This window comes from Streptomyces sp. HUAS TT7, assembly GCF_051550175.1.
GTDB lineage: Bacteria > Actinomycetota > Actinomycetes > Streptomycetales > Streptomycetaceae > Streptomyces.
In genome coordinates, this window is the sequence record NZ_CP196175.1 from 6,631,702 (window position 1) to 6,687,291 (window position 55,590).

Consider the following 55,590-nt stretch of genomic DNA (forward strand, 5'->3'; position numbering starts at 1 on the left):
GCGCCTATCCTGCCTCTTCCCCGCACTCCAGCGCGCAGGCGGTCGCGACCAGGCCGATGTGGCTGAAGGCCTGCGGGAAGTTGCCGAGCTGGCGCTGCCCCACCGGGTCGTACTCCTCGGCCAGCAGCCCCACGTCGTTGCGCAGGTCCAGGAGCCGCTCGAAGAGTTCCCGGGCCTCGTCCTCGCGGCCGGTCAGGCGCAGCGCGTCCGCCAGCCAGAACGAGCACACCAGGAAGGTGCCCTCGTCGCCGGGCAGGCCGTCCACGGTCGTGCCGTCCGTGCTGTAGCGGCGTACGAAGCCGTTCACGCCGAGTTCCTCGCGCACCGCGTCGACCGTGCCCACCACCCGCGGGTCGTCCGGCGGCAGGAAGCCGACCCGGGGGATGAGCAGCGTCGCCGCGTCCAGCTCCGTCGAGCCGTACGCCTGCGTGAAGGTGTTGCGGACCGGGTCGAAGCCCTTCTCGCACACCTCCTTGTGCACCTCGTCGCGCATCCTGCGCCAGCGCCCGGCGGCGCCGCGCAGCTTCGGTTCGGCCTCCAGGGTGCGCACCGCGCGGTCCGCGGCCACCCACGCCATGACCTTCGAGTGGACGAAGTGCCGGCGCGGCCCGCGCACCTCCCACAGCCCCTCGTCCGGCTCGCGCCACCGCTCCTCCAGGAAGCCGAGCAGGGCGAGCTGGATGTTCCAGGCGTGCGACTCGCTCTTGAGGCCCGCCTCGCGCGCCAGATACAGCGAGTCGACGACCTCGCCGTACACATCGAGCTGGAGCTGGTCGACGGCCGCGTTGCCGATCCGTACCGGCGTGGACCCCAAGTGCCCCTTGAGCCAAGGGAGTTCGGTCTCGGGGAGCCTGCGCTCGCCCGCGAGCCCGTACATGATCTGGAGGTCGGCCGGGTCTCCGGCGACGGCGCGAAGCAGCCAGTCCCGCCAGTGGGCGGCCTCCTCCAGGTAGCCGGCCGACAGGAGCGCCTCCAGGGTGAGGGTGGAGTCGCGCAGCCAGCAGTAGCGGTAGTCCCAGTTCCGTACGCCGCCGATCTCCTCGGGCAGCGAGGTGGTGGCGGCCGCCACGATGCCGCCGGTGGGGGCGTAGGTGAGGGCCTTGAGGGTGATCAGGGAGCGGATCACCGCTTCCCGGTAGGGCCCCTGGTACCGGCAGCGGTCCGCCCATTCCTGCCAGTCGGCCACCGACTGTTCGAGCGCCTCGTGCGGGTCGCAGAGGTCGGGGCGCGGCTGGTGGGAGGCGTGCCAGGTGAGGACGAAGGCGACCTTCTCCCCCTCGCCGACCGTGAACGAGGAGCGCGTACTCATCTGCTGGCCCCACGTCTTGACCTCGGGCTCGCTGCGCAGCCACACCGAGTCGGGGCCCGCGATCGCCACCCGGTGCCCGTCCGCGCGCCGCATCCAGGGCACCACATGGCCGTAGTCGAAGCGCAGCCGCAGGACCGAGTCCATCTCGACCGTGCCGCTCAGGCCCTCCACGATGCGTACGACATCGGGGGCCCGGTCCCGCTGCGGCATGAAGTCGACGACCTTCACCGTGCCGGTGCGGGTCTCCCAGAACGTCTCCAGGACGAGCGATTCGCCCACGTAGGCGCGCCGGTCGCACTGTCCGGAGTGGCCCACCTCGGCCGGTGCGATCCGCCAGTGGCCGTTGTTCTCGTCGCCGAGCAGCGCCGCGAAACAGGCGGCGGAGTCGAAGCGGGGCAGACAGAGCCAGTCGACCGATCCGTCCCGGCCGACCAGGGCCGCGGTCTGCAGATCGCCGATGAGGGCGTAGTCCTCGATGCGCTGAGTACGTTGTGTCACGCCATGGCGTGTTCCCGATCGGGCAAATCGCTAAGCAGCCGCGGGCTCGGGTGCCCCTGCGGGCTCGTCCGCCGCGGCCTCGCGGTCCTGCTTCTCGCGCCGTACGAGGATGAACCAGCCGACCGGCACGGCGGCCGAGAAGAGCCACCACTGAACGGCGTACGCCATGTGCGGGCCGATCGAGCTGTCGTCGGGGGCCGGGATCAGCTCGGGGGTGTTGTCGGGCGTCTCGGGGGCGGTCTGCTCGATGTAGCCGCCGAGCACGGTGCGGCCGAGCGCCTTGGCCTGCTGGGCGCTGCTGATCAGCATGACCTGGCGGGGCGGCAGGCCCTTGACGTCCTTGATGCCGCTGGCCGCGGTCGTCTGGTCGGCCATCAGCCGGCCGGTGATCGTGACCTTGCCGGCGGGCGGCGCGGGGATCTTCGGGAAGTCCATCTGGTTGCCGTTGTCGGCGATCCAGCCCCGGTTGACCATCACGGTCGGGCCGCCCGCCAGGACGAACGGGGTGAGCACGTGGTATCCGACCCGGCCGTCGGCCGCGGTCCTGCGCCGTACGACGACCTCGTGCGCGGTGTCCCAGGTGCCGGTCGCGCTGACCTGGCGCCAGTAGTCCGACCGCGGGACCGTGTGGCCCGGCGAGGTGAGGTCGGTCACCGGGACCGGCTTCGCCTTGAGGTTGTCGGCGATCAGCGTGTTCTGGGCGACCTTGTGCTCGTGGCGGTGCAGCTGCCAGAAACCCAGCTCGATCATCGTGGGGATGAGAGCGAGGGCCAGAAGGGTGACGAGCACCCACTGCCGGGACAACAGGAAGCGGTACACCCCATGACCGTACAACTCGGGCCACGGGGTGCGCCGAGTGGGGTGGCGGGAGGAGAGGAGGGGAGAGACAGGCGGAGATCAGACCTTGTCGACGATGCCCACCTTTCCGTCCGCGCGGGCGCAGTGCGCTCCGCAGTACCACGCGCCCTCGACCTCGACGCCCTGGCCGATGATCTGGACCCGGCAGTGTTCACAGATGGGCGCCATGCGGTGGATGGCGCACGAGAAGCAGTCGAAGACGTGTACCGCGCCCTGCGCGTGCACCTCGAAGGACATCCCGTAGTCGTTTCCGCAGACCTCGCAACGTGCCATGCGCCACAGGGTGAGGGGTGCGCGGCGCACACGGTGGGCGCCGCGCCCGGCGCTCACCCGTCTGCCGGTGTCACGTCCCGCAGGAGCTGGGTGAAGGCGGCCTCGTCGACGACCGGTGTGCCGAACGACTTCGCCTTGACGGTCTTGGAGGTCGCCGAGTCCGGATCGTTGGTGACCAGGAGGCTGGTGAGGCGCGAGACGCTGGTCGCCACGTGCAGCCCCGCCTCGATCGCCCGGTCCTCCAGGAGCTCGCGGTCGACGGAGGTGTCCCCGGAGAACGCCACCCGCATGCCCTGCTTCAGGGGCCGGTCCGGCTCGTAGCGGCCGGGGTTGGGGTGCGGGCAGGCGGGGCGCTTGCGTGAGGCCCGCCAGGTGCCCGAGCCGCCGCGGTAGGAGGCCTGGTAGCCGATGCGGGGGGTCGCGGGGGAGTCCGTCCACTCGGTGAGCGGGCGGCATTCGAGCAGCGGGAGGCGCACCCCGCCGGCCGCGGCCGCGTGCAGGCTCGGCCGGAACGCCTCGGCGAGCACCCGCGCGTCGTCCAGGGCGTGGTGTGCGCGCTGCTGCACGACGCCGTAGTGCGCGGCGAGCGACTCCAGCTTGTGGTTGGGCAGCGGCAGCGCGAGCTCCTTGGACAGCGCGATGGTGCACAGCCGCTGCTTGACCGGCGCGGTGCGCTCGGCCCGTGCGTACTCGCGCGCGATCATCTGCCAGTCGAAGATCGCGTTGTGCGCGACCAGGACCCGACCGTCGAGCCGGGCCGCGAACTCCTCGGCGATCTCCGGGAAGAGCGGCGCCCCCTCCAGGACGTCACTGGTCAGCCCGTGGATCCACACCGGACCCGGGTCGCGCTCGGGGTTGACCAGCGTGTACCAGTGGTCCTCGACGTTGCCCTGCGCGTCCAGCCGGTAGACGGCAGCCGAGATTATCCGGTCGTCGCGGGCGAGGCCGGTGGTCTCCACGTCGACGACCGCGTACCCCGGTGGGTAGGCGGCCGGCCACGTCGCTGCTGTCGTCAGGTCGTCGAGCATGGTCACAGAGAATACGGGGCGACACTGACACTCCGGGCCGGGGCCGGGTGGGCGACCGGGTCCGCGGTGCCGGGCGCCGCCGGTCCGAGGCCGTCAACCGGCCCTGGTATCGGCCGGTTTGGGGACCTCGCGGACCCGCCCGGGAGCCACCCCTCCGTGTACCTGGGCCAGGGCCTCACGTATCGCCCCCCGCCAGCAGCCCCGCCACGAGGGCCCGGACCGACTCGGTGAACAGCCTGTCCTGATCCACCGCCCCCGCCAGCGCACGCGCCAGCGCCGGGTCCGGCTCGGCTGCCGCGCTGTGCCACAGCTCCTCCTCCGCGGGGCGCTGCACCGGTGCGCGCTCCCGGTTGCGTTCCACCAGGACGTACCCCACCACCTGGAACTGGATCGCCCGCACCGCCTGCGCCGCCCGGGCGCCGCGCAGGCCCGCCGCGTGCATCTCGTGGACCAGGGCCTCCTGGGCGGGCAGGAACATCCGCTCGGTGAGGCCGCGTTCGTGGACCATCGCGATCAGGTGCGGGCGCGCGCGCAGCTCGCGGCGCAGGGTGCGGGCCACGGACACGACGCGCGCGGCCGGCGTGCGCCCGCGCGGTCTGATCTCGCCCAGCTCCTCGACGGTCCGCTCGACGAGCGCGTCCAGGAGCGACTCGCGGTTGCCGACGTGCCAGTAGATCGAGGTGACCGCGGTGCCGAGCTCCGCCGCGAGCTTCCGCATCGTGAGGGCGGCCGGGCCGTGCTGTCTGACCAGGGATGCGGCCGCGGCAAGCACCTCCTCGCGGGTGAGTGACGTACGCGTCATATCTGACTCTCCATCAATTCAGTTGCGTGCAGGGGTCTTTACCCTTCATCGGGCTCGGTGTAACTGTGTTACAGACCCCCGGAAGAGACCGGCGAAGAACAGCCTGCGAAGGGTGGTACGACATGGCACGCGTACGGTACGGGGCGCGCACCGAGGCCGAGATCCAGGCGGCGCGCACCGCGAGCTCCAAACTCCCCGACATCTGGTCGACCGGCGTGGTGGCGGTCTGGGAGAGCGACCCCGACGCGGTCGCGGCCGTGCTGCCGCCGCCGCTGGGGCCCGCGGAACGCCCGCTGGTGCGGGCCAACATCAGCAAGGTCGACCTGCCCGGCTATCCGCTCGGCGCGGGCTCGGTGGCGGTCGCCGCCGTGCACGACGGGCAGGAGGGCTGGTATCCGCTGGTCATGCCGATGACGCACGAGCGGGCCCTGATCGGCGGGCGCGAGGTGTTCGGCGAGCCGAAGAAGCTCGGCGAGGTGCTCGTCGAGCGCGACGGCCTGGTCGTGAAGGCCTCGCTCGCCCGGCACGGGATCGCGTTCGTGGAGGTGCGCGGCGCCGTCGAGGGCGCCCTGCCGCTGCCCGAGCCGACACAGAAGACCGACTTCTACTTCAAGTTCCTCCCCGCCGTGGACGGCGAGGGCTTCGACGCCGACCCCGTCCTCGTCCACTGCGTACGCAACGAGAAGGTGCGCAAACTGGAGAAGATCACCGGCGACGTGGTGCTGCGCGAGTCGATGTACGACCCCGTCGCCGACCTTCCGGTACACCGCGTCGTCGAGATCAGCATCGGCGAGAAGACCACCGACCAGAAGGGCAGGGTGGCCGAACGGGTCAGCGCCGAGGCCCTGTTGCCGTACATCCACCAGCGCTACGACGACCCCCAGCAGATCCTCGACGGGCCGCCCGAGGGGAGCGTCTGACCATGGAGCTCAGGCAGGGGCAGGTCGCCGTCGTCACCGGTGCGGCGAGCGGGATCGGGCTGGCGATGGCCCGGCGGTTCGCCGCCGAGGGGCTCAAGGTCGTCCTCGCCGACGTCGAGGAGGGCGCCCTGGAGAAGGCCGCCGGGCAGCTCCGCGAGGACGGGGCGCAGGTGCTCGCCCGCACCGTCGACGTCAGCGAGCGGGACTCGGTGATCGCGCTCGCGGACGCCGCGTACGAGACCTTCGGGGCCGTGCACGTGCTGTGCAACAACGCGGGCGTCGGCTCCGGCGCCGAGGGCCGGATGTGGGAGCACGAGGTCAACGACTGGAAGTGGGCCTTCGCCGTCAACGTGTGGGGCGTCTTCCACGGCATCCAGGCCTTCGTGCCCCGCATGATCGCGGGTGGCGAGCCCGGCCGGGTGGTGAACACCTCGTCCAGCGACGGCGGGATCGCCCCGCTGCCGACCGCGTCCGTGTACGCCATCACCAAGTCGGCCGTCGTCACGATGACCGAGTCCCTGTACGCGCACCTGAAGGCGGAGGGCGCGGCGGTCGGCGCCTCGGTGCTCTTCCCCGGACCGCACATGCTGCGCACCGGACTGTGGGAGTCGCACCGCAACCGGCCCGAGCGGTACGCCAAGGAGCGGCCGCGCCGGACCCCGTACCGCAGCCTCGACCAGTGGGAGGCGGCGATGAAGGCGGCCGGTCAGGAGATCGAGTTCACGCCGGTCGAGGACGTGGCCGCCGAGGTCGTCGACGGGATCCGCGCCGACCGGTTCTGGATGCTGCCCGCGAGCGAGCACAGCGACCGGCAGATCAGAGCACGGTCGCAGGCGATGCTCGACCGGGCGAACCCGGCGTACCTGGAAAGCTTCATTCTGGATTGATTGAGGGACGTGTGATGACAGCACAGAAGACAGCGCAGAACGACCCGTACCTGATCATCTCCTCCGACTGCCACGCCGGGCTGCCCACCGAGCGGTACCGGCCCTATCTGGACGCCCGGTTCCACCGGGACTTCGACCACTTCCTCGCGGGGCGCGACCGCCGCCGCGAGGAGATGACCCGGCTCGGGGTGCGCAACGAGGCGTTCGCCGACAAGTGGTTCAGCGAGAACGAGGAAGGCCTGCGCGGCGGTTGGGACGCGGTGCAGCGGCTCAAGGAGCTCGACGGCGACGGCGTGGCCGCCGAGGTCGTCTTCCCCGATGCGGACGCCGTCGACAGCCAGACCGCCGCGCCCTTCGGCGTGGGCCTCGGCCTCTCCGGCGACCAGGACCCCGAGCTCGGCATGGCGGGCGCCCAGGCGCACAACCGCTGGCTGGCCGAGTTCGTCGGCCAGAATCCCGAACGGCACTGCGGGGTCGCCCTGCTCCCCGTCACGGGCGAGGTCGACCGGGTCGTCGCCGAGATCCACCGGGCCAAGGAGTCGGGGCTCGGCGCGCTGATGATCCCCTCGATGTGGGTGGACCGGGCCCCGTACCACGACCGCCGCTACGACCCGGTGTGGGCTGCGGCCGCCGAGACCGGGATGCCGCTTGTGACCCACTCGGGCGCGGCCCCGCGCCACGAGTACGGCGACCACCTGGGCATCTATGTGTCCGAGGTGACGTTCTGGCCCGCCCGGCCCCTCTGGTTCCTTCTCTGGTCCGGTGTCTTCGAACGGCACCCGGGGCTGAAGTTCGGGGTGGCCGAGTCGGGCTGCTGGTGGCTGCCGAACCTGCTGTGGTTCATGGACCGGCTCTACCTCGGCGCGCACGGCGGCAAGAAGCTGTCGCCGTTCGCCGAGCTGAAGCGCCCGCCGAGCGAGTACCTCGACCGTCAGCTCTTCATCTGCGCCACCAACACCAAGCGCCGCGAGCTCGCCCAGCGCTACGAGATCGGCGTCGACAACATCCTGTGGGGCTCCGACTTCCCGCACCCGGAAGGGACCTGGCCCCACACCCGCGAGTGGCTGCGCAACACCTTCCACGACATTCCGGTGACCGAGACCCGGCGCATGCTGGGCCTGGCGGCGGCGGAGGTCTTCGGCTTCGACACCGGGAAGCTGGCCCCGATCGCCCGCCGGATCGGGCCCACCCCTGCCGAACTCGGCCAGCCCGACGACCAGTTGAGCGTCGAGGCGTCGTGGGCGAGGTCGCGCGAGGTGGGCCGGCACTGGCTCACGGAACACGACTTCCCGGTCCTGGGGGTATCGCAATGAGCGAGCGCTACACCGTCATCTCGGCGGACTGCCACGCCGGGGCCGACCTCCTGGACTACCGGCCGTACCTGGAGTCGAAGCACCACGAGGCCTTCGACGCGTGGGCGGCGACCTACGTCAATCCGTACGAGGACTTGATGGCGGACACCGCCGACCGCAACTGGAACTCGGCCCGCCGGGTGGCCGACCTGGAGGCGGACGGCATCGTCGCGGAGGTCGTCTTCCCGAACACGATCCCCCCGTTCTTCCCCTCCGCCTCCCTCATGGCGCCGGCGCCCACCCGCGAGGAGTTCGAGCAGCGCTGGGCGGGTCTGCGCGCGCACAACCGCTGGCTGGCGGACTTCTGCGCCGAGGCGCCGGGCCGCCGGGCGGGCGTCGCGCAGATCCTCCTGAACGACGTCGACGAGGCGGTACGGGAGATCCGCCGGTCCAAGGAGGCGGGCCTGACCGGCGGCATCCTGCTGCCGGGCGCGCCGCCGGGTTCGGGCGTCCCCGAGCTGTATTCCGACGCGTACGACCCCATATGGGCGGTCTGTGCGGAACTGGACGTACCGGTGAACCACCACGGCGGGTCCGCATCCCCGCCGCTGGGGGAGGACCCGGCGGCCCGGGCGGTGTTCATGGTGGAGACGACGTGGTTCTCGCACCGGGCGCTGTGGCACCTGATCTTCGGCGGCGCCTTCAACCGCCATCCGTCCCTCAAGCTCATCCTCACCGAGCAGGGCTCGGGCTGGATCCCCGGCGTCCTGGACATGCTGGACTACTACCACGACCGCCTGGTGGCGGCCGCGACGAAGGCCTCCACGGCGGAGTCCAAGTTCGGCGCGGGCCTGGCCGAGTCCATGGGCAAGGGCCCGTCCCAGGTCTGGCGGGACAGCTGCTTCGTCGGCGCGAGCTTCATGCGGCCGCACGAGGTGCCGCTGCGGGACCGGATCGGCCTCGACAAGATCATGTGGGGCAGCGACTACCCGCACGACGAAGGCACGACCCCGTTCTCCCGGGAGGGGCTGCGGATCGCCTACGCGGGCCTGCCGAGGGACGAGGTCGCCGCCATGGTCGGCGGCAACGCGGCCCGCGTCTACGGCTTCGACCTGCCCTCCCTCGACAAGGTCGCGGCCCGGGTCGGCCCCACGGTGGCCGAGATCGCCGAGCCGCTGAAGGAGATCCCGGCCGAGGCGTCGAGCCCGGCGTTCGCGCTGGGTGGGTCGGTGCGCGTGTGGTGACGGGCGGGGTGAGACCCTCCCCGCATGAGCTCAACCGACCAGCACGACGAGGCGCACAACGGGGCCCTCGGCTCGCGGCTCAACTGGCTGCGGGCCGCGGTCCTGGGCGCCAATGACGGCATCGTGTCCACCGCCGGGCTCGTCGTCGGCGTGGCCGGCGCCACGGACGACCGCTCGGCCCTCCTGACGGCGGGCCTGGCCGGACTGCTCGCCGGTTCCATGTCGATGGCGGCCGGCGAGTACGTCTCCGTCTCCACCCAGCGCGACTCCGAGAAGGCCGCGCTCGCGACGGAACGCCGCGAGCTGAAGGAGTCCCCCGAGGCCGAACTGGCCGAGCTGACCAGCCTGTTGGCGGAGCGCGGGCTCAGCGAGGAGGTGGCCCGCGAGGCGGCGGTCCAGCTCACCGAACGCGACGCCCTGCGCGCGCACGCCCGCGTCGAGCTGGGCATCGACCCCGACGAACTCACCAACCCCTGGCACGCGGCCTGGGCCAGCTTCTTCGCCTTCACCGCGGGCGCACTGCTGCCGTTGTTGGCGATCGTGCTGCCCCCGGCCTCCGTCCGCCTGTACGTCACGGTCGGCTCGGTCCTGGCCGCGCTGGCCCTGACGGGCTGGTGGAGCGCCCGCCTGGGCGCGGCCCCGGCCCGCCGCGCGATCCTGCGGAACGTGGGCGGGGGTGCGGTGGCCATGGGGGTTACTTATGGGGCGGGGGTGCTTTTGGGGGCGGTGGGGGTGTGAGCCCTTTTCAAGCCCGCTGTACGCGCTCTGGCGGGAGAAGTTCGGCGCCTTGGACTTCGGTGAGCTCGTGCCGGATGCGGAGTTGGTGTAGCTGGTTGAGGGTGCTGAGGTCGATGGGGCCTGTGCAGTCATAGAGGCTCACGTACTGCAAATCTGGCAGCTCGCGCAGGACCGCAAGGCCCGACATCAGGTGGCACCCGTTGAGATAGAGCGACGTCAGTTTGCGGTACCGAGCCAACTTCGTTATGTCGAGGGTTTGATGATCGAGGATTTCCAGAGTGCGCAGTTCCCGCGGCGCGGGGTGTCGGGCCAGCTCCTTTGCCTGGAGTTCGCCTGTGATGGTCAAGGACCGCAGGCCGGGCCAGCGCTCCAGGCCGTCCAGGCTGGTCCCTTCCATACGCCGGTGAAGTCCGAGGTCGACCAGCTTCTCCAGGGCTGGCAGGTCGGCCAAGCATCGAATCAAGCATGGAGTGCCCAGCGACAGGCGTTCCAGCTGAGTGAGTCGTGCGAGCGGTTCGAGGTCGATTCCGGGCCTCAGGTCGTAGAGGTTCAATCGGCGGATTCCGGGGAGGTCGCCCACCGGTCCGAGATCCCTGACGGCTGGACAGCCGTGGACTTGGAGTTGCTCCAGAGAAGACAGTTGGCTCAGCTGGGTGAGGTCCTCGACAACACCGTTCGAGTAGAGGGTCAGGCCAGTCAGATGCCGACCGGCGGGAAGCATGTCCATTAGGGCGTGGTCGCCCTCCAGCACGAGCCTCTTGAGGTGCTGCAGCCGTTTCAGCTGGGTCAGCTGATCCTCGGTCCGTATGGTGAGATAGACGGTGCTCCACTCCGGGGCTGGAACGAGGATCTGCGTGGCGTATTCGGCAGCATCGAACTTCCCCCAGGCCCACGAGAGTTGGACGCACACCATCGGACGTCCGTCCGTGTTGAAGCGGGTCAGCACATTCAGGGCCGCGTCGCCGCCGACAAGGCTCGCAGTCCGCACCACACAAGCCGCCTCCTGCTCGCTCAACCCCTCCGGCCCAGGCAGCAGCTCCAAGACCAGCGGCCCCACCTTGGCCAGTGACTCGGCCTCGTCCCAGGTGCGCGGCGGCATCGGCTCCCGCGCCCGCTCCTCCACCTCGGCCCGCACCGCAGGATCCAGCTCCGGCGCATGCTCCAGGCAAGCCGCCGCCAGCAGCACAAGTCGATGCCGGAGGCGCGGCGCATGGTCGGCTCGGCGCAGCAACTGGCGTAACAGGCGGGCCCGTTCATCCACCCGGGCGTGGCCCACGGCCATCCGCACCACGTCGTCCCACGTGTCGTCGTGCGCGTTGCGCACAAGCACCCCGAAGTCCCGCTCCTCCACCGCCGCCTTCGCGCCCAGGTAGTCCTGGAAGGTGCGGTGCACGAAGCCGATCGCGCCCGGCATCGGCTCGCGCAGCAGCCCGCTGCGGATCAACAGGTGGGCGAAGACCTGGTCCGGCTCGCCGGTGACCTGCGGCATCGCGGACAGCCACTCCGTGACCATCAGCGCGGCCTCGCCCCGGTCGGCTTCATTGAGACCGTTGCGGATCAGCCAGTACGCGAGGCGTTGCAGCAGGGCCGTCTGCTCGTCCCGGGTGAGGGTGACGCCCTCGACACCGGTGATCTCCCGCTCGGTGTCGCGCCGCACGAGCAGCATGTCGAGTGCCGCGTCGTACAACTCCTTGCGGGCGCGCGGGAGTTGCATGCGGCGGTCCCGGTTCAGCGCGCACAGCAGCGCGCACATCAGCGGGTTGGTGGCGAGCCGCCCCAGGTCGCGGCGGGAGCTCACCGCGGTGAGCAGCGACTGCTCGTACGCGTCCAGGCGGGCCCGCTCGTCGGGCGCCGGGCAGGCGAGCCGTGCCGAGTCGTGCCAGTGCGCCACGAACGCGCGCACGTCCTCCCGCTCCATCGGCAGGAGCGAGTGCGCCACGAAGCCGCGGCCCGCCAGCCAGTCCTCCGACACCGCCGACGGTCGCGTCGTCACCACGTACCGAGCCCGCGGAAAGGCGGTGACCAGCGACTTCAGCCAGGCCTCCGTGCGGGCCCGCAGCCGCATCGGCACCTCGTCCACCCCGTCCACCAGGACCAGCGCCCGGCCCTCCGTGAGGAGCGACTCGGCCCAGCCGGACGCCGGGGACAGCGGTACCCCGGCCGCGCGCAGGAACTCCTCCGGCAGGGGGAGGGACTCCGACGCGGTGAAGGCCCTCAGGCGCAGCACGAACGGGACGCACCTGTTCCAGTCGGCCAGTTCGGGCCCGAACGATCTGCGCGCCGCGTTCAGCGCCAGCCACTGCACGAGCGTCGACTTGCCCGAACCCGCCGGGCCGCGAAGGAGCAGCCGGTCCGTGCCGGCCAGGGCGTGCTCCACGCTCACCGTGGTCGGCCGGGCGTGGGGCAGCCCCATCGCCTGCCGGGGCTCGTCGCTGACGGCCAGGCTGATGTACGCGGTGTCCAGCGGCCACTCGCTCGCCGACCGGCCGAGAGTGAGACCGAACAGCTCAAGGCGGCCGTGCGTCTGCTCCACGTACCGCGCGTACTTCTCCTCGAAGGCGAGAGCGGCGGCCTCGGGGCGCGGGCCCACCCGGTCGCGTACGTCCTCGATCAGCTCGCGTGCGGCGTCCGCCGACCTGGTCTGCTCCACCGCCGCCCGCGCCGCGAAGGACGGATGCGCGGTGAGCTGTTCCAGGACGTGTGCGCAGCACAGGGTCAGGAGTTCCTCGTAGAGGGGCCGGCCCGGCCCCGGGTGCGGGCGGCGCAGTTCGTCTGCCAGCCGGTCCGGAGCCAGGCCCAGCGCGAAAAGGCGTTCCGTGTCGATCCCGTCCGCCGCCGCGAAGCTGTCCCGTACCGCGTCGGCGGCCGCCGTCCGCTCGTGTTCGGGGAGCGAGCCGTACGCCTCTTCCAGGCGGTGGCCGAGGACCTTCGCCAGGCGGTCCGGCGACGCGGGCTTCGGCAGGGGGCGCAGTGGCCCGGCCACCAGACCCGCGCCCGGCCTCGGGGCCAAGGCCGACTTCGCGACCGTCGACACCACCGTGCTCGCCAGCCGCAACACCACAACTTCCAGTCCTGGCACGGTAGTTGCCTCCCCCATGAGTGCACCGGTGTCCGCGATCGTACGCCGCGCCCCTGGCGTCCCCTTGGCAGAACTCACCAAAGCCTGCTGACAACACGTCTCGCATACTTGTCGGTAACAACATCTAGCCGGACCTGCCGCCCCGCCCCTACGGTGCAGGCATGTCGCCGAACCTGCCCGATGTCGTGCTGTGGTCGATACCCGCCTTCGTGCTGCTCACCGTCATCGAGATGGTGAGCTACCGGCTCCATCCGGACGAGGACGCCGCCGGGTACGAGACGAAGGACGCCGCCACCAGCGTCGGCATGGGCCTGGGCAGTCTGGTCTTCGACGCGTTGTGGAAGATTCCGATTGTCGCCGTCTATACGGCGATCTACGCACTCACCCCGCTCGCGATCCCGGTCCTGTGGTGGACCGTGCCGCTGATGCTGCTCGGGCAGGACTTCTTCTACTACTGGTCGCACCGCGGCCACCACGTCATCCGCATCCTGTGGGCCTGCCACGTGGTGCACCACTCCAGCCGCAAGTTCAACCTCACCACCGCGCTGCGCCAGCCCTGGACGAGCTGGACCGTGTGGCCCTTCTACGTGCCGCTCATCGCGCTCGGCGTGCATCCGGCAGTCCTCGCGTTCTGCTCGTCGGCGAACCTCGTCTACCAGTTCTGGGTGCACACCGAGCGGGTCGGCAAGCTGCCCCGGCCGTTCGAGTACGTGCTCAACACGCCCTCCCACCACCGGGTGCACCACGCCTCTCAGGGCGGCTATCTCGACCGCAACTTCGGCGGGATCCTGATCATCTGGGACCGGATGTTCGGCTCGTTCACGGCCGAGACCGAGCGGCCCGTGTTCGGCCTCACCAAGAACATCTCCACCTTCAACCCGCTGCGCGTCGCCACCCACGAGTACGCCGCCATCGCCCGCGACGTGCGGGCCGCCCGCACCTGGCGCGAGCGGGCCGGGCGGGTCTTCCGCGGCCCGGGCTGGCAGCCGCAGCCCCCGGTGGCGACGGCCGCCGAGCCCGCCGTGGCGGAGCGCGCCGTATGACGCAGCCCGGCGCGGACGCCGTTCCGCGCGGGGCGAGCGCAAACGCCGCCGCGCTCCCCCCGCTCCTCGTCGCCTTCGGCCTCGCCTCGGCCGTCGATCTGGTCTCGCTGCTCGCGGGCTGGCACACCGGGCACCTCCTCGCCAAGCCGCTCCTCATGCCGCTGCTCGCCGGGCACGTGTACGCGCGGGGCGGGCCCCGGCTGCTCATCGCGGCGCTGCTGTGCGGCTGGGGCGGCGACGTGTTCCTGCTGTCGGGCGCCGATGCCGCGTTCCTGCTCGGCATGGGCTGCTTCGCCGCCGGGCACGTCTGCTACCTCGTGCTGTTCGGGCGGGGCAGGACGCATGCCGGGCTCGGCGCCGCGTACGGTATCGCCCTGGTCGGGACCGTCGCCGCGCTCTGGCCGGACCTGCCGGGCGGGCTGCGCGTCCCGGTCGCCGGATACAGCCTGCTGCTCACCGCGATGGCCTACCGCTCGTCGCGGCTCGGCCCGCTCGTGGGCCTCGGCGGGGCGCTGTTCCTGCTCTCCGACACCCTGATCGCCACCGGCGTCGCCGACTGGCCGCAGCCGCCGCGCCCCGACTTCTGCATCATGCTGACCTATCTCGCCGCGCAGGCACTTCTCGCGCAGGCGTACCGTGAGAGGTCCCGTACCACCCCCTGACCGGCAAGGACCTGCAGCATGCGCGCCACCGTCATCCACGCTCCGCACGACATCCGGGTGGAGGACGTGCCGGACCCGAAGGTCCAGGTGTCCACCGACGCGGTCGTCCGGGTCCTGCGCGCCTGCATCTGCGGCAGCGACCTGTGGGCCTACCGCGGCGAGTCCGCGCGTCAGCCCGGACAGCGCATCGGGCACGAGTTCCTCGGCATCGTCGAGGAGGCCGGCCCCGAGGTGCGCGGGTTCAGCAAGGGCGACCTGGTCGTCGCGCCGTTCGTCTGGTCCGACGGCACCTGCGACTTCTGCTCCGAGGGCCTGACCACCTCCTGCCCGCAGGGCGGGTTCTGGGGCTCGGTCGGCTCCGACGGCGGCCAGGGCGAGGCCGTCCGCGTCCCGTTCGCCGACGGCACCCTCGTCAAGCTCCCCGCCGACGCAGCCGGTGACGACCACCTCCTGACCGCGCTGCTCGCGCTGTCCGACGTCATGGGCACCGGTCACCACGCCGCCATCGGCGCGGGCGTCACGCGCGGCTCGACCGTCGCCGTCGTCGGTGACGGCGCCGTCGGCCTGTGCGGGGTGCTCGCCGCCAAGCGCCTCGGCGCGGAGCGCATCATCGCGCTCGGCCGCCACCAGGTCCGTACCGACACAGCGAAGCTCTTCGGCGCCACCGACGTCGTCGCCGAGCGCGGCGAGGCCGCCGTCGCCGCGGTGCGCGAGCTGACCCGGGGCCAGGGCGCGCACGCCGTCATCGAGGCCGTCGGCACCGAGCAGTCCATGCGCACCGCCGTCGAGATCACCCGCGACGGCGGCGCCATCGGCTACGTCGGTGTCCCGCACGGCTCCGGCACCGGCCTCGACCTCGGCGTCATGTTCGACCGCAACATCGCCCTGCGCGGCGGCGTCGCCCCCGTGCGCACCTACATCCCCGAGCTGCTCGCCGACGTGCTCGACGGCACCATCGACCCGTCCCCGGTCTTCGACCTCACGGTCGGCATCGAGGGCGTGCCCGACGGCTACCGCGCGATGGACGACCGCACCGCCCTGAAGGTCCTCGTCAAGCCGTAGTACACATGCCGAAGGGGCCGCCCGGCGAACCGGACGGCCCCTCGACTCCCTTGCTACTTCACGGCGTTGAGGGCGTTGGCGATGCCCGCCCCGTAGAAGCCGTTGTAGAACGTGCCGCCCTGGCAGACCGCGTCCACCTTGCCGTCACCGTCGATGTCGTACGGCGTGGTGCACGGGGTGCTGTCCGCCTGCACCGCGAGCAGCGCCTTGATCTCCAGCGCCGACGCGTACGGGTGCTGCGACTTCAGCAGGGCCGCCACGCCCACCACATGGGGCGTCGCCATGGACGTACCGGCCATGTAGGCCCAGGTGCCGCCGGGGACCGGGCCGAGGATCAGGCCGCTGGTGGCCGGGGCCTGCGGCGGCTGGTACGCGGTCGAGTCGCCGCCCGGGGCCGCGATGTCGATGATGCCGAGGCCGTAGTTGGAGAACGACGACTTCAGGCCCTTGGCGCCGGTCGAGGCGACCGTCACCACACCCGGCAGCTGGGTCGGGATGTCCAGGCACTCACGCGGGTTGATCACCCGGCTGCCCGGGGTCGTGTCGTTCGGGCTCGACGGGTCGGTGATCGAGTCGGCCGCGAAGTCGTAGTTCTCGTTGCCGGCCGCGGCCACGTTCACCGTGCCCTGGGACTCGGCGTACTTCGAGGCCCGGGTGATCGCCTCGACCAGCGCCTTCTGGTCGGGGTCGTTCTTGCAGTTGAAGTACCAGGGGTCGGTGTAATAGCTGTTGTTCGTGACGTCGATGTGGTGCTCGGCCGCCCACACGAAGCCGCAGACCACGGACTCCGTGTAGAAGAAGCTGCCGCCCTGCGTCGACACCTTGATGGCCGCGACCTTCACGCCGGGCGCCACCCCGGTGATGCCGACGCCGTTCTTGGCGCCCGCGATCTCACCCGCCACATGGGTGCCGTGCGGGGAGCCGCCGGTGCTGAACGGGCGCCAGGCGCCGTCCGTGGTGTCCGGCTTGCCGGTGATGCAGCTGACCGACTTGGCGCGGTCGAAGTTGGGCGCGATGTCGGGGTGGGTGTCGTCGACGCCCGTGTCGATCACGCCGACGGTGACCTTGGAACTGCCCAGCGTCTTCTCGTGCGCCTTGTCCGCCTTGATCGCCTTCAGGTCCCACTGGAGCGGCTCCAGGGGATCCTCGCCCGGCGCGGCCTTCGCGGCCGCCGCCTTCAGGTCCTCGGCGGTGAGATTCTTCGGCGTGCCCACATCGGTGGTGGACTGCGCGGGCAGCGGCGCCGTCCGCGTCGCCCCCGCCGACTCGACGCCCTTGACCTCGCGGATCGTCTTCGCGAAGTCCGCGTTGGCGGAGTGCACGACGAGCACGCCGATCTGGTCGTACGCCTGGAGCACCGAGCCGCCCGCCTCGGCGACGGCTCTCTGCACCCGGGCCGAATTCCCGTGCCCGGGACGGACGTTGACGATGTAGCTCAGCTCGGGCCCGGCCGTCTGCGCGGCCTTCGCGCTCGACGGGCCGATGCCGACGGAGGCGGCCGAAGCCGTGCCGGGAAGCAGCGCCAGCGCGACGGCGGTGGCCAGGCCCGCCGAGGCGGCGACGGCGCGGCGCGTACGGGAGATGTGCAACGTCATGGGGTCTCCATGGGGTTGGCGGAACTCTCGATGCGTACGTGGTCAAGAACGTGAGGAAGGGCGACGACTGCTCCGGCGGCACCGGTACCGCCCGGCACATTGAGCGTGAAGCTATCGCCGATCATCTCGACGGATCAACGGCTTGTGCCGAGTCCGCGAAGAAAGTCGCGTAGTCGACCCGGCGTGCGCGCGGAACGCGCCACGCGCCGGTGGCGGATGCGCCACGGAGAAAAAACGGCTGGACTGAACCGAGACGCCCCGCGCTCCGTGCCGTTGTCAGGGGGACCGCATCACACCCCACAGCGAGGACCCCTATGTCCGAATGTTCCGTTCCCGCCGCATCAGCATCGCGAGGAGATTCCGTGGCCACCGACGCGCCGCCGCCCGAAGCCGGGGCGGACCCCCGACCGGCCCAGCCCAGCACCGAGGCGTACACCGCGGTGCAGCAGAGCGCGGAATTCGGCGAACTCCGCCGCGCGCACCGCTCGTTCGCCTTCCCGCTGACTATCGGCTTCATCGTCTGGTACCTGCTGTACGTGCTGCTGTCCAACTACGCGGGCGGCTTCATGGGCACCAAGGTCATCGGCAACATCAACGTGGCCTTCGTCTTCGGCCTCGCCCAATTCCTGACCACCTTCCTCATCGCCTGGTTCTACTCGCGGCACGCAGCGGCGAAGCTCGACCCCAAGGCCGAGGCCATCAAGTCCCGCATGGAGGCCGACGCATGAGCCCCGCCCTCGTTCCCCTCGCGGCCTCCGCGACCACCGAGCACCGGCCGCTGATCATCACCCTGTTCGCGGTGTTCGTCGCCGCGACGCTCGCCATCACCGTCTGGGCCGGCCGGCAGACCAAGAACGCGTCCGACTTCTACGCGGGCGGCCGCCAGTTCACCGCCTTCCAGAACGGCCTCGCGGTCTCCGGCGACTACATGTCGGCCGCGTCGTTCCTCGGCATCGCCGGAGCCATCGCGCTGTTCGGCTACGACGGCTTCCTGTACTCCATCGGCTTCCTGGTCGCCTGGCTGGTGGCGCTCCTCCTGGTCGCCGAGCCGCTGCGCAACTCCGGCCGCTACACGATGGGCGACGTGCTCGCCTACCGGATGCGCCAGCGTCCGGTCCGCACCGCGGCAGGCGCCTCCACCATCGTCGTCTCGATCTTCTACCTGCTCGCGCAGATGGCCGGCGCGGGCGTGCTCGTCTCCCTGCTGCTCGGCATCACCACCGACGCGGGCAAGATCCTCATCGTCGCCCTGGTCGGCGTCCTGATGATCGTGTACGTCACCATCGGCGGCATGAAGGGCACCACCTGGGTCCAGATGGTCAAGGCGGTGCTGCTCATCGCGGGCGCCGTCCTCATGACCTTCCTGGTGCTGCTCAAGTTCCACTTCAACATCTCCGACCTGCTCGGCACGGCCGCGGAGAAGAGCGGCAAGGGCTCGGCGTTCCTGGAACCCGGCCTGAAGTACGGGGCGAACGGCACCTCCAAGCTCGACTTCATCTCGCTCGGCGTCGCGCTCGTGCTCGGCACGGCGGGCCTGCCGCACATCCTGATCCGCTTCTACACGGTGCCCACCGCGAAGGCCGCCCGTAAGTCCGTGAACTGGGCGATCGGCATCATCGGGGCGTTCTACCTGATGACGATCGCGCTCGGCTTCGGCGCGGCCGCGCTGGTCGGGCCCGCCGCCATCAAGGCGCAGAACCCGGCGGGCAACACCGCGGCCCCGCAGCTCGCCGAATACCTGGGCGGCGGCGTCGGCACCACCGGCGGCGCGACTCTGCTCGCGGTGATCTCGGCGGTCGCCTTCGCGACGATCCTGGCGGTCGTCGCCGGCCTCACCCTCGCCTCGTCCTCCTCCTTCGCGCACGACATCTACGCCAACGTCATCCGCAAGGGGAAGGCGACCGAGAAGGAGGAGATGGGGGCCGCCCGCTGGGCGACCGTGTTCATCGGCGCGATCGCGATCGTGCTCGGCGCCTTCGCTCGCGACATGAACGTGGCCGGCCTGGTCGCGCTCGCCTTCGCCGTCGCCGCCTCGGCAAACCTGCCGACCATCCTCTACAGCCTGTTCTGGAAACGCTTCACCACCCAGGGCGCGCTGTGGTCGATCTACGGCGGCCTCTTCAGCTCGGTGTTCCTGGTGCTGTTCTCGCCCGTCGTCTCCGGCAACCCCAAGACGTCGATGTTCAAGGGCGTCGACTTCCACTGGTTCCCCCTGGAGAACCCGGGCCTGATCTCGATCCCGCTCGGCTTCCTGCTCGGCTGGATCGGATCGCTCCTGTCCAAGGAGGAGCCCGACGCCGGCAAGTACGCCGAGCTGGAGGTGAAGTCCCTCACGGGGGTCGGTGCCCACTGACGTACATCCGCACCGTGGATGGCCGAGGCCGTGTCGTAGAGTCCTACGACACGGCCTCGCCGCACCTCGTGACAATCGGCCTCTCCCGTTGTCGGACGCAACGCGTAGGCTCGGGTGTATACACATTCGACGGATGTGCGACTGACCTTCGACGGACAGGGGAGGGGGCCCACAGTGCTCATCGACACCTACGGCCGAGTGGCCACTGACCTGCGTGTCTCACTCACCGACCGGTGCAATCTGCGGTGTACGTACTGTATGCCGGAAGAGGGTCTGCAGTGGCTGGCCAAGCCCGATCTGCTGACCGACGACGAGATCGTCCGCCTCATCCGTATCGCCGTCACCGGCCTCGGCGTCACCGAGGTCCGCTTCACCGGCGGCGAGCCGCTGCTTCGCCCGGGCATCGTGGGGATCGTGGAGCGATGCGCCGCCCTGGAGCCGCGCCCCCAGATGTCGATCACCACCAACGGCATCGGACTCAAGCGCACCGCGGCCGCTCTGAAGGCCGCCGGCCTTGACCGCGTCAACGTCTCCCTGGACACCCTGCGGCCGGACGTTTTCAAGACACTGACCCGCCGCGACCGCCACAAGGACGTCATCGAGGGCATGGAGGCCGCCCGCGAGGCGGGCCTCACCCCGGTCAAGGTCAACGCCGTCCTGATGCCGGGCCTCAACGACGACGAGGCCCCCGACCTGCTCGCCTGGGCCGTCGAGCACGACTACGAGCTCCGCTTCATCGAGCAGATGCCGCTCGACGCCCAGCACGGCTGGAAGCGCGACGGCATGATCACCGCCGGCGACATCCTGGAATCGCTGCGTACGCGCTTCACGCTCACCCCCGAGGGCGACGACGAGCGGGGCTCCGCGCCCGCCGAGCGCTGGGTGGTCGACGGCGGCCCGCACACCGTGGGCGTCATCGCCTCGGTGACCCGCCCGTTCTGCCGCGCCTGCGACCGCACGCGGCTGACCGCCGACGGCCAGGTGCGCACCTGCCTGTTCGCCCGCGAGGAGTCCGACCTGCGCGCGGCCCTGCGCTCGGGCGCCGGTGACGAGGAGATCGCCCGGCTGTGGAAGCTGGCGATGTGGGGGAAGAAGGCCGGTTCAGGCCTGGACGACCCCTCGTTCCTGCAGCCCGACCGCCCGATGTCAGCGATCGGCGGCTGAGCCGGCCGACTCCCACTCGGCGAGCGTCACGACATCCTTCAAGAAGCCCCGTACGCCCAGGAATTGGGACAGGTGCTCGCGGTGTTCCTCGCACGCGAGCCATGTCTTGCGCCGCTCCGGCGTGTGGATCTTCGGGTTGTTCCAGGCCAGGACCCATACGGCGGCGGCACGGCAGCCCTTGGCGGAACAGATGGGGGTCTCGTCGGTCGTCTCGTCACTCACAGAGACATTGTCCGTCATGCAGCCCCGTACAAAAGGCGACGCCGAGCAGCCACGGGGGGAGCTGCCCGGCGTCGGTCCGTCGCTCCGACGGGGGATGCGGAGCGCCTACGAAGTATGTCATGGGGGACCCGGTGTGGTGCACCGGAACTTCATGATTGATCTGAGCTTTTCCTGAGCTTCGCGGACGGTGACGGATCAGCGTTGTTCGCGCGAACGCCACTCCTGGTCACCGGCCGTGGGTTCCGTGGGGGATTCCGCGGCGCCGCCCACGGGGGCCGCGCCGAGCGCCGGCCGGGCCGGGGCAGGGATGAAGGTGGAGGGCAGCGAAGTGACGTTCTCCCGGCCCGCGTTGGCGAACACGACCGCCACGTAGGGCAGCAGCGCGCCGAGTACCAGCGTCACGATGGCGACAGGACGCTCGATGTTCCACAGCACCGCGGTCAGCACCACCGAAACGGTACGGATCGACATCGAGATCACATACCGGCGCTGCCTGCCCCGCACGTCCTCGGCGAGCCCCTGACGGGCCCCGGTGATCCGGAAGACCTGGCCGCTGCGCTGCTTCCGCATCACGTTCCACCACCCGAGTTCCACGGCGGGCTCTCCCCGGCCCGCACCGTTATCACCGTACGCCGGGGCTCCGCCGGGTTCGAGACCGGGGCGGCTCTTACCTGCGCGGATGCCGCAGTACGTACCACGTACGGAGGTGTCCGACATGCGCCGTACGGAGTACGGGCTGACACTGGCTGAACCCGCTCACGTCGAGCCGTACTAGGAGGCAGCCATGGGCTGGTTGTGGGCCATCATCGTGGGATTCGTGCTCGGTCTCATCGCCAAGGCGATCATTCCCGGCAAGCAGCACAGTCCGCTCTGGCTGACCACCATCTTCGGCATCATCGGCGGTATCGTAGGCAACTCCATCGCCCGGGCGATCGGGATCGCCGAGACCAAGGGCATCGACTGGGGCCGGCACGGCCTCCAGGTCGCGGCCGCCGTCGTCATCGTCTTCCTCGGCGACATGCTGTACATGGCGCTGCGCGGCAACAAACAGAGAGCCTGACGGGCAGGACGAAGGGGCGGTCCCGCAGTGGAACCGCCCCTTCGCGCGCGTACGGACCTCAGGCGCCGGTGACCTCGATGGCCGCCAGGTTCTTCTTGCCCCGGCGCAGCACCAGCCAGCGCCCGTGCAGGAGCTCGTCCGCCGTGACCACCGCGTCCTCGGCCGTCACCTTCACGTTGTTCACGTAGGCGCCGCCCTCCTTCACGGTGCGGCGGGCCGCCGACTTGCTGGCGACCAGGCCGACCTCGGCGAACAGGTCGGTGACCAGGCCGAGTTCGGACACCTGGGCGCGCGGCAGCTCGGACAGCGCGGCGGCCAGCGTCGACTCGTCGAGCTCGGTGAGCTCGCCCTGGCCGAACAGCGCCTTGGACGCGGCGATCACGGCAGCGCACTGGTCGGCGCCGTGCACCAGCGTGGTCAGCTCCTCGGCGAGCGCCCGCTGCGCGGTGCGCGCCTGCGGGCGCTCCCCGGTGAGCTTCTCGATCTCCTCCAGCTCCTCGCGGGACTTGAAGGAGAGGATGCGCATGTACGTCGAGATGTCCCGGTCGTCCACGTTCAGCCAGAACTGGTAGAACGCGTACGGCGTGGTCATCTCCGGGTCGAGCCAGACGGCCCCGCCCTCGGTCTTGCCGAACTTGGTGCCGTCCGCCTTGACCATCAGCGGCGTCGCCAGGCAGTGCACCTCGGCGTCCGGCTCCAGGCGGTGGATCAGGTCGAGCCCGGCCGTGAGGTTGCCCCACTGGTCGCTGCCGCCCTGCTGGAGGGTGCAGCCGTACCGCCGGTACAGCTCCAGGAAGTCCATGCCCTGGAGCAGCTGGTAGCTGAACTCCGTGTAGCTGATGCCCTGTTCGGACTCAAGACGGCGGGCCACCGAGTCCTTGGTGAGCATCTTGTTGACCCGGAAGTGCTTGCCGATGTCCCGCAGGAACTCGATCGCGGACAGGCCCGCGGTCCAGTCCAGGTTGTTGACCATCACGGCCGCGTTCTCGCCCTCGAAGGACAGGTACGGCTCGATCTGGCTCCGCAGCCGGTCCACCCAGTTCGCGACCGTCTCCGGATCGTTCAGGGTGCGCTCGGCGGTCGGCCGCGGGTCACCGATCTGGCCGGTCGCGCCGCCCACGAGCGCCAGCGGCCGGTGCCCGGCCTGCTGGAGCCGGCGGACGGTGAGCACCTGCACGAGGTGGCCGACGTGCAGGCTGGCCGCGGTCGGGTCGAAGCCGCAATAGAACGTGACGGGACCGTCCGCGAGAGCCTTGCGCAGTGCGTCCTCGTCAGTGGACAGCGAGAAAAGCCCGCGCCACTTCAGCTCGTCGACGATGTCCGTCACGGTTCTGGGTCTCCTTGCGGTAGTTCCGGGTGGGACCGCCAGTCTAGGCGGGTCACACGCCTCGGCTGACCGAGCTCATGTTGAAGTCGGGAATGCGCAGCGCGGGCATGGCCGCCCGGGTGAAGTAGTCGCTCCACTCCCTGGGCAGGGTCTTCGCGGTGCGGCCGGCCTCGGTGGCCCGGGACAGCAGGTCCACCGGGGACTCGTTGAACCGGAAGTTGTTCACCTCGCCGACCACCTCGCCGTTCTCGACGAGGTACACGCCGTCCCGCGTCAGGCCGGTGAGCAGCAGCGTCGCCGGGTCCACCTCGCGGATGTACCAGAGGCACGTCACCAACAGGCCCCGCTCGGTGGCGGCGACCATCTCGTCCAGGGTGCGCTCGCCGCCGCCGTCCAGGATCAGGTTCCCGGGCGCGGGCGCGACCGGCAGGCCGGTGAGCCCGGCGCTGTGCCGGGTGGTGACCAGGTGCTCCAGGCGGCCCTCGCGCATCCAGTCCGTCGCGGTGAGGGGGAGCCCGTTGTCGAACACCGACTCCGTGTCGCCCGAGGCGTGCGCCACCATGAACGGCGCGTACTCCAGGCCCGGCTCGTTCGGGTCGCTGCGCAGGGAGAGCGGCAGGTCGGAGAGGGTCTCGCCGATACGGGTGCCGCCGCCCTGGCGGGAGAAGACGGTCCGGCCCTCGGCCGCGTCCCGGGCCGCCGCCGACCACAGCTGGTAGATCAGCAGGTCGGCCACGGCGGTCGGCGGCAGCAGCGTCTCGTACCGCCCGGCGGGCAGCTCGACGCGCCGCTGGGCCCAGCCGAGCCGGCGGGCGAGCTCCTCGTCGAGGGCCGCCACGTCGACGTCCTTGAAGTCCCCGGTCGCGCGGCCGGCCCAGGCCGAGCGGGTCCGGTCCGGGGACTTGGCGTTGAGCTCCAGGGTGCCGCCCGGCTGGTCGTGGCGCAGCCGCAGGCCCGTCGACGTACCGAGGTAGGTGGAGCTCAGCTCGTGGTTGGCGAAGCCGTACAGCTCGCGCCCGCCCGCTCCGGCCCGCGCGAAGGCCTCGCCGAGCGCGGGCGCGAAGTCGGCGAACACGGCGGAGGTGGTCTCGGCCGGGGCGTCGGTGAAGTCCGGGGAGACCGGTACCCCGGTGACCAGCGGCTGGGCGTCCTCGGCGGGCCCGGCGCCGCGCGCGGCCGCCTCGGCGGCCCGTACCAGCGGCTCCAGGTCGTCGGCGGTTACGGCAGAGCGGGACACGACACCGGAGGCGGTGCCCTCGGCGCCGTCCACCGTCGCGATCACGGTCAGGGTGCGCCCGCGGGTGACGCCGTTGGTGGTCAGCGCGTTGCCGGCCCAGCGCAGGTTGGCCGAGGAGTGCTCGTCGGCGATGACGACACAGCCGTCGGCGGTGGACAGTTCGAGAGCCCGCTCGACGATCTCGTGCGGCTTGACGGTCGTACGGGAGCTCATCGGCCCGCCTCCTGCGTGGTGTTCGGACTGTGCTTTCCCGGGGACTGTGACATCAGCAGCTGCCGCTGCGGGCCCCCGGACCCCCGGCCGGGGGCGTCGGTGCGGAACATGTGGCTCATCGGCCCGCCTCCTGCGTGGTGTTCAGGATGTTGACGCCCCGGAACAGGGCCGACGGGCAGCCGTGGGAGACCGCGGCCACCTGGCCCGGCTGGGCCTTGCCGCAGTTGAAGGCGCCGCCCAGGACGTACGTCTGGGGGCCGCCGACCTTCTCCATGGAGCCCCAGAAGTCCGTGGTGGTCGCCTGGTAGGCGACGTCGCGGAGCTGGCCCGCAAGGCGCCCGTTCTCGATGCGGAAGAAGCGCTGGCCGGTGAACTGGAAGTTGTAGCGCTGCATGTCGATCGACCAGGACCGGTCGCCGACCACGTAGATGCCGCGCTCGACCCCGCCGATCAGATCCTCGGTGGAGAGCCCGCCCGGGTCCGGCCTGAGCGAGACGTTCGCCATCCGCTGGACCGGAACGTGCCCGGGGGAATCCGCGAAAGCGCAGCCGTTGGAACGTCCCAGACCCGTCAACTTCGCGATGCGGCGGTCGAGTTGGTAGCCGACGAGCGTGCCGTCCTTCACCAGGTCCCAGGACTGCGCCTCGACGCCCTCGTCGTCGTAGCCGATGGTCGCGAGCCCGTGCTCGGCGGTCCGGTCGCCGGTCACGTTCATGACCTGCGAGCCGTACGCCAGCTTGCCCAGCTGGTCGAAGGTGGCGAACGAGGTGCCCGCGTACGCGGCCTCGTAGCCGAGCGCGCGGTCCAGCTCGGTGGCGTGGCCGATCGACTCGTGGATGGTCAGCCACAGGTTGGACGGGTCCACCACGAGGTCGTAGAGGCCGCCCTCGACGCTGGGCGCCCGCATTTTCTCGGCCAGAAGTGAAGGGATCTCATCCAGTTCCGCGTCCCAGTCCCAGCCGGTCCCGGTCAGGTACTCCCAGCCGCGCCCGACCGGCGGCGCGATGGTGCGCATCGAGTCGAACTCGCCGGTCGTGCGGTCCACCGCGATCGCGGTGAGCTGCGGGTGCAGCCGCACGCGCTGCTGGGTGGTCACGGTGCCCGCCGTGTCCGCGTAGAACTTGTTCTCGTGCACGGTGAGCAGCGAGGCGTCCACGTGCTCGACCCCGTCGGCGCGGAGCAGCCGCGCACTCCAGTCGGCGAGCAGCGCGCTCTTGTCCTCGTCCGGCACCGAGAACGGGTCGATCTCGTAGGAGGAGATCCAGGTCTTCTCGGAGTGCACCGGCTCGGTCGCGAGCTCGACCCGCTCCTTCGACCCGGCAGCCGCGATGACCTGCGCGGACAGCTTGGCCATGGCCACCGCCTGGGAGGCGACCTTGGCCGCCGCGTCCATCGTCAGATCGACCCCTGAGGCGAACCCCCAGGCCCCGCCGTGCACGACCCGGACCGCGTAGCCGAGGTCGGTGGAGTCGGAGGATCCGGCGGGCCGCGCGTCACGAAGGCGCCAGGCGGCGCTGCGCACCCGCTCGAACCGGAAGTCGGCGTGGTCGGCGCCGAGCGCGCGGGCCCGCGCGAGCGCCGCGTCGGCGAGTGCCCGCAGGGGCAGCGCCGTGAAGGCTTCGTCGATGGAATGGGTCCCAGATGGCACAGCTGTCTCCCTGTCGTATGAGACCGGTCGCCCCGATCATGTCGCGCCGACGGGCCTCGTGACTACGCCTTTCTGTAGGGACCCGACAGCGCTCGTTCCACGCCACTGTCAGGGCTCGATTCCTCGTAAGTCAGGCGGTACCGATAGTTTGCGGGGAGTACGAATCCGCCTATCGAAAGGGTGATCCGTTGAGCCGCTCGGTTCTCGTCACCGGAGGTAACCGGGGCATCGGCCTCGCCATCGCCCGCGCTTTTGCCGAGAGCGGCGACAAGGTCGCGATCACGTACCGCTCCGGAGAGCCGCCAGAGGGCTTCTTGGCCGTCCGGTGCGACATCACCGACACCGAGCAGGTGGAGCAGGCCTACAAGGAGATCGAGGACAAGCACGGTCCCGTCGAGGTCCTGGTCGCCAACGCGGGCGTCACCAAGGACCAGCTCCTGATGCGCATGTCCGAGGAGGACTTCACGTCCGTCCTCGACACCAACCTCACCGGCACCTTCCGCGTGGTCAAGCGCGCCAACCGCGCCATGCTGCGCGCGAAGAAGGGCCGCGTGGTCCTGATCTCCTCGGTCGTCGGGCTGCTCGGCTCGGCGGGCCAGGCCAACTACGCCGCCTCCAAGGCCGGTCTGGTCGGCTTCGCCCGGTCGCTCGCGCGTGAGCTCGGGTCCCGGAACATCACCTTCAACGTCGTCGCACCCGGTTTTGTCGACACCGACATGACCAAGGTGCTCACCGAGGAGCAGCGCGCGGGCATCGTGTCCCAGGTGCCGCTGGGCCGCTACGCGCAGCCCGAGGAGATCGCCGCCGCGGTGAAGTTCCTCGCCTCCGACGACGCCTCGTACATCACTGGAGCCGTCATCCCGGTTGACGGCGGATTGGGCATGGGTCACTGATCACCATGAGCGGAATTCTTGAAGGCAAGCGCATCCTGATCACCGGTGTGCTGATGGAGTCCTCCATCGCCTTCCACACCGCGAAGCTGGCTCAGGAGCAGGGCGCCGAGGTCATTCTGACCGCCTTCCCGCGGCCGACCCTGACCGAGCGCATCGCCAAGAAGCTCCCCAAGCCCGCCAAGGTCATCGAGCTGGACGTGACCAACCAGGAGCACCTGGACCGGCTTCCGGGCCTGGTCAAGGAGGAGCTCGGCGGCCGTCTGGACGGCATCGTCCACTCGATCGGCTTCGCCCCGCAGGACGCACTCGGCGGCAACTTCCTGAACACGCCGTTCGAGTCGGTCGCCACCGCCATGCACGTCTCTGCGTTCTCGCTGAAGTCGCTGACCATGGCCCTGCGCGAGCTGCTCGTCCCGGGCAGCGCCGTCGTCGGCCTCACCTTCGACGCGCAGTTCGCCTGGCCGCAGTACGACTGGATGGGCCCGGCCAAGGCCGCCCTGGAGGCCACGTCCCGTTACATGGCCCGTGACCTGGGCAAGGACGACATCCGCTGCAACCTGATCTCGGCGGGGCCGATCGGCTCGATGGCCGCCAAGTCCATCCCGGGCTTCGCCGAGCTCGCGGACGTGTGGAACCACCGCTCCCCGATGGAGTGGAACATGGCCGACCCCGAGCCCGCCGGCAAGGGCGTCGTCGCGCTGCTCTCGGACTGGTTCCCGAAGACCACGGGCGAGATCATCCACGTCGACGGCGGTCTGCACGCCGTGGGTGCCTGACCCCGCACAGCACGTTTCGCGGCCGCTCACCGGACCATCCGGTGGGCGGCCGCCGTGCGTGGACCGCGACTTCCCCGCAGACTGGTCAAACGGACATGTCGGGCAGTCGGCCGGGGAGGAGGTGGGGCGTGCGTCCCTTGCGTGCGGGTCCGCGTGTACGCCCCTTGAACGTGCGGCAGCGCCGGGCTCTGGCCCTGATGTTCTTGCTGCTCGCGACGGCGGCGGGTTTCGCCGCGCCCTCCGTGGTGCGCGCCGCCACCGCCCCCGACCCAGCGCCCGCGGTGGCGCCGCCCGCGCCGTTCGGCGCCGCGTGCCGGACCTCCGTGCAGGGCTCGCACGTCATCGCGTACTGCCACAACCCCTACCCGGACGCCGATCTGGTGCGCCTGCACACCGACTGTGCGCACTGGTGGGACCTGGACGCGGACGCGGCGCCGGTGGAGGTGGGCCCCGGGCAGACCGTACGGCTGGGCGACCGCTGCTGGCAGGACGTCCGCGCGGTCTGGGTGACCCACCAGAAGGCGCCCTGACCGCGGGAGAGCGCCACGGCCGGCCGGCTGCCGTCGGTCAGCCCGTTCAGCGGCCTTCGAGCCGGTCCGGCAGGCAGATGAAGGCGTGGGCGGCGGCCTCGGAGGCGGCCCTCTCCGCGTCGCCGGCCCGGATCGCGTCGACCATCCGGCCGTGGTCCATGTGGTTCTCCGGAGTCATCTCCAGCGCCACGTCGTCCCGCAGCCAGTCGCGCAGCAGATGGCCGAGGTCGGCGTACAGCTCGGTCAGTACGTCGTTGTGCGAGGCCGCGACGACCGCCAGATGGAGCGTGGCATCGGCCGCGACGAAGGCCTCCCGGTCGCCCGAGGCCCACGCCTCCTCACGCCGCTGAAGCAGCGTGTCCAGCTGCTTCAGCTCGCGCTCGGTGCGCCGCTCGGCCGCCAGTTTCGCCGCCGACGACTCCAGCGTGGAGCGCAGCTCGGCCACATGACGCGGGTCCGCGTCGGCGAACCGGCGGTGCATCACCCCGGCCAGCTCGCTGGTCGCCACGACGTACGTCCCCGAGCCCTGGCGGATGTCGAGCAGGCCGTTGTGCGCGAGGGCGCGGACGGCCTCGCGGACGGTGTTGCGCGCCACCCCGAGCTGCTCGACCAGCTCCGGCTCGGTCGGGATGCGTGAACCCACCGCCCACTCGCCCGAGGTGATCTGGTTGCGCAGCTGCGCGATCACCTGGTCGGCGAGGGCGGACCGCCGGGGAGAGCTCAGGGTCATGGTGTTCCTGTCCGGGAGGGGGCCGTGAACGAGGTCGGTGAAACGATTGGACAACCAATCATCCCATGATTCTATGATGACGCCATGCCCGACGAAGAGACCACCACGCTGAGCCCCGCGCCCGCCGCCCGCACCGAGCCCCTCGAAGCCCCCGCCGACGCGGGCCGGGTGCCGTCGTGGACGCGCTGGCTCGTGCCGCTCGCGCTGGTGCTCGCCGCCCTCAACCTGCGTCCGGCCATCACCAGCCTCGGCTCGCTGATGAAGGAGGTCACCGGCGGGCTGCACATGAGCGGCGGCATCGCGGGCGTCCTCACCTCGGTCCCGGCGTTCTGCTTCGCCCTGTTCGGCATCATGGCGCCGCGCCTCGCCCGCCGCTTCGGCCCCGGCGCCGTCGTCTTCGCGGGCATGGCCGCCATCACCGCGGGCCTGCTCCTGCGCCCCTTCGCGGGCGGCACCGTCACCTTCCTCGCGGCCAGCGCGCTCGCCCTGATGGGCATAGCCGTCAGCAACGTCCTGATGCCGGTGATCGTCAAGCGGTACTTCCCCGACCGGGTCGGCTCGATGACCGGCCTCTACTCGATGGCGCTCGCCGCGGGCACCTCGCTCGCCGCGGTCACCACCGTGCCCCTCACCGATGCGCTGGGCGGCAGCTGGCGCCAGGGGCTCGGCATCTGGGCGCTGCTCGCCGTCGTCGCGGTGGCCGTCTGGATCCCGCTGACGCGTGACCGTTCCGGGAGCGCGGCTCCGGCCGTCAGCGCCAAGGGGGAGGCGGCGCCCGCGCTGCGCATCACCCGCAGCGGCACCGCCTGGGCGCTGGCCTGCTTCTTCGGGCTCCAGGCCACCGGCGCGTACATCACCATGGGCTGGATGCCGACGATCTTCCGCGACGCGGGCGTCTCGGCCGGCACCGCGGGGCTGCTGCTCTCCATCACCATGGTCATGGGTGTGCCGCTCGGCTTCGTCATCCCGTGGCTGGTCAACCGGCTGCGCAGCCAGGGCCCCATCGTCGTCGCGCTCGGCAGCTGCGGCCTGGCGGGCTACGCCGGGCTCTACCTCGCGCCGGCCGCCGGAGCCTGGGCCTGGGCGCTGCTGCTCGGCATCTCCAACTGCGCCTTCCCGCTGGCCCTCACGATGATCGGCAAGCGGTCGCGGACCGGCGCGGGCGTCGTGCGGCTCTCCGCCTTCGCCCAGTGCGTCGGCTACCTGCTCTCCATCCCCGGGCCGCTCCTGGTCGGCGTCCTGCACGACCGCAGCGGCGGCTGGGACCTGCCCATCGCGCTGATGGCGGCCCTCATGGTGCCGCAGATCGTCGTCGGCATCCTGGCGGGCCGCGACCGTACGATCGAGGACGAGGCCGGGGCCCGGCGATAGCGGGCGAAACCGGGGTGCGACACTGGCCGCATGCCAGTGCTCGAACCCAATCCGCAGAACAGCCACAAGAAGCTCCTGCTCGTGCTCGGCGCGATGCTCGCCGTCACGGTCGTCGTCGCCGTCATCGCGACGATCGCCTCCCCCTGACCGAGGCCCGACGGGCGCCCGGCCGCGTGCCCCGGACAGGGGATGGTGGTGCTAGCCCCACCATCCCCTAGGGGGTCAGGGTCAGGGTCAAGTGGGTGGGTCACCGGATGGGATGACGTCCGCCGGATCCGTAGGTTTTGAGGTACCGCGGCGAACACCCCGTTCGCCCGCGGCATTCGAACCCGGAACCCACACGGAGGCGGTCATGTCGGCCCACATCCACCCCAGGTCCCCCCAACCGACCGCCGGTGGCGTCGACTTCAAGCTGCCGTGGTGGGGCGTCGTACTGCCCGCCATCGCGTTCTTCGTGCTGCTCGCACTCGTCATCGGATCGGGCGACACCCACGCCGTCTCCGGCGACGGCACCCTCACCCACCTCGTCGACCGCATCCACGAGAGCCTCTCGCACTAGGTCGCGAAAGCCCCCGCGACCACAGTCGTCACCCCCCTGGCGGAGCCCGCGAACACTCTGCGCCCGATGGCGCGATTCATGCGAAGCTGGGGAACATGAGCGTCGATACACCCCGCAGGATCGTCCTTCTGAGGCACGCGAAAGCCGACTGGCCCCAGGTGTCCGACCACGACCGGCCGCTCGCCGAACGGGGCAGGAAGGACGCCCCCGTCGCCGGCCGCTGGCTGGCCGGAGCCGGCGTCGTCCCGGATCTCGCCCTCTGCTCCAGCGCGGCCAGGACCCGCGAGACCTGGAAGCTCGCCGTCCAGGAACTGCCGCAGCGCCCCAGGACGGTGTACGAGGAGAGGATGTACGAGGCCTCCCTCGGCGAGCTGATCGCGCTGGTCAACGAGACCCCCGACGACGTCGCCGACCTCCTGCTCGTCGGGCACAACCCCGGGATGCACGCGCTTGCCGACGCGCTCGCCGGTGACGCCGAGGGCGACGTACTGGCCCGGATGAACCGCAGCGGCTTCCCCACCTGCGCCGTCGCCGTGCTCACCTTCAACGGCTCCTGGAAGTCCGTGGAGCACGGGGTGGGCAGGCTCGTCTCCTTCTGGGCCCCGCACGCCTGACCCCGTCACGAACGCTTTCGTACGCGACGAAGGCCCCGGTACGCGATGTGCGCGGGGCCTTCACCACGTACGGGCGGTTCAGTCGACGAGGCCGTCCGCCGCCTCGACCTCTTCCCGGGTGATGCCGAGCAGATAGAGCACGGTGTCGAGGAAGGGCACGTTCACCGCGGTGTGCGCGGCCTCGCGGACCACCGGCTTGGCGTTGAAGGCGACGCCGAGGCCCGCCGCGTTCAGCATGTCGAGGTCGTTGGCGCCGTCGCCGATCGCCACCGTCTGGGCCAGCGGCACCCCTGCCTCGGCGGCGAACTCCCGCAGCAGCCGCGCCTTCCCGGCCCGGTCGACGATGTCGCCCGTGACCCGGCCGGTGAACTTGCCGTCCTCGATCTCCAGGGTGTTGGCGGAGGCGAAGTCGAGCCCGAGCTGGTCCTTGAGACCGTCGGTGACCTGGGTGAACCCGCCCGAGACGACGCCCACTTGATAGCCGAGCGCCTTGAGCGTACGGATCAGGGTGCGGGCGCCGGGAGTGAGCCGGACCTCGGCCCGCACCTTGTCCACCACCGACGCGTCAAGGCCGCGCAGGAGCGCCACCCGGGCGTGCAGCGACTGCTCGAAGTCCAGCTCGCCGCGCATCGCGGCGGCGGTGACCTCGGCGACCTCGTCCTCGCACCCGGCGTGCGCGGCGAAGAGCTCGATCACCTCGTCCTGGATCAGCGTGGAGTCCACGTCCATCACGACGAGCCGCTGGGCCCGCCGGTGCAGCCCCGCCGAGACGACGGCCACGTCCACGCCGAGGGCGGCGGCCTCGGTCGCCAGCGCGGTGCGCAGCGGCGCGGTCTCCACCCCGGACACCGCGAACTCCACCGCTGTGACCGGGTACTTGGCGAGCCGGAAGATGCGGTCGATGTTGCCGCCGGTGGCGGTGATGCTGGCCGCTATGGCCGCCGTGGACTCGGCGGTCAGCGGGTGGCCGAGCACGGTGACGTGCGAACGGCCGCTGCCGCGCGGCCTGTTGTCGCCGATGCCGGAGATGATCTCGGCTTCGAGCCTGAGTGATTCGGCCCAGCTGTGCACGGTGGCGCGCAGCTCTCCCGAGGTGGCCACGGTCGGCTCGGTGACGAGCACGCACAGGACGAGACGGCCACGGGAGACGACCTGTTCGATGTCCACGACATCGACGGAGTAGGCGGCGAGGGTGTCGAAGAGCCCGGCGGTGATGCCGGGGCGGTCCTTGCCGAAGATCTTGACGAGGAGGGTCGGTACGTCAGAGCTCTGACCGGCGTCGGAGTTCTGGCCGGCGAGGGGCAGGGGCGATGGCGTCATGGTGATCCCACCGTATCCGGCCACGGCGCACGCCCGGCACGCCGTCCCGCCCTGCGGACAGCGCCCCCTCGTACGGCCCCGTCACCGGGACGGCGTGCTGCTCAGCGGCGGCCCCGCGGCGCCCCGGGCGGAGGCGGCGGGCCCTCCTCCGGGGGCCGGTACGGGCGGGGCCCCGCCCGGGGGCGGCCCGGGGGACCCGGCATCGTGGGGGAGCCGTGCAGGCCCGGCGGCAGCTTCAGATACGGGTTGGTGTCGGGGTTCGGCGGGCGGTAGGAGGGCGCCGGGTTGTACGGACCCGGCACCGTCTCCTCGCGGGGCCCGGGCACGCCGGGTGCCGGGACGCGGGCCAGGACCGCGGCCCGCCGCCCCGCCGCCCCCGCCGTCCACGCGAGCAGCGCGCCCACCGCCCCCGCCACGGCCCCCCACCCGGCGCCGAGCGCGAGGGCGAGCCCCGCGTCGCCGTGCAGCTCGATGCCCGCCCCGAACGCGTCGAAGCCCAGAACCGACAGCGACGCGTTCGCGGACACCCCGGTGAGCCACACCATCAGGGGAAGCGCCACCGCGGTGGCCGCGGCCAGCGACAGCGCACACCGCCCCACGAAAGCGCCGAGCGAGCGCCCGCCCACCGGCGTACGAGCCGCGGCGAGCACCCCCGCGTACAGCATGAGCACCCCCGTCGCGACCGCCAACAGCCAGACCCGATGGTCGAGTTGGGCCAGCCGCCCCAGCGTCACCGACTCGTCGCTCTTCGCCCCGATCAGCTTGTCGAGCGGGTCGGGCAGGACGGTGGCGAGGGTGCCCGTGGCATGCCCGTGCCAGGGCACGAAGAGCCCGAGCGGGATCGCCAGCCACACCCCGTTGGGCGCGCCGAGCAGCGCCGCGCCCGCGATCCGCTTCGGGTGGGCGTCGCCGATCGCCGCGTACGCCGCCGCCGCGAGCCCCGCCACGACCGCCACCAGGACCACCGACACCAGCGCGGACACCGCGGGCCGCACCACCCGGTGCAACGCCGACCAGCCGCGCGGCAGCGGGGTGCGGCGCGAGGCGAGCAGGGCGATCACCAGGACCGCGGGCACCCAGCAGGCCGCGCCCACCAGCGAGCGGGTGGTTTGGACGCTGAAGCCGACCTTCGCCTTGGCGTCCGCGAGATCGGCGAGCCGGCCGGGCAGCAGGCCACCGACGTCCCCGATGCCGGGGATGCTCGGCACGCCGGGCACCTTCACCCGGCCGAGGCCCAGCTGGGAGCCGTCGAGCGTGATGAGGTCGTGGCCGGCCCAGGCGAGCGCGCCGACGACGGCGACGAACAGAACGGCCACCGCGGCCGCGCGGGCCGCGAGTTCCGCGCCGGAGATCCAGGCTCCGGCGGCCCGCAGCGAGCGGAGGAAGAAGAAGGCGAGCAGCAGGGCGCCCGCGAGCCCGACGCCCAGTGGCGTGAAATCGACGGCCGTTCTCGCCTCGGCGCCGGTGAGCCCGAACGCCGAGACGTCGCCGGACGGGGTGACCGAGCCGCCGGCCCCGAGCACCACCACGGCCGCGGTCATCGGGCCGAGCGCCCCCGCCGCGTCGGCTCCGAGCAGATGCAGCCCGAGCGCGGCCGTGCCCGCCATCGCGACCAGCGCCCAGCTCACCGAGGCGATCGAGGCGAGCACGACATCGCCCCACCGGATCACGCCTCGGACGTCGTTGTCGCCCACGCTCATCAGGACCCCCCGATACGAGCCGACTTGCCCCTATTCGCACGGAGGAACCATTTTCATCCGCTGCCATGTTCATTTATGGGCGGACATCATGATCCGTACGCACTCATGGGCGCTTACTACTCTCGGGGGGTGTTTGGTCCACGTCAACGGGCGGACCGCGGGCGCCTGTTGCACGACCGCGACCGGACTGTGCCGGGTCTGTGCACGTAATTCACAAGGCCCGGGTTTCGGATACGAGCCCGGGCCTGAAATAGTTCCCCACGATGTTCACCATCCCTAGACTCCCTGTGTCGGGAGTCACAGGCCTCCGGTGCGGAGGTCTTTCGGGGGACGATAAGTGGGGCTGGAGTGCCGGAACTCGTACTGGAATTGAATGGCAGCACCTGGACGCTCGATCCGTCCAGGTCGTACACCCTCGGGCGTGATCCGCAGGGTGACCTCGTGGTCGACGACGCCAGAGTCTCGTGGCGCCACGCCACGATCAGCTGGGGCGGCCGCAGTTGGGTCATCGAGGATCACGGATCGACCAACGGCACTTATGTGCAGGGCCAGCGGATCCACCAGATGGAAATCGGCCCCGGCTCTTCCGTCCACCTCGGCAACGCGACCGACGGCCCGCGGCTGAATCTGAGCGGTGCCGCCGCGGCCGCCTACGCGCAGCCCGCCCCGGCCCAGCAGGCGCAGGCCGCGCCTGCCCACCCGCAGCCCCAGCAGGCCCCGCCGCAGCAGTGGCAGCAGCAGCCCCAGCAGGCGCAGGTCCCGCCGCAGCAGCAGTGGCAGCAGCCCCAGGCTCAGCAGCCCCAGGCTCAGCAGCCGCAGTTCCCGCAGCAGCAGGGCGGCGGCGCGGGTGCTCCGCCGGTCTACGGCGACCGCAGCCCGACCACGTTCCACCAGGTCGCGCTCGGCCGCGTCATGCGGATCGGCCGTGCCCTTGAGAACGAGCTGGTGGTCTCCGACCTCCAGGTCTCGCGTCACCACGCGGAGTTCCACGCGACGCCCGACGGCCGGATGGAGATCCGCGACCTCGGGTCCCACAACGGCACGTACGTCAACGGCCAGCCGATCGCCAAGGGCGGCAGCGTCCTGCTCGGCCCGCAGGACATCGTCGGTGTCGGCCACTCGACCTTCCGCATCGTCGGCGACCGGCTCGAAGAGTTCGTCGACACCGGTGACGTCTCCTTCTCGGCCCGCCACCTGACCGTCACGGTCGACGGCGGCAAGGACATCCTCAAGGACGTCTCCTTCGGCGTCCCCGAGAAGTCCCTCATCGCGGTCATCGGCCCCTCGGGCTCCGGAAAGTCCACCCTGCTCAAGGCACTCACCGGCTACCGGCCCGCCAACAAGGGTGACGTCCTCTACGACAACCGGAACCTGTACAAGCAGTTCGCCGAGCTGCGCCAGCGCATCGGTCTGGTCCCGCAGGACGACATCCTGCACAAGGAGCTGACCGTCAAGAAGGCGCTGAAGTACGCGGCCAAGCTGCGCTTCCCCGCCGACACCACCGAGAACGAGCGCCAGCAGCGCATCGACGAGGTGCTGCGCGAGCTCAAGCTCGACATCCACAAGGAGAAGAAGGTCACCTCCCTCTCCGGTGGGCAGCGCAAGCGCGTCTCGGTGGCCCTGGAGCTCCTGACCAAGCCGTCGCTGATCTTCCTCGACGAGCCCACCTCGGGCCTCGACCCGGGCATGGACCGCGACGTCATGCAGCTGCTCCGCGGCCTCGCCGACGACGGCCGCACCGTCCTGGTCGTCACCCACTCGGTGGCCGAGCTCGCCATCTGCGACAAGCTCCTCGTGATGGCGCCGGGCGGCTCGGTGGCGTACTTCGGTCCGCCCGAGGAGGCGCTGAACTTCTTCGGCTACAGCACCTGGGCCGATGTCTTCTCCGCCTTCGAGAGCTACCGCGACTACGACTGGGCGGGCCGCTGGAAGGGCTCGCAGCATTACCAGATGTACGCCGCGGACATCGACGCGGTCGCCCCGCAGTCCGTACAGATGCCGCCGGCCCAGGCGATGAAGCCGCCGAAGCCGCAGGGCTGGGTCTCCCAGCTGTGGACCCTGATGCGCCGCTACGTCTCGGTCATCGCCTCCGACAAGGGCTTCCTCGCCCTGTCGGTGGCCCTGCCCGCGGTGATCGGCTCGGTCAGCGTCGTCATCCCGGCGAAGTTCGGCCTCGCGCCGCCCACGCCGCCGTCCCGGTTCAACGGCGACGCCGGCACGATCATGCTGATCCTCGCGGTCGGCATGTGCTTCTCCGGTGCGGCCAACTCCGTACGAGAACTGATCAAGGAACGGGTCATCTACGAACGGGAACGGGCCACCGGCCTGTCCCGCTCGGCGTACCTGATGTCCAAGATCCTCGTGCTCGGCGTCATCACGGCCTTCCAGGGCGTGATCCTCTGCGTGATCGGCTTCTCGACCCGCAAGCTGCCCACCGAGGGCCTCGTGATGCCGCCCGCGGTCGAGATGTGCCTGGTCGTGATCGCCCTCGGCTTCACCTCGATGATGTTCGGCCTGATCATCTCCTCGCTGGTGAAGACCTCCGAGAAGACGATGCCGCTCCTGGTCATGTTCGCCATCGTGCAGGTCGTCTTCACCGGCATCCTGTTCAAGGTGTACGACTCGGTCGGCCTGGAGCAGTTCGCCTGGCTGATGCCGTCGCGCTGGGCCATCGCGGGCGTCGGCACGACGCTCGACCTGTCCCACCTGATGGGGCCGATGGACCAGAACGACCCGACCAACCTCGACCCGCTGTGGAAGCACGAGGCGTCGCAGTGGTTCATCGACATCTCGGTGCTGCTGTTCATCGGCGTGGCCCTCGGCTTCGTGGTCGCACGCCTGCTGCGCCGCCACGAGCCCGAGGTCATGCGCAAGTAGCCCGCGCCTGACCACGCGAGAAGGGCGGCACCCCCGAGGGGGTGCCGCCCTTCTGCTGCGTCCGGAGAGATCAGCCGTCCGGCGAGGACCAGCGGTCCTGAAAAGGATCAGTAGGCGCTGTTGACGTTGTCCATCGAGCCGTACTTGTCGGCCGCGTAGTTGGCGGCGGCGGTGATGTTGGCGACCGGGTCGTAGATGTTCCACGAGGTGCCGGGCACGTGGTACGCGTTGAAGGTCGGCTGGATGACCTGGAGCAGGCCCTTGGACGGGACGCCGTTGATGGCGTTGATGTCCCAGCCGTTGATGGCGTTCGGGTTACCGGTCGACTCGCGCATGATGTTGCGGTGCAGACCCTCGTAGGTGCCCGGGATGCCCTTGCTCTTCATGATGTCGAGGGACTCGCGGATCCAGCCGTCGAGGTTGTTCGCGTACACCGGCTTGCGGGCGGCGGAGCGGCTGGCGGCAGCCGCCTCGTCCCGCTTCTTCGCCTCGGCCGCGGCCTTCGCCTTGGCGTCCGCGTCGGCCTGCGCCTTGGCGGCGGTCTTGGCCTGCTGGGCGGCGGTGACGTGCTGCTTGGAGACGGACTCCGAAACGGTCTTCGTGCTGGCGACGGTCGCCGAGAAGGCGGCGGGCTCGGCAGCTACGGCGTTGCCCGACTGACCCGTCCCGGGGAAGACCGAGAGGGCGAGAGCGGCGGCGCCGAGGGCGGCGACACCGGCAATCGAGATCTTGTGCGTCTGGGTCAGACGACTGTGACCAGGGTTGCTGGACTCGGGCATGGCTGCTGGACCTCTTCCGAATGGCGTGGACGGCGCACCGAAGCGCCGCGGCGATGTAGCCGCAGCGCTGTGCGACGGGAGCCATTGTTAGCGGCCGCAAAATCTGGTGGCAAAGGTGCTACATACGAAGCCGGGTAGTGGATCACGCCCGGGCGAAAGACGGCTCGTACCCACTCTCACCCCGCTCACACCGCCTTTATTTGTCCACTAAACCGCTTCGTAAGTGATGTGCGTCCTATGCGCGGGCTCACATCGGACACGTAACAGTCTCACCAGGCGTTGCTGTAGCAATGCACACGGTGAGGGTTCTCGTCCGGAAGGATGAGGTGGACGTCGCCGAACTCGTGCCACAGGTAGAGCCTGCTCAGTGCCTGGTCGTAGGCGGCGGCCAGCGCCTCGCGCCCCGCGATCGCCTCCAGCATCAGAAGGTGCGAGGCCTCCGGCTCGTGCAGCCCGGTCAGCAGACCGTCCACCACCCGCACCCCGCGCTCCGGGGTCACCACGAGATCCGTCCAGCCCGCGGCCGCGCGCACCACCCCGTCGGCCCCGGCCGCCGACTCCAGGGCGCGCACCCCCGTCGTCCCTACAGCCACCACCCGGCCGCCCCCCGCCTTGGCGGCGTTCACCAGGCGGGCCGTCGCCCCCGGCACCTCGAAACGCTCCGGGTACGGCGGCTCGTGCGCCTCCGCCGATGCCACCCCCGTATGCAGCGTGACCGGCGCGAACTGCACGCCGCGCCGCACCAGCTCCGCGATCAGCTCGACCGTGAAGGGCCGCGCCGCGCTCGGCATCTCCGCCGAGCCGAGCCCGCCGGGCGCCGGCAGCGCGAACACCGTCTGGTAGGCGGCGAGCGGCTGGTCCCGCTCGGTGTACCCGTACCGGATGGGCCGCCCGTGCCGGTGCAGCAGCCCCGGCACATCCGCCGCGGAGACCCGCGCCCACCACAGCCGGTCCGGGCTCAGCGCCTCGTCGAGCACGAGCCGCTCCCCACCGGGCAGCGCCACCACGGCCCCCGCCCGGTCCCCGGTCCGCCGCTCGGTGCTCCCCGACGCCGTCGGCGTACGCAGCTCCACCGCCCAGCGCCCGTCGGGTCCCCGGGTCGAGAAGTGCACCACCACCGGCCGGCCCTCCACCGTCCCGTCGACCGCCGCGGGCATCGTCTGCGACGTATTGACGACCAGGACGTCACCGGCCCGCAGCTGCCCGGCGAGATCACGGAAGGCGTGGTGGGAGACCCGCGTGCCGCGCGACACCATCAGCCGTACGTCGTCGCGCCCCGTCCCGCGCACTTCCGCGGGCACCGAAGCGAGCAGACCGTCGGGCACCCGCACCACCATGGGCACGGTCATCGGGTCACCTCCACAAGGCCTTCTGCAAGAGAGGGGGCGCTGTAGCGCCCGCTCGCCGGCCGCTCGTCGAGGAGCCGCAGGAATCCCGGCACCGCCGTCGAGGGCTCCGGCCGGTCCGAGTCGTCGCCCGGCACCGCCGCCGCGTACAGGTCGGTGCGCATGTCGCCCGGGTCCACCGCCCACACCCGGAGCCCCGGCTCCTCCACGGCGAGCACCGCCGCCAGCTGGTCGAGGGCCGCCTTCGAGGCCCCGTACCCGCCCCATGTCCCGTACGCCTCGGCCGCCGCGTCCGAACTGACCGCGACCACCGCGCCCGCGGGGGACTCCCGCAGCTGCGGCAGCGCCTCCTGCACGAGGCCGAGCGCCGCGACCACATTGGTCTCCATGGCCGCCCGCAGACCGGCCAGGTCCAGCTCGTCGAGCCGTACGAGCGGCTCGGCGCCCAGCGCGGAGGCGTTGTTCACCAGGAGGTCGAGCCCGCCGAGATCCCGGGCCGCCGCCACCAGCTCCGCGCGGTGCCCGGCATCGGTGACGTCCCCGGGCAGCGCCACGACCTTCGTCCCGTACGTATCGAGCCCGCGCGCCGCCTCCTCCAGTACAGAAGCGGTCCTGGCATCGAGGACCAGGTCCCAGCCCCGCTCCGCCAGCGCCCCGGCGAGCGCCCGTCCGAGCCCCTTCGAGGCCCCCGTGATGATCGCAACCGGCATGATGACCAACCCCTCTGTCCGTCGAGCTGTCCGTCGATGCGTTCAGAGTGGCTCCGGGTGCGCCCCCGCCGCCTCGGACGCGGGCCCCACCCCGGCAAGGCACTTCGACCTAGGCCCGGCGGCCTAATCAGCAGCGGTCCACAGGCCGAGGCGCGCTGTCACACCCCGCCGGTACGGTGACCACATGAGCCGCTCCCGTCCTCCACACGCCCCCGGACCAGGGGAGACCCCGTCACCGAGCGCGGGCCTCGCCGCCGTGAGCACCGCCCTGCTCGCCATGAGCAGGCACCTGGAGGTCGGGGACGTCCTCAAGACGATCACCGCGTCCGCCCGCGAGCTGCTCGACGCGGAGTACGCGGCGCTCGGCGTCCCGGACGACCACGGCGGCTTCGCCCAGTTCGTGGTCGACGGGGTGAGCGAGGAGCAGTGGCGGGCCATCGGGCCGCTGCCCCGCCAGCACGGCATCCTGGCCGCGATGCTTCACGAGGAGAAGGCCGAGCGCCTCGCCGACGTCCGCAAGGACCCGCGCTTCGAGGGCTGGCCCTCCGCCCACCCCGACATGTCCGACTTCCTGGGCATGCCGATCCGCGACGGCGAGGAGACGCTCGGCGCCCTCTTCCTAGCCAACAAGCGCTGCCCCAAGCCGGACGGCGGCTGCGGCTTCACCCAGCACGACGAGGAACTCCTTCGCCTGCTCGCCCAGCACGCCGCGATCGCCCTCACCAACGCCCGCCTGTACGAGCGCAGCCGCGAGCTGACCATCGCCGAGGAGCGCTCCCGGCTCGCCCACGAGCTGCACGACGCGGTCAGCCAGAAGCTCTTCTCGCTCCGCCTCACCGCCCAGGCGGCCGCCACCCTGGTGGACCGCGACCCGGCCCGCGCCAAGGGCGAGCTCCAGCAGGTCGCGGCCCTCGCGGCAGAAGCGGCCGACGAACTGCGCGCCGCCGTGGTGGAGTTGAGGCCCGCGGCCCTGGAGGAGGACGGCCTGGTGCACACGCTGCGCACCCAGATCCAGGTCCTCGACCGGGCCCACTCGGCCCGCGTCACCTTCGACAACCAAGGGGTGCGCGCGCTGCCGCCGGCCCAGGAGGAGGCCCTGCTCCGGGTCGCCCAGGAGGCCCTGCACAACGCGCTGCGCCACTCCGGCGCCGGCCGGGTCGACGTCGTCCTGGAGCGACGCGGCCAGGGCGCGGTCCTGCGGGTCACGGACAACGGCCGGGGCTTCGAGCCGAGCCGGGTCCGCCGCGCGGGCCGCCACCTCGGCCTGGTGTCGATGCGGCACCGGGCGAGCGGCGTCGGCGGCAGGCTCACCGTGCAATCGGCACCCGGCGAGGGCGCCACGATCGAGATGGAGGTCCCCGGTGGCTGACAAGGTGATCAGGGTCCTGCTCGTGGACGACCACCAGGTGGTCCGCCGAGGGCTGCGTACGTTCCTGGAAGTACAGGACGACATAGAAGTGGTGGGGGAGGCCTCCGACGGCGCCGAGGGCGTGGCCCGCGCCGAGGAGCTGAAGCCGGACGTCGTCCTGATGGACGTGAAGATGCCGGGCATGGACGGCATCGAGGCCCTGCGCAAGCTCCGCGAGCTCGCCAATGGGGCCAAGGTCCTCGTCGTCACCAGCTTCACCGAGCAGCGCACCGTGGTCCCCGCCCTGCGCGCCGGCGCCTCCGGCTACGTATACAAGGACGTCGACCCGGACGCGCTTGCCGGAGCGATCCGCTCGGTGCACGCCGGCCATGTGCTGCTCCAGCCCGAGGTCGCGGGCGCCCTGCTCAGCCAGGACGACGGGCACGGAGGCACCGGGCGCGGCTCGACCCTCACCGAGCGGGAGAAGGAGGTCCTCGCGCTGATCGCCGACGGCCGCTCCAACCGCGAGATCGCCCGCCACCTCGTGCTGTCCGAGAAGACCGTCAAGACGCACGTCTCCAACATCCTGATGAAGCTGGACCTGGCCGACCGCACGCAGGCCGCGCTGTGGGCCGTGCGGCACGGCGTGACGGGCTGATCCGACTGTCCGACATACGTAAACCGGATCGTCACCATCCGGTGCAAGATTCATACCGTCGTGTGGATGTCACCCACATAGCGCATCCCCCTGGTGGCGGCGGCCGTTCTCCAGGCATGCCGCGGCGGTTGGTCGCGGCGAAGACCAGGAGGATTCCAGAACATGAAGCTCAACAAGGCTCTCGCCGTCACCGTGCTCGCCGGCGGAGCCCTCGCTGCCGCGACCGGTGCCGCCTCCGCCCACGGCGCCGACGGCAAGGCCGAGCACTCCCCGGGCATCGCCTCCGGCAACCTGGTGCAGGCTCCGGTGAGCGTCCCCCTGAACGTCTCGGGCAACACGCTCAACGTGGTCGGCCTCCTCAACTCGGCCTTCGGGAACGAGGCCACCAACAACTGACCGGCCCCGCGCCAGCGCAGTGACCTCCGGCCCCCGGGTTCCACCCGGGGGCCGGTCCGCTGCCCGGACCGTTTCGGCGCCGAGACCTCGGCCCGCGAGACCTCAGCCCCGCTCCCGCTCCTCCACATACGCGTTGTACGCCGCGACCCTGGCCCGCCGGGCCACCCGCTCGACCGGGCGCAGCGCCTCGCCCCGCGCCGTGATCTCCGAGGCGCTCACCGCGCCCCCGTGCCCGCTCTCGTACGCCAGCGACACCAGCAGCCCGACCCGCCGGGCCAGCTCCAACACCCGTACCGCGCGCGGCGGATAGCCCGGCGCGAGCACCTCCTCGTCGGGGCCCTCGGCCCGCGCCCGGTAGGCGTCGATCGCGGCGGTCGCGGCCGGACCCGAGCCCGCCACGTCGAGCCGGGTGAGCGCGGCCGTCGCCTCCCGCAGCGCCTCCGCGAGCTCACGCTCGGCCTCCCCGAGCGAGGGCACGTCCGCGGGCGGCGCCTCGCGCACCGCCAGGCAGTGCCAGACGACCTGCGTGTGCACATCCCCGGCGGGCCCGGCCTCGTACAGCTCGGGAACGAGACCGTAGGGCGCCCCGAACCCGATCACGGCCTCCTCGGCCTCAAGGGCGCGTGCGTTGAACTCCGGGGGACCGCTGAGCCCCAGCGGATGCCCCGCCGCCGGGAGCGCGACCCGCCAGCCGGTCACCCCGAGGGTGCGCAGCCGGCCGAGCGCCAGCGTGAGCCCCACCGGCGCGGATTCGCCGGGCAGCCCCTCCACGCGGTGCACCGCGTCGTCCCCGACGATCGCGAGCGCCGCGTCGTCCGGCGAGACATTTCCGGCCAACAGGGCATTTCCCCAAGCGGCCAGCCGACCTGAACGTGGTTCCGAGAACATGCTTCAACCCTAGAGAAACCGCAGGGCCGGACCTAGAGGCGGGATCACTTCGCCAGTGGCGTAGGTTTTCCCTGGGGACCGCGCCCACAGGCGCCCCCGGCAAGCACTCGCGAACTCAAGACGATGGCATGGGGAGACAACGCGCTCATGAGCGATGTACTGGAGCTGGTGGACGTATCCGTGGTCCGCGACGGACGCGCTCTGGTGGACGACGTCTCCTGGTCGGTCAAGGAAGGCGAGCGCTGGGTCATCCTCGGTCCCAACGGCGCCGGCAAGACCACCCTCCTCAACATCGCCTCCAGCTACCTCTTCCCGAGCACCGGCACCGCCAAGATCCTCGGTGAACAGCTCGGCAAGGTGGACGTCTTCGAGCTGCGCCCGCGCATCGGCATGGCCGGCGTCGCCATGGCCGACAAGCTCCCCAAGCGCCAGACCGTCCTGCAGACCGTGCTCACCGCCGCGTACGGCATGACCGCCACCTGGCAGGAGGAGTACGACGCCGTCGACGAGGACCGCGCCCGCGCCTTCCTCGACCGGCTCGGCATGACGGACTTCCTGGACCGCAAGTTCGGCACGCTCTCCGAGGGCGAGCGCAAGCGCACCCTGATCGCCCGCGCCATGATGACCGACCCCGAGCTCCTCCTCCTCGACGAGCCGGCCGCCGGCCTCGACCTCGGCGGCCGCGAGGACCTGGTCCGGCGCCTGGGCCGGCTCGCCCGCGACCCGTACGCGCCCTCGATGGTGATGGTCACCCACCACGTCGAGGAGATCGCCCCCGGCTTCACCCACGTCCTCATGATCCGACAGGGCAAGGTCCTCGCCGCCGGCCCCATGGAGACCGAGCTCACCTCCCGCAACCTCTCCCTCTGCTTCGGCCTCCCGCTCCTCGTCGAGCATCGCGGCGACCGCTACACGGCGACCGGCCTCCCGCTCGGCTAGGGCCTTAGTGCACTGTCGGTGAGGGGATGCCCGGACCTACCATGACCTTGTGGACATCGAGGCATGGGTTTGGTGGCTGATAGGCGCGGCAGCTCTGGGCATTCCCCTCGTTCTGACCGCCATGCCCGAATTCGGCATGATGGCGGTCGGCGCGGTCGCCGCCGCCATAGGCGCGGGCTTCGGACTCGGTCCCGTGGCCCAGGTCCTCGTCTTCGTGGTGGTCTCGGTCGCCCTCGTCTCCGTCGTACGGCCCATCGCCGCCCGCCATCGGGCCCAGCGTCCCCAACTCGCCACCGGCACCGAGGCGTTGAAGGGCCGTCAGGCCGTCGTCCTGGAACGGGTCGACGCCGGCGGCGGCCGGATCAAACTCGCGGGCGAGGTCTGGTCGGCCCGCGCGCTCGACGCGGACGGGGTATTCGAGCCAGGCCGTCAGGTCGACGTCGTCGAGATCGACGGAGCCACTGCCATCGTCATGTGAACCATGCCAGGATCATCGGGTCCGGTAACTACCAACGTTTCCAGGGCCATCCGAGAGCAAGAAGGGCACGGGGTACGCGATGCAACCGATCATCATCGTCCTGATCATCCTGGTGGTGCTGGTCTTCATCGCCCTGATCAAAACGATCCAGGTGATCCCGCAGGCCAGCGCCGCCATCGTGGAGCGCTTCGGCCGCTACACGAGGACGCTGAACGCGGGTCTGAACATCGTCGTCCCGTTCATCGACTCGATCCGCAACCGGATCGACCTCCGCGAGCAGGTCGTCCCCTTCCCGCCCCAGCCGGTGATCACCCAGGACAACCTGGTCGTCAACATCGACACCGTCATCTACTACCAGGTGACCGACGCCCGGGCCGCCACGTACGAAGTCGCCAGCTACATCCAGGCGATCGAGCAGCTCACCGTCACCACGCTCCGCAACATCATCGGCGGCATGGACCTGGAGCGGACCCTGACCTCCCGCGAGGAGATCAACGCGGCCCTGCGCGGCGTCCTCGACGAGGCCACCGGCAAGTGGGGCATCCGCGTCAACCGCGTCGAACTCAAGGCGATCGAGCCGCCGACCTCCATCCAGGACTCGATGGAGAAGCAGATGCGCGCCGACCGTGACAAGCGCGCGGCCATCCTCCAGGCCGAAGGTGTACGGCAGTCGGAGATCCTGCGCGCCGAGGGTGAGAAGCAGTCCGCGATCCTGCGCGCCGAAGGTGAGGCCAAGGCGGCCGCCCTGCGTGCCGAGGGCGAGGCCCAGGCCATCCGCACGGTCTTCGAGTCCATCCACGCCGGCGACCCCGACCAGAAGCTGCTCTCCTACCAGTACCTCCAGATGCTCCCGAAGATCGCCGAGGGCGATGCCAACAAGCTCTGGATCGTGCCCAGCGAGATCGGCGACGCCCTCAAGGGCCTCTCCGGCGCCTTCGGCAACCTCGGCGGCGGCATGCCCGGCTTCAACACCGGCGGCAACAACGGCAACGGTGCGACCGAGCGCCGCGAAGAACCCCCGGTGGACTGATGGTCATGGGCCGAACGGCCCATGCGCCAGGGGCAGTTGACTGCCCCATACACCCTTCATGCATGATCGGTGAGGCCCCTCGACCTCGATGGCGGGGAGGCGACTCACTGAACGTGTAAGGAGATGGCCTTGTCCATCTGGGAAGCACTCGCGGTCTTCGCCGCCGGCATCGGCGCGGGCACCATCAACACGATCGTCGGATCCGGCACGCTCCTCACCTTCCCCGTGCTGCTAGCGACCGGCCTGCCACCGATCACCGCGAACGTGTCCAACGCGCTCGGCCTGGTCCCCGGCTCCATCAGCGGGGCCATCGGCTACCGCCACGAACTGCGTGGCCAGACCCGCAGGGTGCTCCGCCTCGGCGGCATCGCCCTGCTCGGCGGTCTCGCCGGGGCGATCCTGCTGCTCGCGCTGCCGTCCTCGTCGTTCGACGCGATCGTCCCGGTCCTGGTCGGCTTGGCCCTCGTCCTCGTCCTGTTCCAGCCGCGCCTGGCCGCCGCCATCAGGCGCCGCCGTGAGGCCAGCGGCACCGAGGCCCACCCCGAGGGCGGCGCCGCCCTCCTCGCAGGCCTCTTCCTCGCCAGCATGTACGGCGGCTACTTCGGCGCCGCCCAGGGCGTGCTCTACCTCTCCCTGATGGGCCTGCTCCTGCACGACAGCCTGCAGCGCATCAACGCCGTCAAGAACATCCTCGGCGCCGTGGTCAACGGCATCGCGGCCGTCTTCTTCCTCTTCGTCGCCGAGTTCGACTGGACCGCCGTCCTGCTCATCGCCGTCGGCTCGACCATAGGAGGCCAGATCGGGGCCAAGGTCGGCCGCCGCCTCAGGCCCGCGGTGCTGCGCGGAGTGATCATCGCCGTCGGCATCGTCGCGATCCTCCAACTGACCCTGAAATAGCGGCCGTACGCACATTGCGCACATGACGCACGTGAAGAAGCCCGCCTTCATTCCGAAAGCGGGCTCTCCACAAGGAAGTCGACCCCGTTACGCGGCCGGTACGGCGCCCGAAGCCAGCCACTCGGGCAGCTCGGACCGGTCCCCGGCCGCCATCGCGAGCAGCATCGCATCGGCCGGCGACGGCACGAACGGCTGCCGGAGCAGCGGCATCCCAGCCTCCTCCGGCGTCCGGTCCGCCTTGCGGTTGTTGTCCTCGGCGCAGGACGCCACCGTGTTCAGCCAGCCGTCCCGGCCACCCTGCGCCCGCGGCACCACATGGTCCACGGTCGTCGCGCGCCGCCCGCAGTACGCGCACCGGTGCTGGTCCCTGATCAGTACCCCCCGCCTCGACCACGGAGCCTGTCTTCGGAACGGCACCCGTACGTACCTGCACAGCCTGATCACCCGCGGCGCCGGTATGTCCATGGTGGCCGCACGCAGCCGCAGCCGGGGATGGGACTGCTCGACCACGGCCTTGTCCTGGAGCACCAGCACCACGGCACGGTTGAGCGTCACCGTCGACAGCGGCTCGAAGCTCGCATTCAGTACCAGCGTGTCCCGCATCCTGCCCACCTCCGTAGTGCCGGCCCACTGACTGGCGGGCTGGGATCAACTCTGGCCGGGCTCGCCACGATGGACAACGCAATATCGGGTGCCGGCGCGGGCGACGAACCCGGCCGACAACAGAAAAATGCCCTGCCCTGATCTCTCCAAGACCAGGGCAGGGCAAACGGAAAGCGAACGATCAGCTCTGTGCGGGGCCCGTGTACTCACCGATGAGCTGCGCACGCCCGAGCGTGTGGAACCGCAGGTTGAAACCGACCACGGCGGGTGAGGCATCCGCATCCGGGCCGAGCTTCTCGCTGTCGACCGCGTACACCGTGAAGACGTAACGGTGGGTCTCGCCGGCCGGCGGCGCAGCACCGCCGAAGTCCTTCGACCCGTAGTCGTTGCGTACCTGTACGGCCCCGGCCGGCAGCCCCTCGAACTTGCCGCTGCCGGCCCCCGCGGGCAGCTCGGTCACCGACGCCGGGATGTCGAACACCGACCAGTGCCAGAACCCGCTGCCCGTGGGCGCGTCCGGGTCGAAGCACGTCACCGCGAAGCTCTTCGTCCCGGCCGGAAACCCTTCCCACCGCAGCTGCGGCGAGGTGTTCCCGGCCGAGTAGACCTGGGCGTCCTTGAGCACGGCACCCGGCTCGACGTCCTCGCTCACCACGGTGAACGACGGCACCTCGGGGTGGAAGTCGTGGGGAAGCGGCGGCCTCTTGAGCTCGCTCACGTCGGCACCTCCTGATTCGGCATCAACTGGTGGAGCCGAGCCTAGGGCGTCTTTGCTCAGAACCAGTTCCGCCGCCCGCCGACCTCGGCCAGCCACTGATTGAGATATGCGGCCCAGTCGGTCCCCTGGAAGTCGTGGAGGCCGACCTCGAACGAGCGGTAGGAGTCGCTGCCCTCGCTGAACAGCCCCGGCTTCTTGTCCATCTCCAGGACCACGTCCATCGCGCGGTCGTCCGCGACGAAGGACAGCTCCACCTGGTTCAGACCCCGGTACTGCGACGGCGGGCGGAACTCGATCTCCTGGTAGAAGGGCAGCCGCTGCCGCGTCCCGCGGATGTGGCCCTTCTCCATGTCCGCGCTCTTGAAGCGGAAGCCCAGCTGGATGAACGCGTCGAGGATCGCCTGCTGGGCCGGCAGCGGATGCACCTGGATCGGGTCCAGGTCGCCCGAGTCGAGCGCCCGGGCGATCTCCAGCTCGGTCGTCACGCCGATGTGCATGCCCCGCAGCGGCTGTCCGGCGACGGCCGTGACCGGCGTCTCCCAGGGAATCTCCAGGCCGAACGGCACCACATGCACGGCCCCTGCCTTCACCTCGAAGGCCCCGCCGAGCCGCACCTTGGTGAACTCGATGTCCTGCTTGTGCTCGTGCTCGCCGCCCTCGACCTCGACGCGGGCCTGCAGCCCGACCGAGAGCCCCTCGATCTGCTGGTCGACCGACCCGCCCTGGATCCGCACCTCACCCTGGACGACCCCGCCCGGCACCACATTGGTCTCGGCGAGCTCGGTCTCCACCGAAGCCCCGCCGGCCCCCAAGCTCGCCAGCAGCCGCTTGAACCCCATGCCAGTCCTTCCCCTGCATCTTCTCGACCTCGACCCTACGAAGGCGCAACCGCCGTGTCCGGTTCCGTCCCGCCGTCCACTACCCTCGGACGCCATGATCGCGGGCACCGAACGTACGCCACTGCCAAGGGACTTCTTCGACCGGCCCGTCCTGGAGGTCGCTCCGGACCTCCTGGGCCGCACGCTCGTACGCCATACCGCCTCGGGCCCTCTCGAACTCCGCCTGACGGAGGTCGAGGCGTACGACGGCCCGAACGACCCGGGCTCCCACGCCTTCCGCGGCCGCACGCCCCGGAACGAGGTGATGTTCGGGCCGCCCGGCCACGCGTACGTCTACTTCACGTACGGCATGTGGCACTGCCTCAACCTGGTGTGTGGTCCCGAGGGACGCGCGAGCGGTGTTCTGCTCAGGGCGGGGGAGATCCGGGTGGGCGCAGATCTGGCCCGCAAACGTCGAATCTCGGCCCGCCATGACCGAGAACTGGCCAAAGGTCCGGCCCGCCTGGCCACCGCACTGGACGTGGGGCGGACCCTGAACGGCACCGACGTGTGCGACGGTCCGGAGGCCCCTCTCTCCATACTGACGGGTACCCCTCCCACGCCCGACCAGGTACGCAGTGGACCGCGCACCGGAGTGGGCGGCGACGGAGCCCCGCATCCGTGGCGCTTCTGGATCTCCGAGGACCCCACGGTGAGCCCGTATCGGGCGCATCAGCCCCGCAAACGCCGAACTTGACTCGGCCTCAAGCGGCGCCTAACGTAGCCCGAGCCGCTTGAGACGGGCCCTGCTGTTCAGCAACCCCAAGCGGCCATCCACTATCTACGATCGAACCCCAACGGGTCTGTATCTCGGCATGCCGAAATACGAACTCGAATGACTCGATTATGAATGGCCGGGGAAACCCGCTAAAGTAGTGGACACGCCGAAAGGGAAACGCGAAAGCGAAGATCTCGAAGCAAACCCCAATTCCGACGGGGAATCGGACACGAAAGAGTCTGATAGAGTCGGGAACACGAAATGCCGAAGGGAAGCGCCCGGAGGAAAGCCCGCGAGGGTGAGTACGAAGGAAGCGTCCGTTCCTTGAGAACTCAACAGCGTGCCAAAAGTCAACGCCAGATTGACAACCCCGTATCCGCTCCGGCGGATCGAGGTTCCTTTGAAAAGTCCATCCGTCCCCTTTTGGGGTGTGGGTGGCGACAAACACAGCGAGGACGCTGTGGACGGGCCGCCTTATTCCGGTGGTTCCGTCCCGCTCTTACGTGATGTGTGCACCCGATGACGGGTAAACATTCATGGAGAGTTTGATCCTGGCTCAGGACGAACGCTGGCGGCGTGCTTAACACATGCAAGTCGAACGATGAAGCCCTTCGGGGTGGATTAGTGGCGAACGGGTGAGTAACACGTGGGCAATCTGCCCTTCACTCTGGGACAAGCCCTGGAAACGGGGTCTAATACCGGATAACACCTTCCACCGCATGGTGGGGGGTTGAAAGCTCCGGCGGTGAAGGATGAGCCCGCGGCCTATCAGCTTGTTGGTGGGGTGATGGCCTACCAAGGCGACGACGGGTAGCCGGCCTGAGAGGGCGACCGGCCACACTGGGACTGAGACACGGCCCAGACTCCTACGGGAGGCAGCAGTGGGGAATATTGCACAATGGGCGAAAGCCTGATGCAGCGACGCCGCGTGAGGGATGACGGCCTTCGGGTTGTAAACCTCTTTCAGCAGGGAAGAAGCGCAAGTGACGGTACCTGCAGAAGAAGCGCCGGCTAACTACGTGCCAGCAGCCGCGGTAATACGTAGGGCGCAAGCGTTGTCCGGAATTATTGGGCGTAAAGAGCTCGTAGGCGGCCAGTCGCGTCGGATGTGAAAGCCCGGGGCTTAACCCCGGGTCTGCATTCGATACGGGCTGGCTAGAGTGTGGTAGGGGAGATCGGAATTCCTGGTGTAGCGGTGAAATGCGCAGATATCAGGAGGAACACCGGTGGCGAAGGCGGATCTCTGGGCCATTACTGACGCTGAGGAGCGAAAGCGTGGGGAGCGAACAGGATTAGATACCCTGGTAGTCCACGCCGTAAACGTTGGGAACTAGGTGTTGGCGACATTCCACGTCGTCGGTGCCGCAGCTAACGCATTAAGTTCCCCGCCTGGGGAGTACGGCCGCAAGGCTAAAACTCAAAGGAATTGACGGGGGCCCGCACAAGCAGCGGAGCATGTGGCTTAATTCGACGCAACGCGAAGAACCTTACCAAGGCTTGACATATACCGGAAAACATCAGAGATGGTGTCCCCCTTGTGGTCGGTATACAGGTGGTGCATGGCTGTCGTCAGCTCGTGTCGTGAGATGTTGGGTTAAGTCCCGCAACGAGCGCAACCCTTGTTCTGTGTTGCCAGCATGCCCTTCGGGGTGATGGGGACTCACAGGAGACTGCCGGGGTCAACTCGGAGGAAGGTGGGGACGACGTCAAGTCATCATGCCCCTTATGTCTTGGGCTGCACACGTGCTACAATGGCCGGTACAAAGAGCTGCGATGCCGTGAGGCGGAGCGAATCTCAAAAAGCCGGTCTCAGTTCGGATTGGGGTCTGCAACTCGACCCCATGAAGTCGGAGTTGCTAGTAATCGCAGATCAGCATTGCTGCGGTGAATACGTTCCCGGGCCTTGTACACACCGCCCGTCACGTCACGAAAGTCGGTAACACCCGAAGCCGGTGGCCCAACCCCTTGTGGGAGGGAGCTGTCGAAGGTGGGACTGGCGATTGGGACGAAGTCGTAACAAGGTAGCCGTACCGGAAGGTGCGGCTGGATCACCTCCTTTCTAAGGAGCACAGCACCGTCTGCAGGCAAGTGTCCTGCACGGTCAGCTCATGGGTGGAACGTTGACTATTCGGCACAGTTGGTTCGGTGGTTTTGCAAGTACTGCTTCGGCGTGGAACGCGAAATACATCGGCTGGCTGGGCCGGGCACGCTGTTGGGTGTCTGAAGGTGCGGCCGTGAAGGTTGTGTCTTCGGTTGCCGGCCCCAGTGCACTCGAACCGGTTGGTTCGGGGTGATGGGTGGCTGGTCGTTGTTTGAGAACTGCACAGTGGACGCGAGCATCTGTGGCCAAGTTTTTAAGGGCGCACGGTGGATGCCTTGGCACCAGGAACCGATGAAGGACGTGGGAGGCCACGATAGTCCCCGGGGAGCCGTCAACCAGGCTTTGATCCGGGGGTTTCCGAATGGGGAAACCCGGCAGTCGTCATGGGCTGTCACCCGTACCTGAACACATAGGGTATGTGGAGGGAACGAGGGGAAGTGAAACATCTCAGTACCCTCAGGAAGAGAAAACAACCGTGATTCCGGGAGTAGTGGCGAGCGAAACCGGATGAGGCCAAACCGTATGCGTGTGATACCCGGCAGGGGTTGCGCATGCGGGGTTGTGGGATCTCTCTTTCACAGTCTGCCGGCTGTGAGGCGAGTCAGAAACCGTTGGTGTAGGCGAAGGACATGCGAAAGGTCCGGCGTAGAGGGTAAGACCCCCGTAGCTGAAACATCAACGGCTCGTTTGAGAGACACCCAAGTAGCACGGGGCCCGAGAAATCCCGTGTGAATCTGGCGGGACCACCCGCTAAGCCTAAATATTCCCTGGTGACCGATAGCGGATAGTACCGTGAGGGAATGGTGAAAAGTACCGCGGGAGCGGAGTGAAATAGTACCTGAAACCGTGTGCCTACAAGCCGTGGGAGCGTCGCGCATCGAGCTTGTTCGGTGCGTCGTGACTGCGTGCCTTTTGAAGAATGAGCCTGCGAGTTAGCGGTGTGTAGCGAGGTTAACCCGTGTGGGGAAGCCGTAGCGAAAGCGAGTCCGAACAGGGCGTTTGAGTTGCACGCTCTAGACCCGAAGCGGAGTGATCTAGCCATGGGCAGGTTGAAGCGGCTGTAAGAGGTCGTGGAGGACCGAACCCACCAGGGTTGAAAACCTGGGGGATGACCTGTGGTTAGGGGTGAAAGGCCAATCAAACTCCGTGATAGCTGGTTCTCCCCGAAATGCATTTAGGTGCAGCGTCGTGTGTTTCTTGCCGGAGGTAGAGCACTGGATAGGCGATGGGCCCTACCGGGTTACTGACCTTAGCCAAACTCCGAATGCCGGTAAGTGAGAGCGCGGCAGTGAGACTGTGGGGGATAAGCTCCATGGTCGAGAGGGAAACAGCCCAGAGCATCGACTAAGGCCCCTAAGCGTACGCTAAGTGGGAAAGGATGTGGAGTCGCAGAGACAACCAGGAGGTTGGCTTAGAAGCAGCCACCCTTGAAAGAGTGCGTAATAGCTCACTGGTCAAGTGATTCCGCGCCGACAATGTAGCGGGGCTCAAGCGTACCGCCGAAGTCGTGTCAATCCAGCAATAGGGCCAACGCCTGTTGGGTTGGGTAGGGGAGCGTCGTGTGCCGGGTGAAGCTGCAGCGGAAGCTAGTGGTGGACGGTTCACGAGTGAGAATGCAGGCATGAGTAGCGATACACACGTGAGAAACGTGTGCGCCGATTGACTAAGGGTTCCTGGGTCAAGCTGATCTGCCCAGGGTAAGTCGGGACCTAAGGCGAGGCCGACAGGCGTAGTCGATGGACAACCGGTTGATATTCCGGTACCCGCTTTGAAACGCCCAGTATCGAATCAGGCGATGCTAAGCCCGTGAAGCCGTTCCGGACCCTTCGGGGAAAGGAAAGTGGTGGAGCCGGTGACCCAGACTTGTAGTAGGTAAGCGATGGGGTGACGCAGGAAGGTAGTCCAGCCCGGGCGGTGGTTGTCCCGGGGTAAGGGTGTAGGCCGTGCGGTAGGCAAATCCGTCGCACGTTGAGGCTGAGACCTGATGCCGAGCCGATTGTGGTGAAGTGGATGATCCTATGCTGTCGAGAAAAGCCTCTAGCGAGTTTCATGGCGGCCCGTACCCTAAACCGACTCAGGTGGTCAGGTAGAGAATACCGAGGCGTTCGGGTGAACTATGGTTAAGGAACTCGGCAAAATGCCCCCGTAACTTCGGGAGAAGGGGGGCCACAACTGGTGATGAGTCTTGCACTCTGAGCTGGGGGTGGCCGCAGAGACCAGCGAGAAGCGACTGTTTACTAAAAACACAGGTCCGTGCGAAGCCGTAAGGCGATGTATACGGACTGACGCCTGCCCGGTGCTGGAACGTTAAGGGGACCGGTTAGTCACATTTCGGTGTGGCGAAGCTGAGAACTTAAGCGCCAGTAAACGGCGGTGGTAACTATAACCATCCTAAGGTAGCGAAATTCCTTGTCGGGTAAGTTCCGACCTGCACGAATGGCGTAACGACTTCTCGACTGTCTCAACCATAGGCCCGGTGAAATTGCACTACGAGTAAAGATGCTCGTTTCGCGCAGCAGGACGGAAAGACCCCGGGACCTTTACTACAGTTTGATATTGGTGTTCGGTTCGGCTTGTGTAGGATAGGTGGGAGACTGTGAAGCCGTGACGCCAGTCATGGTGGAGTCGTCGTTGAAATACCACTCTGGTCGTGCTGGATGTCTAACCTCGGTCCGTGATCCGGATCAGGGACAGTGTCTGATGGGTAGTTTAACTGGGGCGGTTGCCTCCTAAAGAGTAACGGAGGCGCCCAAAGGTTCCCTCAGCCTGGTTGGCAATCAGGTGTTGAGTGTAAGTGCACAAGGGAGCTTGACTGTGAGACCGACGGGTCGAGCAGGGACGAAAGTCGGGACTAGTGATCCGGCGGTGGCTTGTGGAAGCGCCGTCGCTCAACGGATAAAAGGTACCCCGGGGATAACAGGCTGATCTTCCCCAAGAGTCCATATCGACGGGATGGTTTGGCACCTCGATGTCGGCTCGTCGCATCCTGGGGCTGGAGTCGGTCCCAAGGGTTGGGCTGTTCGCCCATTAAAGCGGTACGCGAGCTGGGTTTAGAACGTCGTGAGACAGTTCGGTCCCTATCCGCTGCGCGCGCAGGAATATTGAGAAGGGCTGTCCCTAGTACGAGAGGACCGGGACGGACGAACCTCTGGTGTGCCAGTTGTCCTGCCAAGGGCATGGCTGGTTGGCTACGTTCGGAAAGGATAACCGCTGAAAGCA

General features: G+C 69.6%; 50 protein-coding genes and 2 rRNA genes (1 of these 52 only partly in view). 30 read left to right on the forward strand and 22 right to left on the reverse strand.

Features of this window, described 5'->3' with window-relative positions:
• Positions 1-4 precede the first annotated feature (4 nt).
• The 5 genes from ACSHXC_RS29840 to ACSHXC_RS29860 form a co-directional block, all read right to left on the reverse strand.
• On the reverse strand, positions 5-1,807 hold the full coding sequence (locus ACSHXC_RS29840; RefSeq protein WP_438294531.1) for a glycoside hydrolase family 15 protein: 1,803 nt from the start codon (positions 1,805-1,807) through the stop codon (positions 5-7).
• Between the two features lie 30 nt (positions 1,808-1,837).
• Positions 1,838-2,626, reverse strand: a complete 789-nt coding sequence (locus ACSHXC_RS29845) for an SURF1 family cytochrome oxidase biogenesis protein (RefSeq protein WP_438294532.1) — start codon at positions 2,624-2,626, stop codon at positions 1,838-1,840.
• A 78-nt stretch (positions 2,627-2,704) separates the two neighbouring features.
• The gene (locus ACSHXC_RS29850; RefSeq protein ID WP_078967008.1) at positions 2,705-2,938 is read right to left on the reverse strand and encodes a hypothetical protein; all 234 of its coding nucleotides are present in this window, start codon (positions 2,936-2,938) and stop codon (positions 2,705-2,707) included.
• 53 nt (positions 2,939-2,991) lie between these two features.
• Positions 2,992-3,972, reverse strand: coding sequence for a DEDDh family exonuclease (locus ACSHXC_RS29855; RefSeq protein ID WP_189961332.1), 981 nt, complete (start codon positions 3,970-3,972; stop codon positions 2,992-2,994).
• Between the two features lie 169 nt (positions 3,973-4,141).
• The gene (locus ACSHXC_RS29860) at positions 4,142-4,768 is read right to left on the reverse strand and encodes a TetR/AcrR family transcriptional regulator (RefSeq protein ID WP_438294533.1); all 627 of its coding nucleotides are present in this window, start codon (positions 4,766-4,768) and stop codon (positions 4,142-4,144) included.
• Positions 4,769-4,890: 122 nt separating this feature from the next.
• On the opposite strand from ACSHXC_RS29860, the gene ACSHXC_RS29865 reads away from it, so the two are divergent.
• From ACSHXC_RS29865 to ACSHXC_RS29885, 5 genes are read left to right on the forward strand one after another with little or no spacing between them, the layout of a single operon-like run.
• A complete protein-coding gene (locus ACSHXC_RS29865; RefSeq protein WP_438294534.1) occupies positions 4,891-5,688 on the forward strand; it encodes an acetoacetate decarboxylase family protein in 798 nt (265 codons plus the stop codon).
• Positions 5,689-5,690: 2 nt separating this feature from the next.
• The gene (locus ACSHXC_RS29870) at positions 5,691-6,575 is read left to right on the forward strand and encodes an SDR family NAD(P)-dependent oxidoreductase (RefSeq protein WP_438294535.1); all 885 of its coding nucleotides are present in this window, start codon (positions 5,691-5,693) and stop codon (positions 6,573-6,575) included.
• Between the two features lie 14 nt (positions 6,576-6,589).
• Positions 6,590-7,888 (forward strand): amidohydrolase family protein, encoded by a 1,299-nt coding sequence (locus tag ACSHXC_RS29875; RefSeq protein WP_438294536.1) that lies wholly within the window; start codon positions 6,590-6,592, stop codon positions 7,886-7,888.
• Complete coding sequence (locus ACSHXC_RS29880) at positions 7,885-9,111, forward strand: amidohydrolase family protein (RefSeq protein ID WP_438294537.1); 1,227 nt, start codon at positions 7,885-7,887, stop codon at positions 9,109-9,111. The genes ACSHXC_RS29875 and ACSHXC_RS29880 overlap by 4 nt, the downstream gene beginning before the upstream one ends.
• A 24-nt stretch (positions 9,112-9,135) precedes the next feature.
• A complete protein-coding gene (locus ACSHXC_RS29885) occupies positions 9,136-9,849 on the forward strand; it encodes a VIT1/CCC1 transporter family protein (protein ID WP_438294538.1) in 714 nt (237 codons plus the stop codon).
• A 7-nt stretch (positions 9,850-9,856) separates the two neighbouring features.
• On the opposite strand, the gene ACSHXC_RS29890 is transcribed toward ACSHXC_RS29885, so the two are convergent.
• Positions 9,857-12,928, reverse strand: coding sequence for an NACHT domain-containing protein (locus tag ACSHXC_RS29890; protein ID WP_438294539.1), 3,072 nt, complete (start codon positions 12,926-12,928; stop codon positions 9,857-9,859).
• 161 nt (positions 12,929-13,089) lie between these two features.
• On the opposite strand from ACSHXC_RS29890, the gene ACSHXC_RS29895 reads away from it, so the two are divergent.
• From ACSHXC_RS29895 to ACSHXC_RS29905, 3 genes are read left to right on the forward strand one after another with little or no spacing between them, the layout of a single operon-like run.
• A complete protein-coding gene (locus ACSHXC_RS29895) occupies positions 13,090-13,971 on the forward strand; it encodes a sterol desaturase family protein (RefSeq protein WP_438294540.1) in 882 nt (293 codons plus the stop codon).
• A complete protein-coding gene (locus ACSHXC_RS29900) occupies positions 13,968-14,633 on the forward strand; it encodes a lysoplasmalogenase (protein WP_438294541.1) in 666 nt (221 codons plus the stop codon). The genes ACSHXC_RS29895 and ACSHXC_RS29900 overlap by 4 nt, the downstream gene beginning before the upstream one ends.
• 18 nt (positions 14,634-14,651) lie before the next feature.
• Positions 14,652-15,695 (forward strand): zinc-dependent alcohol dehydrogenase family protein, encoded by a 1,044-nt coding sequence (locus tag ACSHXC_RS29905; RefSeq protein WP_438294542.1) that lies wholly within the window; start codon positions 14,652-14,654, stop codon positions 15,693-15,695.
• A 53-nt stretch (positions 15,696-15,748) separates the two neighbouring features.
• On the opposite strand, the gene ACSHXC_RS29910 is transcribed toward ACSHXC_RS29905, so the two are convergent.
• Complete coding sequence (locus ACSHXC_RS29910) at positions 15,749-17,290, reverse strand: S8 family peptidase (RefSeq protein WP_438294543.1); 1,542 nt, start codon at positions 17,288-17,290, stop codon at positions 15,749-15,751.
• 362 nt (positions 17,291-17,652) lie between these two features.
• Between ACSHXC_RS29910 and ACSHXC_RS29915 the strand changes: the two genes are divergently transcribed.
• The 3 genes from ACSHXC_RS29915 (at position 17,653) to moaA (ending at position 20,807) form a co-directional block, all read left to right on the forward strand.
• Entirely contained in the window at positions 17,653-18,018 is a 366-nt protein-coding gene (locus ACSHXC_RS29915) for a DUF485 domain-containing protein (protein WP_438294544.1), read from the forward strand.
• The gene (locus ACSHXC_RS29920) at positions 18,015-19,643 is read left to right on the forward strand and encodes a solute symporter family protein (RefSeq protein WP_438294545.1); all 1,629 of its coding nucleotides are present in this window, start codon (positions 18,015-18,017) and stop codon (positions 19,641-19,643) included. Before ACSHXC_RS29915 ends, ACSHXC_RS29920 begins: the two co-directional genes overlap by 4 nt.
• A gap of 174 nt (positions 19,644-19,817) precedes the next feature.
• Complete coding sequence (gene moaA / locus ACSHXC_RS29925) at positions 19,818-20,807, forward strand: GTP 3',8-cyclase MoaA (RefSeq protein ID WP_438294546.1); 990 nt, start codon at positions 19,818-19,820, stop codon at positions 20,805-20,807.
• Here moaA and ACSHXC_RS29930 read toward each other — a convergent pair.
• On the reverse strand, positions 20,790-21,029 hold the full coding sequence (locus tag ACSHXC_RS29930) for a hypothetical protein (protein ID WP_381227064.1): 240 nt from the start codon (positions 21,027-21,029) through the stop codon (positions 20,790-20,792). The two genes, moaA and ACSHXC_RS29930, sit on opposite strands and share 18 nt — an antisense overlap.
• 195 nt (positions 21,030-21,224) lie before the next feature.
• Complete coding sequence (locus ACSHXC_RS29935; RefSeq protein WP_438296897.1) at positions 21,225-21,599, reverse strand: DUF3099 domain-containing protein; 375 nt, start codon at positions 21,597-21,599, stop codon at positions 21,225-21,227.
• A 214-nt stretch (positions 21,600-21,813) separates the two neighbouring features.
• Between ACSHXC_RS29935 and ACSHXC_RS29940 the strand changes: the two genes are divergently transcribed.
• Positions 21,814-22,089, forward strand: a complete 276-nt coding sequence (locus tag ACSHXC_RS29940; RefSeq protein ID WP_053730746.1) for a GlsB/YeaQ/YmgE family stress response membrane protein — start codon at positions 21,814-21,816, stop codon at positions 22,087-22,089.
• A gap of 58 nt (positions 22,090-22,147) precedes the next feature.
• Here ACSHXC_RS29940 and tyrS read toward each other — a convergent pair whose 3' ends face one another.
• The 3 genes from tyrS to ACSHXC_RS29955 all read right to left on the reverse strand — a co-directional run bounded on the left by tyrS (position 22,148) and on the right by ACSHXC_RS29955 (position 26,493).
• Positions 22,148-23,416, reverse strand: a complete 1,269-nt coding sequence (gene tyrS / locus ACSHXC_RS29945; protein WP_438294547.1) for a tyrosine--tRNA ligase — start codon at positions 23,414-23,416, stop codon at positions 22,148-22,150.
• Between the two features lie 52 nt (positions 23,417-23,468).
• On the reverse strand, positions 23,469-24,866 hold the full coding sequence (locus ACSHXC_RS29950; RefSeq protein ID WP_438294548.1) for a metallopeptidase TldD-related protein: 1,398 nt from the start codon (positions 24,864-24,866) through the stop codon (positions 23,469-23,471).
• A gap of 115 nt (positions 24,867-24,981) precedes the next feature.
• Positions 24,982-26,493 (reverse strand): TldD/PmbA family protein, encoded by a 1,512-nt coding sequence (locus ACSHXC_RS29955; protein WP_438296899.1) that lies wholly within the window; start codon positions 26,491-26,493, stop codon positions 24,982-24,984.
• A gap of 209 nt (positions 26,494-26,702) precedes the next feature.
• Between ACSHXC_RS29955 and fabG the strand changes: the two genes are divergently transcribed.
• The 3 genes from fabG to ACSHXC_RS29970 all read left to right on the forward strand — a co-directional run bounded on the left by fabG (position 26,703) and on the right by ACSHXC_RS29970 (position 28,713).
• A complete protein-coding gene (gene fabG / locus ACSHXC_RS29960) occupies positions 26,703-27,407 on the forward strand; it encodes a 3-oxoacyl-[acyl-carrier-protein] reductase (protein ID WP_438294549.1) in 705 nt (234 codons plus the stop codon).
• Positions 27,408-27,412: 5 nt separating this feature from the next.
• Positions 27,413-28,183 carry an enoyl-ACP reductase FabI gene (gene fabI / locus ACSHXC_RS29965; RefSeq protein WP_053730751.1) on the forward strand — a complete coding sequence of 257 codons (771 nt, stop codon included), beginning with the start codon at positions 27,413-27,415 and terminating at the stop codon, positions 28,181-28,183.
• 197 nt (positions 28,184-28,380) lie between these two features.
• Complete coding sequence (locus tag ACSHXC_RS29970) at positions 28,381-28,713, forward strand: hypothetical protein (RefSeq protein ID WP_438296901.1); 333 nt, start codon at positions 28,381-28,383, stop codon at positions 28,711-28,713.
• 46 nt (positions 28,714-28,759) lie between these two features.
• Here ACSHXC_RS29970 and ACSHXC_RS29975 read toward each other — a convergent pair whose 3' ends face one another.
• A complete protein-coding gene (locus ACSHXC_RS29975; RefSeq protein ID WP_438294550.1) occupies positions 28,760-29,443 on the reverse strand; it encodes a FadR/GntR family transcriptional regulator in 684 nt (227 codons plus the stop codon).
• Between the two features lie 84 nt (positions 29,444-29,527).
• Between ACSHXC_RS29975 and ACSHXC_RS29980 the strand changes: the two genes are divergently transcribed.
• The 4 genes from ACSHXC_RS29980 (at position 29,528) to ACSHXC_RS29995 (ending at position 31,987) form a co-directional block, all read left to right on the forward strand.
• Complete coding sequence (locus ACSHXC_RS29980) at positions 29,528-30,814, forward strand: CynX/NimT family MFS transporter (protein ID WP_438294551.1); 1,287 nt, start codon at positions 29,528-29,530, stop codon at positions 30,812-30,814.
• 30 nt (positions 30,815-30,844) lie between these two features.
• A complete protein-coding gene (locus ACSHXC_RS29985; RefSeq protein WP_264197919.1) occupies positions 30,845-30,961 on the forward strand; it encodes an SGM_5486 family transporter-associated protein in 117 nt (38 codons plus the stop codon).
• 205 nt (positions 30,962-31,166) lie between these two features.
• A complete protein-coding gene (locus ACSHXC_RS29990) occupies positions 31,167-31,373 on the forward strand; it encodes a hypothetical protein (RefSeq protein WP_438294552.1) in 207 nt (68 codons plus the stop codon).
• Positions 31,374-31,468: 95 nt separating this feature from the next.
• Positions 31,469-31,987 carry a SixA phosphatase family protein gene (locus tag ACSHXC_RS29995; protein WP_438294553.1) on the forward strand — a complete coding sequence of 173 codons (519 nt, stop codon included), beginning with the start codon at positions 31,469-31,471 and terminating at the stop codon, positions 31,985-31,987.
• Positions 31,988-32,065: 78 nt separating this feature from the next.
• On the opposite strand, the gene serB is transcribed toward ACSHXC_RS29995, so the two are convergent.
• Positions 32,066-33,307, reverse strand: a complete 1,242-nt coding sequence (serB, locus tag ACSHXC_RS30000) for a phosphoserine phosphatase SerB (RefSeq protein WP_438294554.1) — start codon at positions 33,305-33,307, stop codon at positions 32,066-32,068.
• A gap of 101 nt (positions 33,308-33,408) precedes the next feature.
• On the reverse strand, positions 33,409-35,007 hold the full coding sequence (locus tag ACSHXC_RS30005) for a streptophobe family protein (RefSeq protein ID WP_438294555.1): 1,599 nt from the start codon (positions 35,005-35,007) through the stop codon (positions 33,409-33,411).
• A 348-nt stretch (positions 35,008-35,355) separates the two neighbouring features.
• Between ACSHXC_RS30005 and ACSHXC_RS30010 the strand changes: the two genes are divergently transcribed.
• The gene (locus ACSHXC_RS30010; RefSeq protein ID WP_438294556.1) at positions 35,356-37,884 is read left to right on the forward strand and encodes an FHA domain-containing protein; all 2,529 of its coding nucleotides are present in this window, start codon (positions 35,356-35,358) and stop codon (positions 37,882-37,884) included.
• Between the two features lie 107 nt (positions 37,885-37,991).
• On the opposite strand, the gene ACSHXC_RS30015 is transcribed toward ACSHXC_RS30010, so the two are convergent.
• From ACSHXC_RS30015 to ACSHXC_RS30025, 3 genes are all read right to left on the reverse strand, one after another.
• A complete protein-coding gene (locus ACSHXC_RS30015) occupies positions 37,992-38,663 on the reverse strand; it encodes a transglycosylase SLT domain-containing protein (protein ID WP_438294557.1) in 672 nt (223 codons plus the stop codon).
• A gap of 269 nt (positions 38,664-38,932) precedes the next feature.
• Complete coding sequence (locus ACSHXC_RS30020) at positions 38,933-40,012, reverse strand: S-adenosylmethionine:tRNA ribosyltransferase-isomerase (RefSeq protein WP_438294558.1); 1,080 nt, start codon at positions 40,010-40,012, stop codon at positions 38,933-38,935.
• Complete coding sequence (locus ACSHXC_RS30025) at positions 40,009-40,719, reverse strand: SDR family NAD(P)-dependent oxidoreductase (protein ID WP_438294559.1); 711 nt, start codon at positions 40,717-40,719, stop codon at positions 40,009-40,011. Before ACSHXC_RS30025 ends, ACSHXC_RS30020 begins: the two co-directional genes overlap by 4 nt.
• Before the next feature lie 184 nt (positions 40,720-40,903).
• Here ACSHXC_RS30025 and ACSHXC_RS30030 point away from each other — a divergent pair, with 184 nt between their 5' ends.
• The 3 genes from ACSHXC_RS30030 (at position 40,904) to ACSHXC_RS30040 (ending at position 43,121) form a co-directional block, all read left to right on the forward strand.
• Positions 40,904-42,088, forward strand: coding sequence for a GAF domain-containing sensor histidine kinase (locus tag ACSHXC_RS30030; protein ID WP_438294560.1), 1,185 nt, complete (start codon positions 40,904-40,906; stop codon positions 42,086-42,088).
• A complete protein-coding gene (locus ACSHXC_RS30035) occupies positions 42,081-42,725 on the forward strand; it encodes a response regulator (RefSeq protein WP_438294561.1) in 645 nt (214 codons plus the stop codon). The genes ACSHXC_RS30030 and ACSHXC_RS30035 overlap by 8 nt, the downstream gene beginning before the upstream one ends.
• A 162-nt stretch (positions 42,726-42,887) precedes the next feature.
• Positions 42,888-43,121, forward strand: a complete 234-nt coding sequence (locus tag ACSHXC_RS30040) for a chaplin (RefSeq protein WP_438294562.1) — start codon at positions 42,888-42,890, stop codon at positions 43,119-43,121.
• Positions 43,122-43,223: 102 nt separating this feature from the next.
• Here the strand turns inward: ACSHXC_RS30040 and ACSHXC_RS30045 are convergent, their stop codons facing one another.
• On the reverse strand, positions 43,224-44,009 hold the full coding sequence (locus ACSHXC_RS30045) for a hypothetical protein (protein ID WP_438294563.1): 786 nt from the start codon (positions 44,007-44,009) through the stop codon (positions 43,224-43,226).
• Between the two features lie 147 nt (positions 44,010-44,156).
• Between ACSHXC_RS30045 and ACSHXC_RS30050 the strand changes: the two genes are divergently transcribed.
• The 4 genes from ACSHXC_RS30050 (at position 44,157) to ACSHXC_RS30065 (ending at position 47,353) form a co-directional block, all read left to right on the forward strand.
• Positions 44,157-44,948 carry an ABC transporter ATP-binding protein gene (locus tag ACSHXC_RS30050; RefSeq protein ID WP_114035983.1) on the forward strand — a complete coding sequence of 264 codons (792 nt, stop codon included), beginning with the start codon at positions 44,157-44,159 and terminating at the stop codon, positions 44,946-44,948.
• Positions 44,949-44,997: 49 nt separating this feature from the next.
• On the forward strand, positions 44,998-45,426 hold the full coding sequence (locus ACSHXC_RS30055) for an NfeD family protein (protein WP_438294564.1): 429 nt from the start codon (positions 44,998-45,000) through the stop codon (positions 45,424-45,426).
• A gap of 79 nt (positions 45,427-45,505) precedes the next feature.
• Complete coding sequence (locus ACSHXC_RS30060) at positions 45,506-46,456, forward strand: SPFH domain-containing protein (RefSeq protein WP_053724170.1); 951 nt, start codon at positions 45,506-45,508, stop codon at positions 46,454-46,456.
• A gap of 123 nt (positions 46,457-46,579) precedes the next feature.
• The gene (locus tag ACSHXC_RS30065; protein ID WP_438294565.1) at positions 46,580-47,353 is read left to right on the forward strand and encodes a sulfite exporter TauE/SafE family protein; all 774 of its coding nucleotides are present in this window, start codon (positions 46,580-46,582) and stop codon (positions 47,351-47,353) included.
• A gap of 87 nt (positions 47,354-47,440) precedes the next feature.
• Here the strand turns inward: ACSHXC_RS30065 and ACSHXC_RS30070 are convergent, their stop codons facing one another.
• The 3 genes from ACSHXC_RS30070 to ACSHXC_RS30080 all read right to left on the reverse strand — a co-directional run bounded on the left by ACSHXC_RS30070 (position 47,441) and on the right by ACSHXC_RS30080 (position 49,513).
• Positions 47,441-47,956, reverse strand: coding sequence for an HNH endonuclease (locus ACSHXC_RS30070; protein ID WP_438294566.1), 516 nt, complete (start codon positions 47,954-47,956; stop codon positions 47,441-47,443).
• Positions 47,957-48,137: 181 nt separating this feature from the next.
• Positions 48,138-48,674: a YbhB/YbcL family Raf kinase inhibitor-like protein gene (locus tag ACSHXC_RS30075; RefSeq protein WP_438294567.1), complete on the reverse strand. Its 537-nt coding sequence runs from the start codon at positions 48,672-48,674 to the stop codon at positions 48,138-48,140.
• Between the two features lie 56 nt (positions 48,675-48,730).
• Positions 48,731-49,513: a sporulation protein gene (locus ACSHXC_RS30080; protein ID WP_438294568.1), complete on the reverse strand. Its 783-nt coding sequence runs from the start codon at positions 49,511-49,513 to the stop codon at positions 48,731-48,733.
• Between the two features lie 94 nt (positions 49,514-49,607).
• Here ACSHXC_RS30080 and ACSHXC_RS30085 point away from each other — a divergent pair, with 94 nt between their 5' ends.
• From ACSHXC_RS30085 to ACSHXC_RS30095, 3 genes are all read left to right on the forward strand, one after another.
• Positions 49,608-50,249, forward strand: a complete 642-nt coding sequence (locus tag ACSHXC_RS30085; protein ID WP_438294569.1) for a DNA-3-methyladenine glycosylase — start codon at positions 49,608-49,610, stop codon at positions 50,247-50,249.
• A 554-nt stretch (positions 50,250-50,803) separates the two neighbouring features.
• A 16S ribosomal RNA gene (locus tag ACSHXC_RS30090) occupies positions 50,804-52,329 on the forward strand.
• A gap of 285 nt (positions 52,330-52,614) precedes the next feature.
• Positions 52,615-55,590: ribosomal RNA gene (locus tag ACSHXC_RS30095) — 23S ribosomal RNA — on the forward strand (it continues 147 nt past the right edge of the window).
• Together the 16S and 23S rRNA genes form the textbook arrangement of a ribosomal RNA operon.

What these genes read in the sequence shown, in the direction of transcription:
- ACSHXC_RS29875 (WP_438294536.1), top strand. Translation starts at nt 6,590, where the DNA reads ATGACAGCACAGAAGACAGCGCAGAACGACCCGTACCTGATCATCTCC.
- ACSHXC_RS29920 (WP_438294545.1), top strand. Translation starts at nt 18,015, where the DNA reads ATGAGCCCCGCCCTCGTTCCCCTCGCGGCCTCCGCGACCACCGAGCAC.
- ACSHXC_RS30050 (WP_114035983.1), top strand. Translation starts at nt 44,157, where the DNA reads ATGAGCGATGTACTGGAGCTGGTGGACGTATCCGTGGTCCGCGACGGA.
- ACSHXC_RS30025 (WP_438294559.1), bottom strand. Translation starts at nt 40,719, where the DNA reads ATGCCGGTTGCGATCATCACGGGGGCCTCGAAGGGGCTCGGACGGGCG.
- ACSHXC_RS29895 (WP_438294540.1), top strand. Translation starts at nt 13,090, where the DNA reads ATGTCGCCGAACCTGCCCGATGTCGTGCTGTGGTCGATACCCGCCTTC.
- ACSHXC_RS30005 (WP_438294555.1), bottom strand. Translation starts at nt 35,007, where the DNA reads ATGAGCGTGGGCGACAACGACGTCCGAGGCGTGATCCGGTGGGGCGAT.
- ACSHXC_RS29950 (WP_438294548.1), bottom strand. Translation starts at nt 24,866, where the DNA reads ATGAGCTCCCGTACGACCGTCAAGCCGCACGAGATCGTCGAGCGGGCT.
- ACSHXC_RS29885 (WP_438294538.1), top strand. Translation starts at nt 9,136, where the DNA reads ATGAGCTCAACCGACCAGCACGACGAGGCGCACAACGGGGCCCTCGGC.
- ACSHXC_RS29980 (WP_438294551.1), top strand. Translation starts at nt 29,528, where the DNA reads ATGCCCGACGAAGAGACCACCACGCTGAGCCCCGCGCCCGCCGCCCGC.
- ACSHXC_RS29935 (WP_438296897.1), bottom strand. Translation starts at nt 21,599, where the DNA reads ATGCGGAAGCAGCGCAGCGGCCAGGTCTTCCGGATCACCGGGGCCCGT.
- ACSHXC_RS29975 (WP_438294550.1), bottom strand. Translation starts at nt 29,443, where the DNA reads ATGACCCTGAGCTCTCCCCGGCGGTCCGCCCTCGCCGACCAGGTGATC.
- ACSHXC_RS29860 (WP_438294533.1), bottom strand. Translation starts at nt 4,768, where the DNA reads ATGACGCGTACGTCACTCACCCGCGAGGAGGTGCTTGCCGCGGCCGCA.
- ACSHXC_RS30045 (WP_438294563.1), bottom strand. Translation starts at nt 44,009, where the DNA reads ATGTTCTCGGAACCACGTTCAGGTCGGCTGGCCGCTTGGGGAAATGCC.
- ACSHXC_RS30065 (WP_438294565.1), top strand. Translation starts at nt 46,580, where the DNA reads ATGGCCTTGTCCATCTGGGAAGCACTCGCGGTCTTCGCCGCCGGCATC.
- ACSHXC_RS30060 (WP_053724170.1), top strand. Translation starts at nt 45,506, where the DNA reads ATGCAACCGATCATCATCGTCCTGATCATCCTGGTGGTGCTGGTCTTC.
- ACSHXC_RS29880 (WP_438294537.1), top strand. Translation starts at nt 7,885, where the DNA reads ATGAGCGAGCGCTACACCGTCATCTCGGCGGACTGCCACGCCGGGGCC.
- ACSHXC_RS29940 (WP_053730746.1), top strand. Translation starts at nt 21,814, where the DNA reads ATGGGCTGGTTGTGGGCCATCATCGTGGGATTCGTGCTCGGTCTCATC.
- ACSHXC_RS29865 (WP_438294534.1), top strand. Translation starts at nt 4,891, where the DNA reads ATGGCACGCGTACGGTACGGGGCGCGCACCGAGGCCGAGATCCAGGCG.
- ACSHXC_RS29995 (WP_438294553.1), top strand. Translation starts at nt 31,469, where the DNA reads ATGAGCGTCGATACACCCCGCAGGATCGTCCTTCTGAGGCACGCGAAA.
- ACSHXC_RS30020 (WP_438294558.1), bottom strand. Translation starts at nt 40,012, where the DNA reads ATGACCGTGCCCATGGTGGTGCGGGTGCCCGACGGTCTGCTCGCTTCG.
- ACSHXC_RS30015 (WP_438294557.1), bottom strand. Translation starts at nt 38,663, where the DNA reads ATGCCCGAGTCCAGCAACCCTGGTCACAGTCGTCTGACCCAGACGCAC.
- ACSHXC_RS29985 (WP_264197919.1), top strand. Translation starts at nt 30,845, where the DNA reads ATGCCAGTGCTCGAACCCAATCCGCAGAACAGCCACAAGAAGCTCCTG.
- ACSHXC_RS29970 (WP_438296901.1), top strand. Translation starts at nt 28,381, where the DNA reads ATGTTCTTGCTGCTCGCGACGGCGGCGGGTTTCGCCGCGCCCTCCGTG.
- ACSHXC_RS30040 (WP_438294562.1), top strand. Translation starts at nt 42,888, where the DNA reads ATGAAGCTCAACAAGGCTCTCGCCGTCACCGTGCTCGCCGGCGGAGCC.
- ACSHXC_RS30030 (WP_438294560.1), top strand. Translation starts at nt 40,904, where the DNA reads ATGAGCCGCTCCCGTCCTCCACACGCCCCCGGACCAGGGGAGACCCCG.
- serB (WP_438294554.1), bottom strand. Translation starts at nt 33,307, where the DNA reads ATGACGCCATCGCCCCTGCCCCTCGCCGGCCAGAACTCCGACGCCGGT.
- ACSHXC_RS30070 (WP_438294566.1), bottom strand. Translation starts at nt 47,956, where the DNA reads ATGCGGGACACGCTGGTACTGAATGCGAGCTTCGAGCCGCTGTCGACG.
- ACSHXC_RS29900 (WP_438294541.1), top strand. Translation starts at nt 13,968, where the DNA reads ATGACGCAGCCCGGCGCGGACGCCGTTCCGCGCGGGGCGAGCGCAAAC.
- ACSHXC_RS29905 (WP_438294542.1), top strand. Translation starts at nt 14,652, where the DNA reads ATGCGCGCCACCGTCATCCACGCTCCGCACGACATCCGGGTGGAGGAC.
- ACSHXC_RS29990 (WP_438294552.1), top strand. Translation starts at nt 31,167, where the DNA reads ATGTCGGCCCACATCCACCCCAGGTCCCCCCAACCGACCGCCGGTGGC.
- ACSHXC_RS29870 (WP_438294535.1), top strand. Translation starts at nt 5,691, where the DNA reads ATGGAGCTCAGGCAGGGGCAGGTCGCCGTCGTCACCGGTGCGGCGAGC.
- ACSHXC_RS30085 (WP_438294569.1), top strand. Translation starts at nt 49,608, where the DNA reads ATGATCGCGGGCACCGAACGTACGCCACTGCCAAGGGACTTCTTCGAC.
- fabI (WP_053730751.1), top strand. Translation starts at nt 27,413, where the DNA reads ATGAGCGGAATTCTTGAAGGCAAGCGCATCCTGATCACCGGTGTGCTG.
- ACSHXC_RS29850 (WP_078967008.1), bottom strand. Translation starts at nt 2,938, where the DNA reads ATGGCACGTTGCGAGGTCTGCGGAAACGACTACGGGATGTCCTTCGAG.
- ACSHXC_RS30080 (WP_438294568.1), bottom strand. Translation starts at nt 49,513, where the DNA reads ATGGGGTTCAAGCGGCTGCTGGCGAGCTTGGGGGCCGGCGGGGCTTCG.
- ACSHXC_RS29910 (WP_438294543.1), bottom strand. Translation starts at nt 17,290, where the DNA reads ATGACGTTGCACATCTCCCGTACGCGCCGCGCCGTCGCCGCCTCGGCG.